The 55,552-nt window shown below is 68.7% G+C and carries 53 protein-coding genes and 1 pseudogene (2 of these 54 cut by a window edge); 32 read left to right on the top strand and 22 right to left on the bottom strand.

Annotated elements, in window-relative coordinates:
• The 6 genes and pseudogenes from mreD to ACFPN1_RS09090 form a co-directional block, all read left to right on the top strand.
• A protein-coding gene (gene mreD, locus ACFPN1_RS09115) for a rod shape-determining protein MreD (RefSeq protein WP_386754852.1) crosses the window boundary here: on the top strand, positions 1 to 351 show its 3' portion. 135 nt of this gene lie to the left of the window's left edge; the window shows 351 of its 486 coding nt (coding positions 136-486); the start codon falls outside the window, past its left edge; its stop codon occupies positions 349 to 351.
• 6 nt (positions 352 to 357) lie between these two features.
• A pseudogene (mrdA, locus tag ACFPN1_RS09110) lies at positions 358 to 2,331 on the top strand (penicillin-binding protein 2); the annotation flags it as partial.
• A gap of 281 nt (positions 2,332 to 2,612) precedes the next feature.
• Positions 2,613 to 3,725: a rod shape-determining protein RodA gene (gene rodA / locus ACFPN1_RS09105; RefSeq protein WP_386754577.1), complete on the top strand. Its 1,113-nt coding sequence runs from the start codon at positions 2,613 to 2,615 to the stop codon at positions 3,723 to 3,725.
• Between the two features lie 204 nt (positions 3,726 to 3,929).
• Complete coding sequence (mltB, locus tag ACFPN1_RS09100) at positions 3,930 to 5,123, top strand: lytic murein transglycosylase B (RefSeq protein ID WP_386754575.1); 1,194 nt, start codon at positions 3,930 to 3,932, stop codon at positions 5,121 to 5,123.
• Positions 5,120 to 6,349, top strand: a complete 1,230-nt coding sequence (locus ACFPN1_RS09095; protein ID WP_386754574.1) for a septal ring lytic transglycosylase RlpA family protein — start codon at positions 5,120 to 5,122, stop codon at positions 6,347 to 6,349. Before mltB ends, ACFPN1_RS09095 begins: the two co-directional genes overlap by 4 nt.
• A 143-nt stretch (positions 6,350 to 6,492) precedes the next feature.
• Positions 6,493 to 7,692: a D-alanyl-D-alanine carboxypeptidase family protein gene (locus ACFPN1_RS09090; RefSeq protein WP_386754573.1), complete on the top strand. Its 1,200-nt coding sequence runs from the start codon at positions 6,493 to 6,495 to the stop codon at positions 7,690 to 7,692.
• A 148-nt stretch (positions 7,693 to 7,840) separates the two neighbouring features.
• On the opposite strand, the gene ACFPN1_RS09085 is transcribed toward ACFPN1_RS09090, so the two are convergent.
• From ACFPN1_RS09085 to ACFPN1_RS09075, 3 genes are all read right to left on the bottom strand, one after another.
• Complete coding sequence (locus ACFPN1_RS09085; RefSeq protein ID WP_386754572.1) at positions 7,841 to 9,685, bottom strand: S8 family peptidase; 1,845 nt, start codon at positions 9,683 to 9,685, stop codon at positions 7,841 to 7,843.
• A gap of 104 nt (positions 9,686 to 9,789) precedes the next feature.
• The gene (locus ACFPN1_RS09080) at positions 9,790 to 12,204 is read right to left on the bottom strand and encodes a YadA-like family protein (protein WP_386754571.1); all 2,415 of its coding nucleotides are present in this window, start codon (positions 12,202 to 12,204) and stop codon (positions 9,790 to 9,792) included.
• Positions 12,205 to 12,349: 145 nt separating this feature from the next.
• Complete coding sequence (locus tag ACFPN1_RS09075; RefSeq protein WP_386754570.1) at positions 12,350 to 14,779, bottom strand: winged helix-turn-helix domain-containing protein; 2,430 nt, start codon at positions 14,777 to 14,779, stop codon at positions 12,350 to 12,352.
• Positions 14,780 to 15,216: 437 nt separating this feature from the next.
• Between ACFPN1_RS09075 and ACFPN1_RS09070 the strand changes: the two genes are divergently transcribed.
• Positions 15,217 to 16,182: a CsgG/HfaB family protein gene (locus ACFPN1_RS09070; RefSeq protein WP_386754569.1), complete on the top strand. Its 966-nt coding sequence runs from the start codon at positions 15,217 to 15,219 to the stop codon at positions 16,180 to 16,182.
• Between the two features lie 88 nt (positions 16,183 to 16,270).
• Here ACFPN1_RS09070 and ACFPN1_RS09065 read toward each other — a convergent pair whose 3' ends face one another.
• On the bottom strand, positions 16,271 to 16,474 hold the full coding sequence (locus ACFPN1_RS09065; RefSeq protein WP_386754568.1) for a hypothetical protein: 204 nt from the start codon (positions 16,472 to 16,474) through the stop codon (positions 16,271 to 16,273).
• An 87-nt stretch (positions 16,475 to 16,561) separates the two neighbouring features.
• On the opposite strand from ACFPN1_RS09065, the gene ACFPN1_RS09060 reads away from it, so the two are divergent.
• From ACFPN1_RS09060 to ACFPN1_RS09020, 9 genes are all read left to right on the top strand, one after another.
• The gene (locus tag ACFPN1_RS09060) at positions 16,562 to 16,840 is read left to right on the top strand and encodes a DUF493 family protein (protein ID WP_386754567.1); all 279 of its coding nucleotides are present in this window, start codon (positions 16,562 to 16,564) and stop codon (positions 16,838 to 16,840) included.
• The gene (gene lipB / locus ACFPN1_RS09055; protein WP_386754566.1) at positions 16,828 to 17,547 is read left to right on the top strand and encodes a lipoyl(octanoyl) transferase LipB; all 720 of its coding nucleotides are present in this window, start codon (positions 16,828 to 16,830) and stop codon (positions 17,545 to 17,547) included. The genes ACFPN1_RS09060 and lipB overlap by 13 nt, the downstream gene beginning before the upstream one ends.
• Entirely contained in the window at positions 17,544 to 17,675 is a 132-nt protein-coding gene (locus tag ACFPN1_RS09050) for a hypothetical protein (RefSeq protein WP_386754565.1), read from the top strand. Before lipB ends, ACFPN1_RS09050 begins: the two co-directional genes overlap by 4 nt.
• Before the next feature lie 49 nt (positions 17,676 to 17,724).
• Entirely contained in the window at positions 17,725 to 18,738 is a 1,014-nt protein-coding gene (gene lipA, locus ACFPN1_RS09045) for a lipoyl synthase (protein ID WP_386754563.1), read from the top strand.
• A 213-nt stretch (positions 18,739 to 18,951) separates the two neighbouring features.
• Positions 18,952 to 19,614 carry a hypothetical protein gene (locus ACFPN1_RS09040; RefSeq protein ID WP_386754562.1) on the top strand — a complete coding sequence of 221 codons (663 nt, stop codon included), beginning with the start codon at positions 18,952 to 18,954 and terminating at the stop codon, positions 19,612 to 19,614.
• Positions 19,611 to 20,969 (top strand): XVIPCD domain-containing protein, encoded by a 1,359-nt coding sequence (locus tag ACFPN1_RS09035; protein WP_386754561.1) that lies wholly within the window; start codon positions 19,611 to 19,613, stop codon positions 20,967 to 20,969. Before ACFPN1_RS09040 ends, ACFPN1_RS09035 begins: the two co-directional genes overlap by 4 nt.
• Before the next feature lie 268 nt (positions 20,970 to 21,237).
• A complete protein-coding gene (locus ACFPN1_RS09030; RefSeq protein ID WP_386754560.1) occupies positions 21,238 to 23,490 on the top strand; it encodes a carboxy terminal-processing peptidase in 2,253 nt (750 codons plus the stop codon).
• Between the two features lie 260 nt (positions 23,491 to 23,750).
• Complete coding sequence (locus ACFPN1_RS09025) at positions 23,751 to 24,542, top strand: methylated-DNA--[protein]-cysteine S-methyltransferase (protein WP_386754558.1); 792 nt, start codon at positions 23,751 to 23,753, stop codon at positions 24,540 to 24,542.
• A gap of 139 nt (positions 24,543 to 24,681) precedes the next feature.
• Entirely contained in the window at positions 24,682 to 25,032 is a 351-nt protein-coding gene (locus ACFPN1_RS09020; protein WP_386754557.1) for a hypothetical protein, read from the top strand.
• A 33-nt stretch (positions 25,033 to 25,065) separates the two neighbouring features.
• On the opposite strand, the gene ACFPN1_RS09015 is transcribed toward ACFPN1_RS09020, so the two are convergent.
• Positions 25,066 to 25,560, bottom strand: a complete 495-nt coding sequence (locus ACFPN1_RS09015) for an Lrp/AsnC family transcriptional regulator (protein ID WP_386754556.1) — start codon at positions 25,558 to 25,560, stop codon at positions 25,066 to 25,068.
• A gap of 92 nt (positions 25,561 to 25,652) precedes the next feature.
• Here ACFPN1_RS09015 and ACFPN1_RS09010 point away from each other — a divergent pair, with 92 nt between their 5' ends.
• Genes ACFPN1_RS09010 through ACFPN1_RS08990 form a run of 5 tightly spaced genes read left to right on the top strand, consistent with a single transcriptional unit; the run spans position 25,653 to position 29,147 of the window.
• Positions 25,653 to 26,291: a LysE family translocator gene (locus ACFPN1_RS09010; protein ID WP_386754555.1), complete on the top strand. Its 639-nt coding sequence runs from the start codon at positions 25,653 to 25,655 to the stop codon at positions 26,289 to 26,291.
• A 14-nt stretch (positions 26,292 to 26,305) separates the two neighbouring features.
• Entirely contained in the window at positions 26,306 to 26,836 is a 531-nt protein-coding gene (locus ACFPN1_RS09005; RefSeq protein ID WP_386754553.1) for a DinB family protein, read from the top strand.
• A complete protein-coding gene (gene yedA / locus ACFPN1_RS09000; protein WP_386754552.1) occupies positions 26,833 to 27,765 on the top strand; it encodes a drug/metabolite exporter YedA in 933 nt (310 codons plus the stop codon). The genes ACFPN1_RS09005 and yedA overlap by 4 nt, the downstream gene beginning before the upstream one ends.
• The gene (rarD, locus tag ACFPN1_RS08995; protein WP_386754551.1) at positions 27,762 to 28,703 is read left to right on the top strand and encodes an EamA family transporter RarD; all 942 of its coding nucleotides are present in this window, start codon (positions 27,762 to 27,764) and stop codon (positions 28,701 to 28,703) included. The genes yedA and rarD overlap by 4 nt, the downstream gene beginning before the upstream one ends.
• Positions 28,704 to 29,147 (top strand): GNAT family N-acetyltransferase, encoded by a 444-nt coding sequence (locus ACFPN1_RS08990; protein ID WP_386754550.1) that lies wholly within the window; start codon positions 28,704 to 28,706, stop codon positions 29,145 to 29,147.
• A 115-nt stretch (positions 29,148 to 29,262) separates the two neighbouring features.
• Here the strand turns inward: ACFPN1_RS08990 and ACFPN1_RS08985 are convergent, their stop codons facing one another.
• The 11 genes from ACFPN1_RS08985 to ACFPN1_RS08935 all read right to left on the bottom strand — a co-directional run bounded on the left by ACFPN1_RS08985 (position 29,263) and on the right by ACFPN1_RS08935 (position 40,560).
• Positions 29,263 to 30,579: an ABC transporter permease gene (locus ACFPN1_RS08985; RefSeq protein WP_386754549.1), complete on the bottom strand. Its 1,317-nt coding sequence runs from the start codon at positions 30,577 to 30,579 to the stop codon at positions 29,263 to 29,265.
• Positions 30,580 to 30,589: 10 nt separating this feature from the next.
• Positions 30,590 to 31,750 (bottom strand): ABC transporter permease, encoded by a 1,161-nt coding sequence (locus ACFPN1_RS08980; RefSeq protein ID WP_386754548.1) that lies wholly within the window; start codon positions 31,748 to 31,750, stop codon positions 30,590 to 30,592.
• A gap of 16 nt (positions 31,751 to 31,766) precedes the next feature.
• Complete coding sequence (locus tag ACFPN1_RS08975) at positions 31,767 to 32,462, bottom strand: ABC transporter ATP-binding protein (RefSeq protein ID WP_386754547.1); 696 nt, start codon at positions 32,460 to 32,462, stop codon at positions 31,767 to 31,769.
• A gap of 32 nt (positions 32,463 to 32,494) precedes the next feature.
• The gene (locus ACFPN1_RS08970) at positions 32,495 to 33,748 is read right to left on the bottom strand and encodes an efflux RND transporter periplasmic adaptor subunit (protein ID WP_386754545.1); all 1,254 of its coding nucleotides are present in this window, start codon (positions 33,746 to 33,748) and stop codon (positions 32,495 to 32,497) included.
• 488 nt (positions 33,749 to 34,236) lie between these two features.
• Positions 34,237 to 35,613, bottom strand: a complete 1,377-nt coding sequence (locus ACFPN1_RS08965; RefSeq protein WP_386754544.1) for a leucyl aminopeptidase family protein — start codon at positions 35,611 to 35,613, stop codon at positions 34,237 to 34,239.
• On the bottom strand, positions 35,610 to 36,335 hold the full coding sequence (locus tag ACFPN1_RS08960) for an HAD family hydrolase (RefSeq protein WP_386754543.1): 726 nt from the start codon (positions 36,333 to 36,335) through the stop codon (positions 35,610 to 35,612). The genes ACFPN1_RS08965 and ACFPN1_RS08960 overlap by 4 nt, the downstream gene beginning before the upstream one ends.
• An 81-nt stretch (positions 36,336 to 36,416) precedes the next feature.
• Positions 36,417 to 37,541, bottom strand: a complete 1,125-nt coding sequence (locus ACFPN1_RS08955; RefSeq protein ID WP_386754851.1) for an AI-2E family transporter — start codon at positions 37,539 to 37,541, stop codon at positions 36,417 to 36,419.
• 9 nt (positions 37,542 to 37,550) lie between these two features.
• The gene (locus ACFPN1_RS08950; protein WP_386754541.1) at positions 37,551 to 37,955 is read right to left on the bottom strand and encodes a hypothetical protein; all 405 of its coding nucleotides are present in this window, start codon (positions 37,953 to 37,955) and stop codon (positions 37,551 to 37,553) included.
• Between the two features lie 28 nt (positions 37,956 to 37,983).
• Positions 37,984 to 38,556, bottom strand: coding sequence for a phage holin family protein (locus ACFPN1_RS08945; RefSeq protein ID WP_386754540.1), 573 nt, complete (start codon positions 38,554 to 38,556; stop codon positions 37,984 to 37,986).
• Positions 38,557 to 38,683: 127 nt separating this feature from the next.
• Positions 38,684 to 39,049, bottom strand: a complete 366-nt coding sequence (locus ACFPN1_RS08940) for a hypothetical protein (protein WP_386754539.1) — start codon at positions 39,047 to 39,049, stop codon at positions 38,684 to 38,686.
• Between the two features lie 65 nt (positions 39,050 to 39,114).
• Positions 39,115 to 40,560 carry a Do family serine endopeptidase gene (locus ACFPN1_RS08935; protein WP_386754538.1) on the bottom strand — a complete coding sequence of 482 codons (1,446 nt, stop codon included), beginning with the start codon at positions 40,558 to 40,560 and terminating at the stop codon, positions 39,115 to 39,117.
• 575 nt (positions 40,561 to 41,135) lie between these two features.
• Between ACFPN1_RS08935 and ACFPN1_RS08930 the strand changes: the two genes are divergently transcribed.
• The 7 genes from ACFPN1_RS08930 (at position 41,136) to ACFPN1_RS08900 (ending at position 48,491) form a co-directional block, all read left to right on the top strand.
• Complete coding sequence (locus ACFPN1_RS08930) at positions 41,136 to 43,289, top strand: adenosylcobalamin-dependent ribonucleoside-diphosphate reductase (RefSeq protein WP_386754536.1); 2,154 nt, start codon at positions 41,136 to 41,138, stop codon at positions 43,287 to 43,289.
• 238 nt (positions 43,290 to 43,527) lie between these two features.
• Positions 43,528 to 44,055, top strand: a complete 528-nt coding sequence (locus tag ACFPN1_RS08925; protein ID WP_386754535.1) for a hypothetical protein — start codon at positions 43,528 to 43,530, stop codon at positions 44,053 to 44,055.
• Between the two features lie 174 nt (positions 44,056 to 44,229).
• The gene (locus ACFPN1_RS08920) at positions 44,230 to 45,030 is read left to right on the top strand and encodes a TSCPD domain-containing protein (protein ID WP_386754534.1); all 801 of its coding nucleotides are present in this window, start codon (positions 44,230 to 44,232) and stop codon (positions 45,028 to 45,030) included.
• 139 nt (positions 45,031 to 45,169) lie between these two features.
• A complete protein-coding gene (locus tag ACFPN1_RS08915) occupies positions 45,170 to 45,454 on the top strand; it encodes a hypothetical protein (protein WP_386754532.1) in 285 nt (94 codons plus the stop codon).
• 165 nt (positions 45,455 to 45,619) lie between these two features.
• Positions 45,620 to 46,072, top strand: a complete 453-nt coding sequence (locus ACFPN1_RS08910; protein ID WP_386754531.1) for an SMI1/KNR4 family protein — start codon at positions 45,620 to 45,622, stop codon at positions 46,070 to 46,072.
• 352 nt (positions 46,073 to 46,424) lie between these two features.
• Positions 46,425 to 47,192: a TerC family protein gene (locus ACFPN1_RS08905; protein WP_386754530.1), complete on the top strand. Its 768-nt coding sequence runs from the start codon at positions 46,425 to 46,427 to the stop codon at positions 47,190 to 47,192.
• A gap of 447 nt (positions 47,193 to 47,639) precedes the next feature.
• Positions 47,640 to 48,491 carry an amidohydrolase family protein gene (locus ACFPN1_RS08900; protein ID WP_386754529.1) on the top strand — a complete coding sequence of 284 codons (852 nt, stop codon included), beginning with the start codon at positions 47,640 to 47,642 and terminating at the stop codon, positions 48,489 to 48,491.
• A gap of 97 nt (positions 48,492 to 48,588) precedes the next feature.
• Here ACFPN1_RS08900 and ACFPN1_RS08895 read toward each other — a convergent pair whose 3' ends face one another.
• On the bottom strand, positions 48,589 to 49,050 hold the full coding sequence (locus tag ACFPN1_RS08895) for a hypothetical protein (RefSeq protein ID WP_386754527.1): 462 nt from the start codon (positions 49,048 to 49,050) through the stop codon (positions 48,589 to 48,591).
• Positions 49,051 to 49,320: 270 nt separating this feature from the next.
• On the opposite strand from ACFPN1_RS08895, the gene ACFPN1_RS08890 reads away from it, so the two are divergent.
• Positions 49,321 to 49,770 (top strand): DMT family transporter, encoded by a 450-nt coding sequence (locus tag ACFPN1_RS08890; RefSeq protein WP_386754526.1) that lies wholly within the window; start codon positions 49,321 to 49,323, stop codon positions 49,768 to 49,770.
• Between the two features lie 123 nt (positions 49,771 to 49,893).
• Here ACFPN1_RS08890 and ACFPN1_RS08885 read toward each other — a convergent pair whose 3' ends face one another.
• Positions 49,894 to 50,460, bottom strand: a complete 567-nt coding sequence (locus ACFPN1_RS08885; RefSeq protein ID WP_386754525.1) for an energy transducer TonB — start codon at positions 50,458 to 50,460, stop codon at positions 49,894 to 49,896.
• A 351-nt stretch (positions 50,461 to 50,811) separates the two neighbouring features.
• Here ACFPN1_RS08885 and ACFPN1_RS08880 point away from each other — a divergent pair, with 351 nt between their 5' ends.
• On the top strand, positions 50,812 to 51,189 hold the full coding sequence (locus tag ACFPN1_RS08880; RefSeq protein ID WP_386754524.1) for a hypothetical protein: 378 nt from the start codon (positions 50,812 to 50,814) through the stop codon (positions 51,187 to 51,189).
• An 84-nt stretch (positions 51,190 to 51,273) separates the two neighbouring features.
• Here the strand turns inward: ACFPN1_RS08880 and ACFPN1_RS08875 are convergent, their stop codons facing one another.
• Complete coding sequence (locus tag ACFPN1_RS08875; protein WP_386754523.1) at positions 51,274 to 51,828, bottom strand: DUF488 domain-containing protein; 555 nt, start codon at positions 51,826 to 51,828, stop codon at positions 51,274 to 51,276.
• A gap of 114 nt (positions 51,829 to 51,942) precedes the next feature.
• Here ACFPN1_RS08875 and ACFPN1_RS08870 point away from each other — a divergent pair, with 114 nt between their 5' ends.
• Positions 51,943 to 52,611: a glutathione S-transferase family protein gene (locus ACFPN1_RS08870; protein ID WP_386754522.1), complete on the top strand. Its 669-nt coding sequence runs from the start codon at positions 51,943 to 51,945 to the stop codon at positions 52,609 to 52,611.
• Between the two features lie 111 nt (positions 52,612 to 52,722).
• On the opposite strand, the gene ACFPN1_RS08865 is transcribed toward ACFPN1_RS08870, so the two are convergent.
• The 3 genes from ACFPN1_RS08865 to ACFPN1_RS08855 all read right to left on the bottom strand — a co-directional run bounded on the left by ACFPN1_RS08865 (position 52,723) and on the right by ACFPN1_RS08855 (position 55,391).
• A complete protein-coding gene (locus ACFPN1_RS08865) occupies positions 52,723 to 53,613 on the bottom strand; it encodes a sterol desaturase family protein (protein WP_386754521.1) in 891 nt (296 codons plus the stop codon).
• A gap of 93 nt (positions 53,614 to 53,706) precedes the next feature.
• Positions 53,707 to 54,516 carry a helix-turn-helix domain-containing protein gene (locus ACFPN1_RS08860; protein ID WP_386754519.1) on the bottom strand — a complete coding sequence of 270 codons (810 nt, stop codon included), beginning with the start codon at positions 54,514 to 54,516 and terminating at the stop codon, positions 53,707 to 53,709.
• 125 nt (positions 54,517 to 54,641) lie between these two features.
• Positions 54,642 to 55,391 (bottom strand): helix-turn-helix transcriptional regulator, encoded by a 750-nt coding sequence (locus tag ACFPN1_RS08855; RefSeq protein WP_386754518.1) that lies wholly within the window; start codon positions 55,389 to 55,391, stop codon positions 54,642 to 54,644.
• A 106-nt stretch (positions 55,392 to 55,497) separates the two neighbouring features.
• On the opposite strand from ACFPN1_RS08855, the gene ACFPN1_RS08850 reads away from it, so the two are divergent.
• Positions 55,498 to 55,552 carry the 5' end (the start) of an MFS transporter gene (locus ACFPN1_RS08850; RefSeq protein ID WP_386754517.1) on the top strand. The gene runs 1,286 nt beyond the window's last position, so only the first 55 of its 1,341 coding nucleotides appear in the window; it begins with the start codon at positions 55,498 to 55,500; its stop codon lies off the right edge, out of view.

Genomic DNA, 55,552 nt, shown 5'->3' with positions numbered 1-55,552 from the left:
ATGGAGGACCCCGAGCGCGTCGGGCTCGGCTTCGCCTTCCTGATCGGGCTGGTCGCCGATCTCGTCGTGGGCAGCCTGTTCGGCGAACAGGCGCTGCGCCTGGTGGTGATCACCTTCATCCTGCAGCGCTTCCGCGCGCGGCTGCGTTTCTTCCCGATGTCGCAGCAGGCGCTCGCGGTCGGAGCGCTGCTGCTCAACGACCGCATCGTGACCGCGGCCGTGCACCTGACCCTGGGCGCGCCGCTGCTCAATTCGCTGTCCTGGTTCTCGCCGCTGGTCGGCATGCTGCTGTGGGTTCCCGTGTTCATGCTGCTCGACGGGCTGCGCATGGGCGGCTGGCGGAGACGATAGGACGTCATGAGTTTCCGTCCGCGTCGCCGGGTGCTGAAGAACGCCGCGCTGGAGGCCGACCAGTTCCGCCGGCGCGCGTTCGTCGCCTTCGTCGGCGTGCTGCTGGCGCTGGGCGGGCTGGCGCTGTGGTACTTCCGCCTGCAGGTGTGGCAGCACAGCGAGTACGTCACGCGTTCGGAAGAGAACCGCATCAAGCTGCGTCCGGTCGTGCCGGCGCGCGGGCTGATCTACGACCGCAACGGCCGCATCCTCGCCGACAACGTGCCGGCGTTCCGCCTCGACGTCACCCCGCAGGAAGCCGGCGACAGCAGGAAGTGGCTGCCCGAACTGGCCAGGATCGTGTCGCTCTCGCCCGACGACATCGCCAGCTACGAGGCCAACCGCCACGTCGCGCGCGGCTACAAGCCGGTGACGCTGAAGCTGCGCGTGACCGAGGAGGAAGCGGCGCGCTTCGCGGTCGATCGCTGGCGTTTCCCCGGCATCGAGCTGCAGTCCTATCTCAACCGGCGTTATCTCTACGGCGAGCTGTTGTCGCACGTGATCGGCTACGTCGGCCGCGTCGATGCCGACGACCTCAAGACGATGAGCGAGAGCGACGCGGCGCTGAGCCACGTCGGCAAGACCGGGCTGGAGCGCTTCTACGAGCAGCAGCTGCGCGGCAAGGTCGGCTACGAGAAGATCGTCACCAATGTCGACGGGCGTCCGGTGTATTCGGCGGGACGCGTGCCCGCGCAGCCCGGCGCCGACCTGCGCCTGAGCATCGACCTCGACCTGCAGCAGGCGATGGTGACCGCGTTCGGCGACATGGACGGCTCGGCGGTGGCGATCGATCCGCGCACCGGCGAAGTCCTCGCGATGGTGAGCCTGCCGGCGTACGACACCAACCTCTTCGTCAACGGCATCTCACACACCGATTACCGCGCGCTGATGGACAACCCGTCGCGGCCGCTGTTCAACCGCAACGTGCTCGGCGGCGGGCCGCCGGGTTCGACGGTGAAGCCGCTGATCGCGCTCGCCGGCCTCGACAGCGGGCTGCGCACGCCCGAATCCAAGGTGTTCTCGACCGGCACGTTCTACATCCCCGGGCAACGCCGCGGCTGGCGCGACGCGCACGGCGCGGCGGGCTGGACCGACCTGCGCAAGTCGATCTCGCATTCGGTGAACTTCTACTACTACAAGCTCGCCTACGAGATGGGCATCGAGCGCTTCGCCCGGTACATGTACAAGTACGGGTTCGGCGCGAAGACCGGCATCGATCTGGCCGGCGAGAACATCGGCGTGGTGCCTTCGCCGGAGTGGAAGCGCAAGCGTTCGAAGGAAGGCTGGTATCCGGGCGAAACCGTGAATGCCGGCATCGGCCAGGGCTACTGGGTCGCCACCGTGCTGCAGCTCGTGCGCGGCACGGCCGCGATCGCCAACGGCGGTTACCTGCGCCAGCTGCATCTCGTCGACGATCGCCGCGACGGTTACGACCGTCCGTGGACGCCGCTGCCGCTGGCCGAGCCCGTGCGCATCACCGAGAACATGAGCAACCTGCGCGCGGTGCAGGAAGGCATGATCGCGACCATCCACGGCGGCGGCACCGGCGCGGCGATGGCGCGCGGCGCGCCGTACATGATGGCCGGCAAGACCGGCACCGCGCAGAAGATCAGCCGCAAGGGCAACCAGAGCTTCGATCCGCATTCGCTGCCGTACAACCTGCGCCACCAGGCGTTGTTCGTCGGCTACGCGCCGGCCGACAACCCGACCATCGCGGTTGCGGTGTCGGTCGAGCATGGCGGCTTCGGTGGTTCCGCGGCGGCGCCGATCGCGCGCAAGGTGTTCGACGCGTGGCTGCTGAAGAAGATGCCCGAGCCGGTCGAGGGCGTGACGCGTTCGCCGCAGGGCGGGGTGCTGATGCCGGGACGCGCGCCGCCGGCGGCGGTGCAGCCGCTGGCCGCGAAGCAGACGGCACCTTCGCTTCCGCTCCCTTCTCCCGCCGGGAGAAGGGCCGGGGATGAGGGGGCGGCGCAAGCGGGTGTGGCACCCGTGGCGAGTGCGGGGACACGTCCGACAACGCAGCGCGACTCCGCAGAGCCTGCATCCGCCCTTCCCGCAGCGGCTTCGCAACCGCCTCGGCCCGCTCCGGAATCGGGTAGGAAACCGCCGCAACCGCAACCGCAACAAGCGCAACCGCAACCGCAACCGCAACCGCAACAAACGCCGCAACACGCGCCGGAGCCGGCAGCGGCGCCGATCGAGCCTTCCCCGGAGCCGACGCGATGAAGCTGATCCTGCTCTGGCTGTTCGACCTGCTGCGGCGCTTCACGCGCACGCTCGACCTGCCGCTGCTCGGCGCCCTGCTCGCGCTGATGACGATCGGCCTGGCGGTGCTGTACAGCGCGGGTGACCAGTCGACGAGGCTGGTGTTCGCGCAGGGCTCGCGCTTCGCCATGGGCCTGGGCGTGATGTGGGCGCTGTCGCGCCTGCCGCCGACGCAGCTGCGCAACTGGACGCCGTGGGTGTACGGCCTGTCGATCGTGCCGCTGCTGATCGTGCTCGCGATCGGGCAGGGCAAGCACGGCAATCTGTGGATCAACCTGGGCGTGTTCTATTTCCAGCCGGCCGAGGTGCTCAAGCTCAGCCTGCCGATGATGGTGGCCTGGTACCTCAACCGCCGTCCGTTGCCGCCGCGCTTCGGCGTGGTCGTGACAGCCGCGGTGATCATCGGCGCGCCGACCCTGCTGATCCTGCTGCAACCCGACTTCGGCACCGCGATGCTGGTCGGCATCAGCGGCGCGTTCGTGCTGTACCTGGCGGGCCTGCCGTGGTGGTGGTTCGGCGCGGCGTTCGCGTCGGTGGCCGCGATCGCGCCGGTGGCGTGGTTCTGGCTGCTGCGGCCCTACCAGAAGGACCGCATCCTCACCTTCCTCGATCCCGAATCCGATCCGCTGGGCACCGGCTGGAACATCATCCAGTCGAAGATCGCGATCGGCGCCGGCGGCATCACCGGCAAGGGCTGGGGCGAAGGCTCGCAGTCGCACCTCAACTACATTCCCGAGCACACCACCGACTTCATCTTCGCGGTGCTGAGCGAGGAGTTCGGCTGGCTCGGCGTGTTGGTCGTGCTGACGCTGTACCTGTTCGTGATCGGTCGCTGCCTGTGGATCGCCGCCGGCGCGCGCGACGGCTATTCGCGCCTTGTCGCCGGTGCGCTCGGCCTCGCGTTCTGCGTGTACGTGATCGTCAACGGCGGCATGATCGCCGGGCTGTTGCCGGTGGTCGGCGTACCGATGCCCTTGCTGAGCTACGGCGGCACCTCCGCGGTGTCGCTGCTCGCGGGGCTGGGCGTGGTGATGGCGGTGAACGCGCATCGTCCGGTGCATGCGAGATAGATGGAGCGGGAACAGGGAATGGGGAAGCGGGAACAGGGAATGATGGTTGCCTGCGATTTCCGGTTTCCTCAACGCGGCAAAGTGACAGCTGCGCCTGTTCCCTGTTCCCCGTTCCCGCTGTTCACACCATCACCTGACTCGCCGCCATATCCCGCGCAAAACAACGGTTTTTCCCGTGGGAATCGCGTGCTACCCTCGGCCGCGATGACCCGATGCCCGTCCCCCTCGCGTGCGTGGTTCAAGGCGGTGCAATCCGCGCTGGCCTGCGTTCCGATCCTCGCACTCGCCGCCTGCGCCACGCGGGTGCCGCCGTCCCCACCGGACACGCCCGCAGCGACAGCCGTCCGGCCCGTCGCGGCGGGCATGACCGCCGCCGATGCGATCGTCGCCGCGCTGCCCGCGCCCACGCCGCCCAGCGATGCGGTGCGCGCGGCGTTCGTCGCCGAGACCGCGACGAAGTACGGCCTCGACGCGGCCTACATCGAATCGGTGCTGGCGCAGGCGAAGATCCGCGAGAGCACCATCACCGCGATGGCGCGTCCGGCCGAGACCAGGCCCTGGCGCGACTACCGTCCGATCTTCGTCACCCAGGCGCGCATCGACGGCGGCCGCGCCTTCCTCGCCGAACATCGCGAGCAGCTCGCACGCGTGGAAGCGCAGTACGGCGTGCCGGCCGAAGTCATCGTCGCCATCCTCGGCGTGGAGACCAGCTGGGGCGGCAACACCGGCAAGACCCCGGTGCTCGATGCGCTGTACACGCTGGCCTTCAACTACCCGCGCACCAACGCGCCCGACCGCATCGAACGCGAGAACCAGCGCGAGGCCTTCTTCCGCGACGAACTCGCGCAGCTGATGAAGCTGGGCAAGGAAACCGGACTGGACATCACCACGCTCACCGGCAGCTACGCCGGCGCGATGGGCTGGGGCCAGTTCATGCCGTCCAGCTACCGCGCCTACGCGGTCGACGGCGACGGCGACGGCATGCGCGATCTGTTCAACGATCTCGACGACGTGTTCGCCTCGGTCGCGAACTACTTCGTGAAGAAGGGCGGCTGGATGCGCGGCCAGCCGGTGATGGTGCGCGCGAGCTACGTGCCGGGCGGCGTCGCGCTGGTGGATTCGAAGGGCCCGGTGCATCCGCTGGAGACGCTGGCGCAGGCGGGCTACCGTCCGCTGGAAGCCGTGCCCGCCGGCATCACCGGCGCGCCGATCGTGCTCGACGGCGACAGCGACGAGTACTGGCTCACCTTCCGCAATTTCCGCGCGATCTTCAGCTACAACAACTCGATCCGCTACGCGACGGCGGTCTATCAGTTGTCGCAGCTGATCGCGCAACCGGCGCAGAGCGTGGCCCCGGCGGAGACGCCCACCGCCCCGAACGGACAGCCCGGCGCATGAGGGCCTGGCTGGGCATCGCGCTGATGCTGGGCCTGGCGGCCTGCGCCGGCGCGCCGAAGAAGTCCGCACCGCCCGCGGCGGCGGGCGCGAAGTCGCAGGGCCACGACGGCACCGCGACGACGACAGCGCGGCGCAAATCGCCGTACGCCCCGGCGCAGGAAGATCCCGCCAAGCGCGGCGACTACGTCGCCGGCGGCCTGTACGCCCCCGGCGTGCGCGACAGCGTCCCCGACGACATTCCCGACGTCGACGCGATACCCGAACCCGAAGTCACCGACGAACCGCGCTCGCCCGTCGGCAACCGCAAGGTGTATTCGGTACTCGGCAAGAAGTACGAAGTGCTCGACGACGCCGAAGGCTATGTCGAGACCGGCATCGCCTCGTTCTACGGCAGGAAATTCCACGGCCGGCGCACCTCGAACCTCGAGGTCTACGACATGTACGCCTTCAGCGCCGCGCACAAGACGCTGCCGCTGCCGAGCTTCGCGCGCGTCACCAATCTCGACAACGGCAAGTCGGTGATCGTGCGCATCAACGATCGCGGCCCGTTCCACGCCGGTCGCCTGATCGATCTCAGCTACGCGGCCGCGACCAAGCTCGGTTATGTCAGCAAGGGCACCGCACGCGTCGAAGTGCGCGCGCTGACGCCGCGCGACGTCGCCCACGCCGCACCGCCGCAGGCGCGCGATCCGGAGCCTTCGGCGATCGACCGCCTGGTGGCGGCGATGCCGGTGGCGACGGCCGCGGCCGCGGACATGCCCGGTCCGCGCTCGGGCGCCGCGGAACAGCGTTTCGACATGCGCCAGGACGGTCGCACCATGACCGCGGCGGAATTCGATGCGTGGATGAAGTCGCGGCAGTTGCGCATCGCCACGGGACGACCGGGGAACGCATCCGCCGACGCAGCGAACGCTGCAACGACGCCGCCGCCCGCGGCCGCCTCGACCCCCACCGGATCCGCACCGGTCCCGCCGACGCCAGCCGGAGCCGAAGACGGTCGCGTGTTCCTGCAGGTCGCCTCGTTCGCCGCGCGCGCCAACGCCGATCGTGCCCTGGCCGTGCTGCAGGGTGCCGGCATCGCTGCGGCCGCGCTGTCCGACGGCGATGCCCACGGCCGCAAGGTGTGGCGCCTGCGCGTGGGTCCGCTCGCGGCCGCGGCCGCTCCGGAACTGGCCGCGCGCATCGTCGGTCTGGGCTTCGGCACGCCGCAACGCGTGCGGGAGTAGCATCGGCCCGCCATCGCGAGGTGCGCGTCGCGACGCCTCGATTTTCCGGTTTTTCGTGTTTTACCGCTGTTCCCGCCATTCCCTCGCAGTAGCAGGCCGCACGCACGGCCGACGGAGTAAGTCCCGCAATGATCCCGCGCCCCATGAAATCGCGCTTCGCCCTCGCCGCCCTCCTGCTCACCTCCACGCTGGGCCTGGCCCTGGCGCAGACGCCTGCGCCCAAACCTGCCGCGCCGCCCGCCAGCGATGCGATGCCGGTGCCGCCGCCGCCGAAGGTGACCGGCACCTCGTGGGTGCTGATGGACTTCGCCAGCGGCAACGTGCTCGCGGGCGACAGTTACGACACCCGCCTGGAGCCGGCGAGCATCACCAAGGTGATGACCAGCTACGTGCTCGCGGCGGAAATGGCCGGCGGCAAGATCAAGCCCGACGACCAGGTGATGATGAGCGAGAACGCCTGGCGCACCGGCGGCGCCGGCACCGACGGCAGCTACAGCGGCTTCGAGGTCAACAAGACCGCGCCGCTGGAAGCGATGGAGAAGGGCATGGCGGTGCAGTCCGGCAACGACGCCGCGATCGCCCTGGCCGAGCACGTCGCCGGCAGCGAGGACGCCTTCGCCGCGCTGATGAACGCCTATGCCAAGCGCATCGGCATGAAGAACACGCACTTCGTCAACGCCACGGGCCTGTCGGCCCAAGGGCACTATTCGACCGCGCGCGACCTCGCGCTACTCGGTCGCGCCTTCGTCCGCGATTACCCCGAGACCTACGCGTACAACAAGATCAAGGAATTCACCGTCGGTCCGATCACCCAGCCCAACCGCAACCGCCTGCTGTGGCTGGATCCCACCGTCGACGGCATCAAGACCGGCCACCACTCCGGCGCCGGCTACTGCCTGATGGCATCGGCCAAGCGCGGCGACCAGCGCCTGATCAGCGTGGTGATGGGCTCGACCTCGGACGACCAGCGCACCAGCGACAGCCAGGCGCTGCTCAACTGGGGCTTCCGCTTCTTCGAGACGCACAAGCTGTACGACGCGGGCAAGGCGATCGCGAAGCAGAAGGTGTGGAAGGGTGCGGCCGACGAGGTGAGCCTCGGCGTGGCCGAGCCGTTGCTGGTCACCGTGCCGCGCGGCCGCTACGCGCAGTTGAAGCCGTCGATGGACGTGCCCAAGACGCTCGTCGCGCCGCTCAAGCAGGGCCAGAAGATCGGCACGGTGAAGGTGGTGCTGGACGGCAAGGTCGTGGCGCAGCGTCCGCTGGTGGCGATCAACGCGGTGGACGAGGGCGGCTTCTTCAAGCGCCTGTGGGACGAATTCTGGATGTGGTGGGAGGCGGACTGAGCGTCGCGCGCCACCGTTTTGCAGAACGAGAGAAGCCGGCTTGCGCCGGCTTCTTTTTTGCCCGCCGCCGTGGCCGCGTGCACACGGCAGGCATCCGGTGGATCCGGCGGGCGACGAGGGGAGAGTGTCCCGCCGGATCCGCTCCGGATCAGTAGTGGCGCGCCTCCAGCGTCACGCCGGTGTAGGCCTTCGTGCCCACGACCTTCACGTAGTAGGTGCCGGCCCGCGTCACCGCGATGCGTGCGGTCTCGTTGTTGCCGGGACGCATCGACGTCACGTCGACGGCGCCGGCGATCGGCGTCTGGCCGTAGCGCACCAGCAGCGTCACGTCGCCGGTGCCGCCATAGGTGAGGAAGCTCAAGCCGGTCGCGCCGAGCGGCACGGTGATCGCGAACAACCGCTCGCTGCCGGCCGCGCCGGACAGGCCCTTCACCGGCACCCGGTTGGCGAGCGCGCGCGCGTTGCCCTCGCAATCGGCACCCTGGCAGGGCACGAGCGTGGCGAGTGCGGCCTTCGCGTTGAGGATGCCGCTGCCCATCGGCTGCCCGGACGGCAGCGCAACCGGGAACGGACGCGCGGTGGCCTTGAGCGTGGTTTCGACCTGCGCCGGCGCCAGCGGTGTCTTCGCGACGCTCTGCAGCAGCGCGACCGTCGCCGACACGTGCGGCGCGGCCATCGAGGTGCCGATCATGCCGACGTACACGGGCGAGCCGAGTTCGGGCGACGTCAGGCTGTCGTTGCCGGTCTGCCAGACATAGCCGTAGGGCACGCCTTCCTGGCCGTTGCCGCCCGGGGCGGACAGATCGATGCGCGTGCCGTAGTTGGAGTAGAAGGCCTTGCCGCCCTTGATGCCGGTGGCGCCGACCGTGATGACGTTGTTGCAGCTGGCGGGACTGAAGCCGGCCGCGTCGGCATTGCTGTTGCCGCCGCTGACGACGACCGTGGTGCCGTTGGCGACGGCGGTGTCGATCGCCGCCTGCATCGTCGCGTCGCACGCGCCTTCGCCGCCCAGGCTCATGTTGATCACTTCGGCCGGGTTGGCATTGGCCGGCACGCCCGCGACCGTGCCGCCCGACGCCCACACGATCGCATCGGCGATGTCGGAGGTGTAGCCGCCGCAGCGGCCGAGCACGCGCACCGGCAACACCTTCGCGTTGTGCGCGACACCGGCGAGGCCGATGCCGTTGTTGGTCACTTCGGCGACCGTGCCCGCGGTATGCGTGCCGTGGAAGCTGCTGTCGCTCACCGGGCACGCGTCGGGATCGTCGTTCCAGTCGCCGTAGTCGTGCGCGCCGGCGGCGCGTGCGTCGCTGCCGCGGCGCGAGACGAAGGCATCGCTGATGAAGTCGTAACCGGGCAACAGGTTGGCATCGAGATCCGGATGGGCGACGACGCCCGTGTCGAGCACCGCCACCACGACGCCGGTGCCCGTCGCGGTGTCCCACGCGCCCGGCGCGTACATGCCGCCGACGCTGTGCGAGTAGTGCCACTGGTACGCGCCGTACACCGGATCGTTCGGCGCCAGGTCGGGCCCGTAGCGGTGCTGCGAACCGGTGTGGTACAGGCGGCGGTCGGCTTCGACGTAGGCGACGGCGGGATCGGCGCGCAGCGTGCGCAGCAGCGTCGCGGTGGCGACGGCATCGAGCGGCTTCGACACGGCGATCACGTCGGCGCCCGTCGCCAGGCGTCGGACACGGCGCACGCTCAGGCCCGGCCGGCTCGCCGTGAGGCCGGAGCGGACCAGCGCATTGCGTGCGCTGCTCAGCGCCGAACTCGCGCTCAGCATCGGCGCGGAGCCGCTGCGGTAGCGCACGATGAAGCGGGTCTGCCTGCCGTTCGGCGAGGTGCCGGAAGGCGCGGCCTGCACGCCGGCGACGCGCGGCGCGATGGCGGTAGCGGCACCGGCGGTGGACGCGGTGGAGGCGATCAGCAGGCCGAACGAAACGGCGGCGGCGAGCGCGCGGACATGGGAGCGGTTCGTGGTTGGGAACATGACAGGACTCTTGAGTGGGAAGCCGGCCGCGACCGGCGTTGCAGGCGGAAGTCGTCGGGCCGTCGGTGCACGACGTTCGGCCCGACCGAGGACGAAGGGCGCGCTTACCAGCCGAAACCGATACCGGCGCCGGCCGAGCTCTCGTCGCTGCTGAAGGCGCCGCCGAAGGTCAGCGTGGTGCGTTCGCCGATCGCGCGCTGGTAGCCGAACGACAGGGCCTGTTCGCCGCCGCTGAAGCCGATGCCGACGCCGACGCGGTTCTGCGTGCGCACGCCCGCGGCACTGGTGGCCATGTTGAGCATCGCCGCGTTCATCGCCCCCATCTTGTCGATGCGACGATCGGTTTCGCTGAAGCGGTCGTCCACGTGCGCACGCAACTCGTCGATCGCCGCCATCGGCGCGGCCATCAGTTCCTCGAAGCGGCGATCGGTGTAGGCGCGTGCATCGGCGAGCGTGCGCGCATCGCCGGCGTTCATCTGGCCGACGTTGGCGGCATCGGTGTCGGCGGTGCCCGCGGCGACGTTGGTGATCTGGCGTTCCTCGCCCACCGAGCCGACCGACACGGAGTCGGGCCGGTCGGCGACCGAGCCCGTACCGATGGCCACCGAACCCGGTGCCGTGGCCGAGGCGTGGTTGCCGATCGCCACGCTGTCGTCGCCGCTGGCGTTGGCGTTGGGTCCGATCGCGACCGCGCCGGTGCCTGCGGACGCATCGGCGTCGTTGGGCGTGCCGCCGATGTCGATGTACGGATCGGTGCCACCGCTCGGGGGCGGCGTGTTCTCGATCGTGGTGATGCGGGTGTCCAGCGACGCCAGCGTCTGGTCGATCGCCGCGAACGCACTGCCGACGTTGCCGTACGAATTGCCGCCGATCACGTAGGTGGGGCCGGTGAAGCCCTGCAGCGGATCGTAGGACGCGCCGCCGCCCAGGTACGTCGCGAGCACGCCGTAGTTCACCGCTTCCACGGTATTGCCGCTGTCGTCGATCAGGCCCGCCGCGCGCAGCTGGCGCACGTTGACCGCGTCGTGATCGTCGGTGCCGTCGGCGACGTTGGTGATCTGCCGCTCCATGCCCACCGCGCCCACCGACACCGTGTCGGCGCGGTCGGCGATCGAACCGGTGCCCAGCGCGACGGCGTTGTCCGCGTATGCCGCTGCCTGCGCGCCGATCGCCACGCTGCCCACGCCGCTGGCCTCGCTGCTGCTGCCGACGGCGGTGCTGTCGTCGCCCACGGCGACGCTGTTGAAGCCGCTGGCGGTGCTGAATTCGCCCCGCGCCATCGCGCCGTTGCCGAGCGCGGAAGCGCCGGTGCCGATCGCGCTGCTGGCGTTGCCCAGCGCGGTGGCGTAGTCGCCTTCGCTGGTCGTCATCGCGCCGACGGCCACGCTGTCGGCGCCGGCCGCGGAACTCAGCGCGCCCACGGCGATGCTGTTGTCGGTCAGCGCCTGCGCGCCCGCGCCGACCGCGGTTGCGCCCTGGCCGTCGGCGCGCGAGCGCACCAGGCCGGTGCCGTCCCACGCCGAGCCGTCATCGGACGCGCCGACGAAGTAGCTGCCGCCCAGCACCGTGCTGTTGGCGCGCGCGGCGACCGCGCCGGTGCCGACCGCGGTCGACGCGAACCCATCGGCGATCGCCGAGGCGCCCATCGCCGTGGCGTAGTCCCAGTTGGCGACCGAATCGGTGCCGACCGCGGTGGTGTTGTTGCCCACTGCGCTGCTGAAGGGGCCGACGGCCGTCGCGTTCGCGCCGGTGGCGTAACTGACCACGCCCAGCGCCAGCGCATAGTCGCCGCCGGTGTACGCGCCCATGCCGACCGACGTGCTGAGCCAGCCCGAGGCATTCGCGTTCTCGCCGATGGCCGTGGCGTCGTCGCCGTACGCGACCGCGCCCGGGCCCAGCGTGGTGCTGAAGTCGCCGGTGGCGAGCGAGCCGGTGCCGATCGCGATCGACTGCGCGCCGGTCGCTTCGGTCTTGTGCCAGCCGCCGATCCAGTTGGTGGGTCCGCCGATGGCGATCGAGCCGTCGCCCGAGGCATTGGCCATGGCGCCGATGGCGATGTCGCGCCACTGGCCCGCGCTCGCTTCCGAACCCAGCGCGACGCCCCATTCGCCGGTGGCATTGGCGTTCCAGCCCAGTGCCACCGCCTGGTCGCCCACCGCGGACGCGCCCGGCCCGGCGGCGATGGAACGCCAACCGGCCACCGCATCGTCCAGGCCATCGCCGTTGGACGAGAAGTAGGCGATGCCGTCGGTATCGGCGGGCAGCTTGCCCGCCAACGCCGGCGGCGCGACCAGCAGCGACGGGCCCGCGCCGGCCGCGGCGGGGCGCGCGCATTCCAGCACCGCGCGGTAGTGGCCCTGGGCGTCGGGCTCGCCGGTCTCGACGATGCGGCAGGTGTCCGCCGCGGGCGCGTCGGAGGCGGCGGTACTGCCGTTCGCCGGACTGGTCGTCTGGGCTATCGCCGCGGCCGGGGTCGCCAGCAACATCGCGATGGCGAGGTGCAATCTGGTGCGCTTCATGGTGCGTCTGTCTCCGGAAGAAAGACGCCGGCTGCGACGGGAACCAAGCGCGGCGTCGAATGAGCCCGCGACACTGGCCGGCCGTGGTCGCGGGCGCATTCCAAACGCATGACGATTGTTTTACGGGCGCTTTTCTGCAGCCCGCTCAGTGGTTTGCCGAAGCGGTGGCCGCCGCCGCGGCGGGCCAGGGCAGGGTCAGTTCGGCCGGGATCGGGCGCTCGCCGGCCAGGCGTTGCGCGCGCTGCAGGGCGACCTGCCATTGCGGCGCCTGTTGCAGGCGGCGATAGAGCTCGAGTTCGAGCAGCGCGACCTCGAAATCCTGGTCGGCCCAGGGCGCGACGCGGCCGATCCGCGCGGCCGCTTCCTGCAGCCGGCCTTCCTGCATGAGCCAGCGCGCGTGCGCGCGGACCGCGTTGACGATCGGCCCCGGCACGCCGCCGGCTTCGGCCAGGCGTTCGGCGTCGAGGTAATGCCGTTCGGCGGCCAGCGCGTCGCCGCTGCGGCGCGCGTGCAGCGCGGCGCCCAGGCGCGCTGCGAGCGCATCGCCTTCCAGCCAGAGCGCGTCGAAGGTCGGTTCGGGCAGGTCGGCGTCGAGCGCGGCCTCGCGCAGCCGGAAGGCGACCCAGGCCCGCAGCCGCGGGTTCAGATCCAGGGGCCAGTCGCGGAGCGCGGCGTCGCCCAGCAGTGCCGCGGAACGCGCGTCCCCGGACAGGCGCGCGATCTCCATCGCCAGGTATTCGCGGCGACGGAAATCGCCGGGCGGGACCACCGCGGCCGCCGGCAGTTGCAACAACTCGCGGGCCTCGCGCGTCCGGCCGACCGTCAGCAGCGCCTCGGCGCGCACGAGGATCAGGTTGGCCAGCTGCACCGGATCGCGGATCTGCGCGCGCGACGCCCACGCCCGGCCGGTCACGGCCAGCGCCGCGGTGGGCTGCAGCAGCTGCAGGTGTGCGACCGCGCGCATGAAGCGCACGCCGTCGAGTTCCGTCGCCGCGCCCATCGCCTCGAAGTCGCGCTCGGCCTTCTCGTAGTACTGCACGGCCTGGAGCGGCCGGTCGCGTTCCATTTCGACCGTTCCGAGGTTGGCGTCCACCCGCGCCACCGACAGGCGATCGCCGGAGCGCAGCAACTGCACCCGCGCGCTGCCCAGATCGGACAGCGCCGCGTCGAATTCGCGCCGTGCCGCGTGCGCGGCGCCGCGGCCCATCAGGGCGCGGCCGTACGCGTTGGCGTCCGCTGTCGTGGCCAGCGCGCTGGCCGCCGCGTCGAAGCTGCGTCCGGCGGCGTCGACGCGGTTCTCGCGCATGTGCACCGAGCCCTGCAGGGCGAGCAATTGGCCGCGCAGCAGCGCGTCGCGGCGCACGGCGCCGTCCTCCAGCAGCCGGTTCGTCGCGGCCAGGCTGGGTGCGTAGCGGCCGGCGAGAAAATCGACCTGGGCGAGACGGTACTCCACCTGCGCGGTGCGCTGCGCCGGCGGCACCTCGAGCAGGATGCGACGCGCGCCTTCGAGGTCGTTGGCGAGAATGGCCGACTGCGCGCGCTGCAGGCGCTCGCTGGCGTCGGCGGGAGCGTCGGCGAGGTCGTCGGGCTGACGATTGCCGATGGAGGCCAGCAGGCGATCGGTGGCCACGCGCGTGGCGGTCACCAGATCGGCGTCCTCGCCCAGCCCGCGCTGCACCCGCCCGGCCGTGCCCATCGCGGAAAGCGCGACCTGCCAGCGCCGCCGCGCATGGCGCGCCTGGCCGTCGACCACCCAGCTGGCCTGCGTGTTCGCGCGCAGCCGGTCCGCGGTGCCGCGTCCCCGCGGCGACTGCAGCAGGCTCAGCGTCGCCTCGCTGGACATCACCGGCAGCCGCGCGCCGCGCAGGCGATGGACGACGAAATCCATCATGCCCAGCCGTGCCCAGGCGGCATCGCCGGGACCGCTCACCCGCATCGGCAGGACGATGATCGCGCCGGAGGCCGCGGCCGGCGCCCGCGCAGCGTCCGGTGGCAGCGGCCAGGGCAGCAGGCAGGACGCCAGCGCGAGCAGGGCGACCAGCGCGGCGGTGCCGTCGACGGCCCAGCGCCAGACGCGATCGGCGAGGCCGCGGCTTCGGGCTGGCATTGGCGTTGCCGGCGGTGGATCCGGCGGCGTTTCGCCGATCGCGGACAACGCTTCGATGGCGCCGGGCAGTTTGGGGAGATCGGGCGCGTCGTTGGCCGCCTCGGCCGCGGCCATCGCCGCCGCCTCGGGTTCGAGCACCCGCACCGGGGCGGCCCAGCGGAAGCCGAAGCGCGGCACCGTGCGGATCACGCGCTGCTCCTGGCCGTCGTCGCCGATCGCGCGGCGCGCCCGCAGCACGATCTGCGCGAGCTGCGCGTCGGAGACATCCGTGCGCGAGAACACCGCGGAGACCAGCTCGTCGCGACCGACCGCGCGATCGCGATGCTCGATCAGGTAATGCAGGCATTCGAACGTGCGCGCCGGCAGGGCCAGCGCGGTGTCGTCGCGCTGCAGTTCGCGTTTGGCCGGATCCAGTACGAATTCCCCGAAGCGATAGCGGGTGTTGTTCGTCGTGACGCGCGCGGGCATGGCAAAAACCGGAAATCAGGCCGTTACCGCTGCGATGACGGCCGCTGCTGTCGGTGGCGCTGGCGCGAACGCACGACCAGGTGCCACGTCCTGTGGCATGCACCGTGGGGGAGCTGCAAACGGGAACCCGATCATAGGTCGGTCGCAGCACGGGGTTAAGCGAAATAATCAATTCAGTCGCCCCCCGCGGCACCGTGCCGCAAGTCGTGCAGGCGGGCGGCCGTCCGCGCGCAACGCAGCGTTGCCTTCCCTGCGGCGCGCCGAGCTTCGTTCGGGGTGTCGTCGGTCATGGCCTGTGCGCGGCGCGCAGGCCGTTTCTGGTGTGACGTCCGTCGCGGATTTCGTAGCATCGGCGGGTGGCCGCCCCGCGACGGATCGGCCATGGCGTCCGGGGAGCGTCCCCTGGCGTCTATGGATGACCATTCAAGGGAACGGACATGAAGAACCGCACGAACCACCGCCTGATCGAAACCTGCCTGCTCGGCGCCCTGCTGGCCGCGGCGGCGACGCCCGCGCTGGCGCAGCGCCAGAGTGCGCAGGACATGCGCAAGGAGCAGATGCAGCAGATCCCCGTGTGCACGAAGAAGCTGGGCACGATCTCGGTGCTCGAGCCCGAGGACGCCACCAACTGGTGGACGGGCCAGCAGCTGCCGGCGCCATCGAAGCTGATCAAGGTCTTCGTCAACAAGTCGCGGTGCTTCACCCTGGTTGACCGTGGCGCGGGCATGGACGCGGCGATGCGCGAGCGCGAGCTGGCCTCCGGTGGCGAACTGCGCGGCCGCTCCAACATCGGCAAGGGCCAGATCAAGGCCGCGGACTACGTGATGGTGCCGGACCTGGTCTCGCAGAACAGCAACGCCAGCGGCAGCGGCCTCGGCGCGCTGGTCGGTGGCCTGCTCGGCGGCAGCCGCGGTGCCGCGCTGGGCGGCGCGGTCAACTTCAAGAAGAAGACCGCCGACGTGGTGCTGACCATCACCGACGTGCGCTCGTCCGAGCAGGTGGCGATGGCCGAAGGCAGCGCGAAGAAGACCGACATCGGCTTCGGCGCGGGCGCCGGACTGTGGGGCGGCAGCGGCCTGGGCGGCGCCGGCGTCGGCGGCTATGCCAACACCGAGATCGGCCAGGTCATCACCATGGCCTATCTGCAGGCCTACACCGACATCGTCGCCCAGCTCGGCGGCCTGCCGGACAGCGCTTCGGCCGCCAGCGCGCAGCAGGCGGTGACGGTCACCAAGGCCGCGCGCCTGTTCACCGCGCCCGACGGCAAGAAGGTGGTCCGCTCGCTCGACGTCGGCATGATGCTGTACCCGACCGGCACCAGGCAGGGCGTGATGTGGGAAGTGGAAGACGAGCTGGGCAACAAGGGCTGGGTCTCCTCGACGCTGCTGGAACTGTCGAAGTAACGCTTCGCCACGCGCGAAACCAGAGGGCTGCCTTCCGGCAGCCCTTTTTCGTCGGCGCGTTTCGTCGGCGCGGCGGTCGTGCCTGCCGCTACAGGCGCACGAAATACGGAATCGCCATCAGCGCCGCGCCCACCAGCACCATCGCCCAGGCGTTCGACACGAAATACGGGAACAGCATCAGCGCGATCCCGCACACCAGCGGCACGGCGGCCTGCTGGCGCCTGCCGTAGATGAAGAAGCCCAGTCCGATCGAACTGAACAGCACTCCGAGCAACAGTTGCGTGGCGTCCATCGACGTGCCCCAGGGTGGTTCGAGCGCCGGATTGGGCGCATCCTACGCGCCCTTGGGGACATCCGGCCCCGCCCCCATTTCGGCGCGATGGAAATCAAGTCCGACAACCCCGAGCACGGCTTCCAGTTTCCCGGCTCGTTCGAACTCAGCGCGATGGGCTCCGCCGAGGCCGGCCTGGAGCGCGAACTGCCGCAGCGACTGATCGACGCCGGCATCGAGGTCGAAACCGAAAACGTGCAGTGGAAGCATTCCTCGAACGGCAAGTACGTCTCGGTGCGCATCACCTTCCGCGCCGAAAGCCGTGAGCAGTACGAACTGGCGCACCAGGTGCTGCGCGACCATCCGGAAGTGAAGTGGACACTGTGACCGCCGCGGCCTGCGCAGGGCCGGCCACGGACGCGACGCCGTCCGCGGCGCTGCTGCGCGATCTGGGCCGGCAGGCCTACGAACCGGTGTGGCGCGCGATGCAGCGCTTCACCGACGCGCGCGGCGACGACACCACCGACGAACTGTGGCTGGTCGAGCACGATCCCGTCTTCACCCTGGGCCAGGCCGGCAAGGACGAGCATGTGCTGACGCCGGGCGACATCCCGGTGATCCACGTCGACCGCGGCGGCCAGGTGACCTACCACGGTCCCGGTCAGATCGTCCTGTACCCGCTGCTGGACCTGCGCCGGCTCAAGGTCGGCGTGAAGGATTACGTCTGCAGGATCGAGCAGGCGATGATCGACACCCTGGCCGACTGGAACATCCACGCCGCGCGCCGCGACGGCGCCCCCGGCGTCTATGTGAACGGGGCCAAGATCGGCGCCCTGGGGATCCGCGTGCGGCACGGCTGCACCTTCCATGGCCTGGCCTTCAACATCGCCATGGACCTGGAGCCCTTCATGCGGATAAATCCTTGCGGATACGCGGGGTTGCAGGTGACCTCGATGCTAGACTTGGGCGGCCCGTCCAGCCTGGATGCGGTCAAGCCGGTGCTGGTCCAGCACATCGCGCGCCTGTTCGGGTTGCGTGTGGAGACCGCCTCCGCCGACTTCGATCCACACCCCCACGCAAAGGAAACTGCATGAAGGTCCTGAACAGGATGTCTTGGGCGGCGTTGGCGGCATTTGCCGTGGCGTTCGTGGTATTCGTCGGTGGCTACAGCATCGGCAAGGACCTGGCCGGGCGCGACAACACCCAGCAACACGCGAATTGATCCGGCCGGCGCCTCCGCGGGCCGGTGCGAGCAAAAGCAGATCTCCGAAATGAGCACCGATTCCGCCCACAAGACCATTCCGCTCGCCGTCGTCACCGCCGACGCGCCTGCACCGTTGCAGGAAGGCGTGAAGCAGCTTGGCGGCGACAAGATCGGCCGCTCGCCGGTGCAGTTCGCCGACGCGCCGGTGCTGCGCAAGCCGTCGTGGATCCGGGTACGGATTCCGTCGGGCAACTCGGTGCAGCAGCTCAAGGCGAAGCTGCGCGAGAACCGCCTGGTCACCGTTTGCGAAGAGGCCAGCTGCCCGAACATCCACGAGTGCTTCAGCCACGGCACCGCGACCTTCATGATCCTCGGCGAGGTCTGTACGCGGCGCTGCTCGTTCTGCGACGTCGCCCACGGCCGTCCCAAGCCGCCGGATCCGGCCGAGCCGCTGCACCTGGCGCAGACGATCAAGGACATGGGCCTCAAGTACGTCGTGGTGACTTCGGTCGACCGCGACGACCTGCGCGATGGCGGTGCCGCGCACTTCGTCGATTGCATCGCCGCGATCCGCGAATTCAGCCCGCGCACCAGGATCGAGATCCTCACGCCCGACTTCCGCGGCAAGGGCCGCATGGAACGCGCGCTGGAGATCCTCAAGGCCAATCCGCCGGACGTGTTCAACCACAACATCGAAACCGTGCCGGACCTGTACACCAACGTGCGTCCGGGCGCCGATTACCAGTGGTCGCTCACGCTGCTGCAGAAGTTCAAGCAGCAGCATCCGGAGCTGCCGACCAAGAGCGGCATCATGCTCGGCCTGGGCGAAACCATGGAGCAGGTGCAGGCCACGCTGCGCGATCTGCGCGCGCACGATGTCGACATGGTCACCATCGGTCAGTACCTGCAGCCCACCGCGCACCACCACCCGGTGATGCGTTACTGGACGCCGGACGAATTCAAGCAGCTGGAAACCTACGGCTACGAACTGGGCTTCAGCCACGTCGCGTCCGGTCCGCTGGTGCGCTCCTCGTACCACGCCGACCGTTCGGCGATCGAAGCGGGCTACGCGGAAGCGTAAGCGCGGCACAAGCGGACTGCAGAAGCCGCGCGCTGAGTGCATGGGCGGAGAGTCACGCTCATCTGTCGTCATCGAGTACGAGTGATCGCCCGCACCGGCGGCTTGCATCGTGCGCCGGCTTCTGCCTACGCTGCGCACGCACGGCCCATGAAGGGGCCGCTGGAGGACCGGACATTCCGTCCGCGTCCCCGCCCCGATCGCCAAGGACGACGCATGAAAACCACCCCGGTACTCGCGCTGGGCCTGTCCATGGCCGTAGCCCTCACCGCCTGTGGAACCGCTGCCATGCAGAGCAATCACCCGACCCCGTCGATGGACGTCAAGGATCGGCAGCCGCCGCGTCCGCAGATCCGGCGCAACCCGAATCCGACCGCGTATGAGATCACCGCGACGATCGAGAACGCGCCGGGCCCGTTCGGCGTGGTCAAGGCGGCGATGCAATACGAAGTTCTCGACGACCGTTGCCTGCCCGATCTGGGCGGCATGGCGGGCACGCGGGCCAGCCTGCTGGAGTGGGTGCCGATCGAACTGATGCACGTGTCCGGCGACACGTATCGGGGCGTCATCTACGACGACCTGCTGGTCGATGAGGACTACTTCGGTCTGGGCGTGTGCCATTGGTCGCTAGTGACCGCCCAGTTCAAGCTGAGGGCTACGGAAGCCAAGGACGATGCGGCGTTCTCGTACCACCTTTTCCACGATGATCTGGTGTCGGAGCACCGCATACGTGCGTATTTCTGGAATGGCGACTACCCGGCCGTAGAAAGCATTCCCGGCATGCTGATTCCCGGCGAAGAGGATCGCGAAAAGTTCAAACCCGAGTATCGCGACCAGCTTTTCGTCCTTGATCTGGCAATCAGGAAAGCCAGCTCATGAGCATCGATACCCGCGTCCACGCGATATTGGCCGCCGATGCCTACAAGACCTATCCGCCCGAGGACTGGGACAAGGGCGTTGATATCGAGGGTGTCAATTACAGGATCCTCGATCAGGTCACGCGACCTTCCGGTTATCAGGGCACGCTCTACCAGCGCGCGGACACCGGGGAAATGGTCGTCGCGCATCGCGGTACGGAATTCGACCGTGAGTTGGTGGAGGATGGACTTAAGGCTGATGCGGGAATGGTCCTGCTTGGCATGAACAATCAGGCAGAAGACGCTATCGCCTTTACGCGGAACGCGATTGCCCGCGCGAACCGTATCAACGCCCGCCGCTGCGAAGTGCAGGGCATTACCGTCACCGGCCATTCCCTCGGCGGCACGCTTGCCCAGATCACCGCCTATCGCTTCGGCCTGACCGGCGAAACCTTCGACGCCTACGGTGCCGCCGGCCTGGTCGCCGACATTCCCGCAGGCGGCACGCAGGTCATCAACCATGTTCGTGCCACCGATTTCGTCAGCGCGGCCAGCAAACATTTCGGCGAAGTCCGTGTCTACGCGTCCGAACGCGACATCGAGGCGTTGCATGACCACGGATATGCGAACGACCACCGTTTCCTGACCGACCTGCGCAATCCTTTCGGTGTGGCCTTCGGGATCGGCGTCGAGGCGCATTACAGCCGCAATTTCCTGCCAGACAACGACCTGGGCCCGGATGGGTCTGTGATCAGCGAAGGCACGAGTGCCCGCTATGCGCAAAACCAGGCGCTGGTCGACAAGTACCGCCACGACATCGCGCTGATGCACGGTGCCCTGGCCTTGCCGCGCAATGCGATCGATGCGGTCGTGGATGGAGCGCGACACCTCGCGTTGGGCCGGGCCGTGCGAGCACCGACGGAAGCCGGACCTTCCGGCGGCCAGTGCGCGGCGCCGCCGGCCTCATGGGATCCCTTCCTGCCCCAGCACCCGGACCACACCCTGTTCGAGCAGATCCGCGCCGGCGTGCATGCCCTCGACGCCTCGGTCGGGCGATCCCCGGACGCCGTCAGCGATCGTCTGAGCGCCTCTCTGCTGGTGCAGGCCAAGGCCGACGGCCTGAGTCGCGTGGACCATGTGCTGTTGAGCACTGCCACCCCGCATGCGCCTGGTGGCGAAAAGGCGTTCGCCGTGCAGGGCTCGCCCGGCGATCCGGCGCATCTGCGGACCCAGGTGGATATCGGCACCGCTATCCAGACGCCGATGGCCGCATCGTTCCAGCGCGTGGAGTCCTTGAATCAGCAGGCGACACAGGCAGCGGAAATATCCGTGTCGATCCCGGATCGGCAGCCGTCGCTTTCGCGACGCATGCCGTAACGAACCGTCTGCGCCAGCGCGGCTGATATCGCCCCGGACGTGGGGAGCAACCGGGGCCCCGCCGGTCGCCCATTCAGCCAACTTCCGCCAGCTATGCGCGGGCTGCCGGAACCTGAACGTTTCGCGGCGCCATCACGGGAACCGGCCAAACGGCACGCTTTCACACCCGGACGGTGCGTGACACCGGAGGCAACTTTAGGCACTGTGGACCGGTCGAATCCCGCGACATCCTTGTGCCGGACCAGTGCCGGTCGACGAAGCCTCCGCGATGAAAATCAAGACCCCACGCGTCACGACCGCCCTGGTCGCCTTCCTGCTTTCCGCTCCGGTCGCCCTGCTGGCGGCCGATGGCGCGAAGACCGCGCAACTGCCGGTGCCGCCGCAGAGCGACAAGGCCCTGCTGAAGTCGGTCGATGCCAAGACGTTGCCCAACGCGGCGACCACCGACCAGAGCACCGCGGCGCGCTACGTGTACGGACTGTTGTCCGACAGCCGTTACGCCTACCGTCCGCGCCCGCTCGACGATGCGCTTTCGGCGGACATCTACAAGCGCTACCTCGAGGCGCTCGACGGCAACAAGCAGTTCTTCACCGCGCAGGACATCGCGAAGTTCGACGCGTACAAGTTCCAGTTCGACGATGCGATCAAGAGCGGCAAGCTCGATCCCGCGTATGCCATCTTCGCCGCCTATCGCCAGCGCTTCGATGCACGCGTGGCCTACGCGCGCAATCTGCTCAAGCAGGACATCTTCACCTTCACCGGCAACGACCGCTTCGAATACGACCGCGAAGACGCACCGTGGGCGGCCGACGAAGCCACTCTCGACGCGCTGTGGAAGGAGACCGTGCGCAACGATTGGCTGCGCCTGAAACTCGCCGGCAAGAAGCCGGAAGACATCCGCAAGACGCTGGACAAGCGCTACCTCAACATGGGCAAGGGCGTCGCCGAGCTGAAGGGCGAGGACGTGTTCCAGACCTTCCTCAACAGCTACGCCAACGCGATCGATCCGCACACCGACTACTTCACGCCGCGCACGGCCGACAACTTCAACATGACCATGTCGCTGTCGCTGGAAGGCATCGGCGCGGTGTTGCAGAAGCAGGACGACGTGGTCGCGATCCGCGAGATCGTGCCCGGCGGTCCGGCCAGCCGCTCGCAGAAGCTCAAGCCGGGCGATCGCATCGTCGGCGTCGGCCAGGGCGACAGCGGCCTGATGGAAGACGTGATCGGCTGGCGTATCGACGACGTCGTCGCCAAGATCCGCGGCGCCAAGGGCACCAAGGTGCGCCTTGATGTCGTTCCGGCCGAGGCCGGCCTCGACAGCGAGCCCCACCGCCTGGTGCTGGTGCGCGACAAGGTGCGCCTGGAAGACCAGGCCGCGAAGTCGGAAATCATCACGCTGCCCGCCGCCAACGGTGCGCCTGCGCGCCGCATCGGCGTGATCAAGCTGCCCGGTTTCTACCAGGACTTCGAAGGCCGCCGCCGCAACGACGGTGATTACGCGTCGGCCACGCGCGACGTCGCCAAACTGCTGGCGAAGCTGCGCGGCGAGAAGGTCGAAGGCGTGGTGCTCGACCTGCGCAACAACGGCGGTGGTTCGCTGGATGAGGCGATCGACCTCACCGGCCTGTTCATCGACCGCGGTCCGGTCGTGCAGCAGCGCGAATCCGGCGGCCGCGTGCAGGTGTACGGCGACGAGGATTCGGGCATCGCCTGGGAAGGCCCGCTCGCGGTGCTGATCAATCGCGGTTCGGCCTCGGCGTCGGAAATCTTCGCCGGCGCGATCCAGGATTACGGCCGCGGCCTCGTCATCGGCGAGACCAGCTTCGGCAAGGGCACGGTGCAGAACCTGGTCGACCTCGACCGCTGGCCGGCGAACGAAACCGCGCGCTTCGGCCAGGTGAAGCTGACCATCGCGCAGTTCTTCCGCGTCAGCGGTGGCAGCACCCAGAACAAGGGCGTGGTGCCGGACATCGCCTTCCCTGTCTCGGTGGATGCCAGCGAGTTCGGCGAAAGCACCTACGACAACGCGCTGCCGTGGACGCGGATAGCCGCCGTGCCGCACACGCGCTACGGCAACTTCGCGCCGCTGCTGCCGAAGCTGGAGTCGATGCACACCGCGCGCATCGCCAAGGACAAGGAATTCCAGTGGTGGAGCGAGGACGTCGCGGAGTTCCGCGAGGAACGCGCGAAGAAGTCGGTGTCGCTCAACGAAGCCGAACGCCGCGCCGAGCGCGATCGCGACGAAGCCAAGCGCAAGCTGCGCCAGGAACTGCGCACGCAGCTGGGCCTGGCGATCGATCCACTGGCCGAAGAGAGCATCGACGACGGTCTGGCGTCGAGCGAGCGTGACATCGCCAAGGATGCCGCGCGCGAGAAGCTGGCCGAACAGCGCCCCGATCCGCTGCTGCGCGAATCGGCGGCGATCCTGGCCGACGCGGTGCAGCTGCTGAACGGCGACAAGAAGCTGTCCGCGCAGGTACTGCCGCAGGCCGCCAAGCCGGGGCACTGGGCCGACTGAAGGCGAAAGCACCTCTCATCTGCCCCCGATCAAAGCATTCGTGGCGGCGCTTCCCTCGCCCCGCTTGCGGGGAGAGGGACAGCGCTGCGTAGCAGCGCAGGGTGAGGGGACCTCACGCGCTTCAGTGCAAGAATCGCAAGAATCGGATAGCAGCGACCTCCGTCAGCTCCTACCCTTGGGCCATGAACGCCATGGTCAAAAACTTCCCCAGCCGGGCCTTCCCGCTACGGGACAGTGCCTCCCGCGACAAGCTCGAGCACGTGCGCACCCTGCTGGACGCCGGTGAGCCATCGCTCAACGAGCTGGCCCAAGCCGTCGGCCTCAGCCCCTCGCACCTGCAGCGCCGCTTCACCGCGCGCTTCGGCCTCAGCCCCGCCGAATACCTCGCCCAGCGCAAGCTCGGCACGCTGAAGTCCGCGCTGCGCGAAGGTCGCGACGTCAGCGCCGCGCTCTACGATGCCGGCTACGGCTCGCCGTCGCGGGTGTACGAGCGCGGCGCGGCGAAGCTGGGCATGACGCCCGCGCGCTACCGCGCCGGCGGCGAGGGCGAGCAGATCCGCTGGAGCCTGCTCGACACGGCGCTGGGCACGGCGCTGGTGGCGACCACCCAGCGCGGCATCTGCATGATCGAGCTCGGCGAGGATCCCGCGGCGCTGGAAGCGAAGCTGCGCGACGAGTTCCCGCGCGCGGCGCTGGAGCGCGTCGACGCGGGCCGCGACGAGTTCCTCGCGCCACGCCTGCGGGCGGTGGCCGATGCACTGGCCGGCAAACAGGCGCGGGTCGATGTCGACCTCATCGGCACCGCGTTCCAGAAGAAGGTGTGGGATGCGCTGATGCGGATTCCGCCCGGCGAGACCCGCAGCTACGCCGAAGTGGCCGCGCAGCTCGGCGCCCCGCGCGGCGCCCGTGCCGTGGCGAGCGCCTGCGCGCACAACCGCGTGGCGATCGTGGTGCCGTGCCATCGCGTGGTGCGCGGCGACGGCTCGCTGGGCGGCTATCGCTGGGGCCTCCCGCTGAAGGAGAAGGTGCTGCGGCGCGAGCGCGCCGCCTGAGCGCGCGCGCCGCCACGGGTTGTCGCCGCGGCGTGCAATCGCGGCACCGTGACCGGTCATTGTCGAAAATGACGCTGCCTGCTCGTCGTCGGAACAGGGGCACGCAATCCGCGTCCGTCCCGCAACCCGAGGAGGCGTAATGAAGAAGTTTATGGCCGTGTTTACCGGTTCGCCCGATGCGATGGCGCGTTGGCAGGCGTTGGACGAGGCCGAGCGCAAGCGCCGGGAGGCCGAAGGCATGCAGGCCTGGCACCAGTGGGGCGAGCGGCTGGGCGACGCCATCGTCGACCAGGGTGCGCCGCTGGGAAAGACCAAGCGCGTCACGGGCGATGGCATCGCCGATACCCGCAACAACCTGGCCGCCTACACCGTGGTGCAGGCCGAATCGCACGAGGCGGCCGCGCGCCTGTTCGAAAACCATCCGCACTTCGCGATCTTTCCCGGCGACGGGGTGGAAATCATGGAGTGCCTCCCGATCCCGGAAATGTAGACGAGCGTCGGCCGCGCGAACGCGCCGACTGCGTCAGCGCTTGCGTCGCCCCGGCGGACGTGTCGGCAGGGCGAGTCCCTGTTTTACCGCCTCGAACACCATGCGCGTCTCGTAACGCTTGAGGTTGTCGTCGCCGCCGAACAGGCGCTCGGCCACTTCGCGCGTATGCGCCAGCCCGGTGGTGGCGAGCACGACCAGGTAATCCCATTCGCCGGCGAGCACATAGCACTGCTGCACTTCGGGCGCCGCGCGCAGGCGCGCGTGCAGCGCCGCGTGGTGGCGCGCCGACTCGCGCTCGAGCGCTACCAGCACCGTGGCCAGGGTGACATTGGCGAGGTGCGCCGGATCGAGCACCGCGACCGTGCGCATCAGCCCGCTCGCGCGATAGCGCTTGATCCTGCGCTGCACCGCGCTCGCCGACAGGCCGACCGATTCGCCCAGCGCCGTGAGCGTGACGCCGGCATCGCGCTGCAGGAGATCGAGCAGGCGGTGGTCGAATTCGTCGAGGGCGAGAGGGGCGGAAACCATGCAAAATTTTTGCGCCAACGCGCATGTATTTTCAAGCGCGATGCTCGCCGCACCGATAGGCTGTCGTGCATCCCACGTCGTTTCCTCCCCCGATGATCCCGCTCGAACAGCTGCTGTTGTTCGCCGCGACGGCACTCGTCATGGTGCTGACGCCCGGTCCGAACATGATCTATCTGGTCTCCCGCTCGGTGAGCCAGGGGCCGCGCGCCGGCGTGGTCTCGCTGCTGGGCGTGGTGTGCGCCTTCCTCGTCCACATGACCGCGGCCGCCGCGGGTCTGACCGCGCTGTTCCTGGCGGTGCCGCTGGCCTACGACGCGCTGAAACTCGCCGGTGCCGCCTATCTGCTGTACCTCGCCTGGCAGGCGGTGAAGCCGGGCGCGCGATCGCCCCTGCAGCCGGCGCTGCTGCCGCCCGATTCGCGGGCCAAGCTGTTCCGCATGGGCTTCCTGACCTGCCTGCTCAATCCCAAGGCGGCCGTGCTCTATCTGTCGATCCTGCCGCAGTTCGTCGACCCGCACCGCGGCTCGGTGTTCGTGCAGAGCATCATTCTGGGCAGCCTGCAGATCGCGATCAGCTTCACCTTCAACCTGCTGATCGCGCTGTCGGCGGCGGGGCTGGCCTCATGGTTCGCGCGCAAGCCGGCGTGGCTCGCCGCGCAGCGCTATTTCATGGGCACCGTGCTGGGCGGACTGGCGCTGCGCCTGGCGCTGGAACCGCGCCGGCTGGCCTGAGGGGAACGAAACTCATGATCGAGACGACCCTGCAAACCCTCGCGGCCTTCCCGCAGCAGCTGGAAGCGCACTACGCCGCGGTGCCGGCCGGTTTCCGGCGCTGGACGCCGCCATCATGGGACGGCATCCCCAGCGAACGCTTCAGCGCGCTAGAACAGGTGCTGCACGTCCGCGACATCGAGATCATGGGTTACCACGTGCGCTTCCACCGCACGCTGCATGAGGAACGACCGCTGCTGGCCGATATCGACAGCTATGCGCTGGCCGCTGAACGCGGCTACGACTGCGACGACGACGCCAGTGCGGCGCTGATGGAATTCCGCGTTGCGCGGGCGCGTACCGTCGACCTGCTGTCCAAGCTGCATGCTGGCGATCTCGCGCGCGCGGCGCAGTTCGACGGCTACGGCCCGGTCACCGTGCGCGGCCTGATGCACTACCTGTGCAGTCACGACCAGCAGCATCTGGCGGGCCTGCAATGGCTGCTGGGGCAGATCGACGCCGCACGCCACGTCCCTACCGACCACCCGGTTCCCGCACACGCATGAACGCCGCCGCTACCCACTCCCCACGTGTTTCCGCGCTGACCGTCGCGCTCGCGCTGGCGGCGGTGTACCTGATCTGGGGGTCGACCTATCTCGCGATCCGTTTCGCACTCGAAGGCGGATTGCCGCCGCTGCTGATGGCGGGCATCCGTTTCATCATCGCCGGCGGCCTGATGTTTGTCGTGCTGCGTGCGCGTGGCGAACCGGTGCCGACGCGCGCGCAGTGGCTCAACACCGCGGTGATGGGCGCGCTGCTGCTGGGCCTGGGCAACGGTCTGGTGACCATGGCCGAGCAATGGGTGTCCTCGGGCATCGCCGCGGTCGCGGTGGCGTCGGCGCCGCTGTGGATGGCGCTGTTCGCGGCCATGCGCGGGCAGCATCCCAACCGGCTGGAGTGGATCGGGCTGGCGATCGGGTTCGTCGGCGTGCTGTGGCTCAATGCGGGCGGCACGCTGGGTGGACAGATGCGCGGACTGGTCGCGCTGCTGATCGCGGCGGTGGCCTGGTCGTTCGGTTCGATCTGGAGCCGCGGCCGCGACCTGCCGTCGCCGTTCATGACGTCGGCGGCGCAGATGCTGTGCGGCGGCGTGCTGATGCTCGGCGTCGGCCTCGCGCTGGGCGAGCGCTTCGACGGCTGGCCGACGACGAAGGGGCTGCTGTCGGTCGGTTACCTGATCGTGTTCGGCTCGATCATCGGCTTCTCCGCCTACATCTGGCTGCTGCATCACGTGCGCCCGGCCCTCGCCGGCAGCTACGCCTACGTCAATCCGGCGATCGCGGTGGTGCTCGGCGGCTGGCTGGCGAGCGAACGCTTCAGCGCCGCCGACCTGGGCGCGATGGCGGTGATCCTCGCCGGCGTCGTCGCGATCACGATGGCGAAGGCGCGCGCAAAACCCGCGCCCGCTCCTGCCGCCGACGAGTCCGCCGCATGAGCACGAACGCCGACCATCGCGCCGGCCTGTGGGTCGCGATCGCTTCCTTCGTGCTGTGGGGCCTGATGCCGCTGTACTGGCATCTGCTCAAGGCGGTGCCGTCGCTGCAGATCGTCGCGCACCGCGTGCTGTGGAGCACGCTGCTGGTGGTGGCGTGGCTATTGTGGAAGAACGGCCGTGGCTGGCTGCGCGCCGCGCTGGCACGGCCGCGCGCGGCGTGGATGCTGGGCCTGAGCGGCCTGCTCATCGGCTTCAACTGGAGCCTGTACATCTGGGCGGTGAACGCCGGCCACGTGGTGGAAAGCAGCCTGGGCTACTTCATCAATCCGCTGTTGAACGTGGTGCTGGGCGTCGCCTTCCTGCGCGAGCGCCTCTCGCGTGCGCAATGGATCGCCGTCGCGCTGGCCACCGCCGGCGTGCTGTGGCTCACGACGCGGTTCGGCCAGCCGCCGTGGATCGCGATCAGCCTGGCGCTGTCGTTCGCGCTGTACGGCCTGCTGCGCAAGCTGCTGGCGATCGATGCGGTCACCGGCCTCGGCGTGGAAAGCGTGTACCTGTTCCTGCCCGCGCTGGCGGTGCTGGTGTGGGGCGAATCGCACGGGCAGGGCGGTTTCCTGCCGCTGGAGGGCGCGCCGGGCTGGGGCCTGGGCCTCGATGCGTTGCTGGTCATCGGCGGCGCGCTGACCGCGTTGCCGCTGATCGGTTTCGCCTTCGCGGTGCGGCGCGTGCCGCTGTCGGTGGTCGGGCTGCTGCAGTACATCGCGCCGACGCTCCAATTCCTCACCGGCGTGTTCGTGTTCCATGAAGCCTTCGACCAGGACCGCCTGATCGGTTTCGTCTTCATCTGGATCGGCCTGGCGGTGTTCGCGCTGGACGGTGCGCTGCGCGCGCGACGCCAGTCCGCGGCTCCGGCCGCCGTCGCCGCAGGCAAGGCCTGAGTGGACGCGATTGCGATTGCGATCGCGCACGCGCGCAGCGACGCGGACATCGCCGCGACCTTCGACGTCATGAGCCAGCTGCGCCCGCAACTGCGGCGCGGGGACTACGTGGCAACGATGCGCGCGCTCGAAGCCAGCGACGGGCTGCAGCTGCTGGCGCTGCGCGATGGCGGTGTCGTCCGCGCGGTGGCGACGTATCGCGTGATGAACATGCTGTACTGCGGCCGGTTGCTGTACGTCGACGATCTGGTCACCGACGAACATGCCCGCTCGCGCGGCTATGGTTCACGCCTTGTCGCACGCTTGAAGGACGAAGCGCGGGCGCTGGGTTGCAGCCAGATCCAGCTGATCTCGCACGTGAAGCGCGAAGGCGCGCACCGCTTCTATTTCCGCGAAGGTTTCGGCATCGAATGCCTTCATTTCCGCGCCGCGTTGCCGGAGTGAGCGGGTAGCCCCCGCGCGACTGCAGCGCAGCGCGCGGCAGCGAAGTATCGGTAGCCGGAAAGCAAACAGGCCGCGATCGCTCGCGGCCTGTTCGCTGTCTGCGCGGCGCGGGTACTCAGGCGGCGCGCAGCGCCTCGGTCACCGGCAGGCGTGCGGCGCGCAGCGCCGGGAACAGCCCGCCGACCAGGCCGATGCCCAGGGCCCACTTCAACCCCGTCCACAGCAATGCGGGCGAGACCCGGAACTGGAACACGACCTGGCTGAAGTTGTTGCCCAGCGTCGACACCGTGTGCCCGTTGAACGCGAGCCACGCCACCAGCGCGCCGAGCAGGCCGCCGAGCAGTGCGAGCAGCATCGTCTCCAGCATCACCGCCACGACCACCGGCGATCCGCGGAAACCGAGCGCGCGCATGGTCGCGATCTCCCGCGAGCGGCCGGCCACCGCCGCGTACATGGAATTGAGCGCGCCGAAGATCGCGCCCACCGCCATGATCGTGCCGATCACGATGCCCAGGATCCGCAGGAACTTGGTCAGGGCCTCGCTCTGCTTGGCGTAGTAGTCGTGCGTGGTCATCGCATCGAGCTTGAGGCGCGGATCGGCGGCCAGCGCGGCGGCCAGCTGCTTGAAGCCGTTCTTGCCGTCCAGCGCCACGGTGACCGACTGATAGGCGCTGCGCTGGTAGGTCGGGCCGAGCACGTCGACATCCGCCCACAGTTCCGATTCGTGCGAATCGCCGGATTCGAACGCGCCGACGACCGTCCAGGCCTGGTTGGCGAGCCGCACCTGCTTGCCGACCTCGAGGCCCGCGAACTGGTGCTGAGCGCCGCGGCCCACGACCATCTCGCGCATGCCCGGCGTGAACCGGCGGCCTTCGACGATCTTCAGGTTGGGGCGCAAGGCCCACGCGGAAGGACCCACGCCGCGGAACTGCACGTTGGTGTCGGTGCCGTCCGCCTTGCTGGGCAGGTTCACCACCTGCGACAGCTCGGGCGAGGACACCGGGCGGCCGTCCGCGCCACGCCGGATGCCGGGCAGGTTGGACACCAGCGGTTCCTGGTCGCGCGTGATCACCGAGTTGGTCTCGGCCTGCGAACCGCCGCGCAGGATGATCGCCGTGTCGGACCCGCCGGTGTTCGACAGGGTGGCCTTGAAGCCCTCGCCCATCGCGAGCATCGCCACCAGCACGCCGACCACGCCGGCGATGCCGATCACGATCACCGACGAGGCGCCCCAGCGTTGCGGCAGGCCCGCGATGCCGATGCGCGTGGCGGCCAGCGCGAGTGCGCCGCTGCGGGTGAACGCAAGCCACGCGGCTACCGCGAGCGCAATGGCCGCCACCGCGAACCACGGCAGGACGATCCACACCACCAGCGCCACGACGAGCACGACGATGGTCAGCAGGCCGGAGAAGAAACGTTTGGTCTTGGACATGCGAATCTCCTCAGCGGCCCGCGAGGGCGTCGACGATGTTCAGGCGCATCGCGCGCAGCGCGGGCAGCAGCCCGGCAAGCACGCCGAACACCAGCATGAGCACGAGGCCGGTGATCCAGCTTTCCGGCGGCAGGCTGGACGGCAGCTGGATGAAGCCGCCGCTGCCCTTCGTCGTCGCGATCATCGCCAGGGGTGCGAGCGCCAGTCCGAGCACGGCGCCCAGTCCGACCAGCAGCACCGATTCGGCCAGGACCAGCAGCAGCACGCTGCGGTTGGTGAAGCCGATGGTCTTGAGCACTGCCAGCTCGGGGATGCGTTCGCGCACCGCCTGGGCCATGGTGTTGCCGGTCAGCAGCAACAGGGTGAAGAACACCGCGCCCATGATCGCCGAGACGATCAGGCCGATGTCGCCGATCTGCTTGATGAAGGCCTGGTTGAAGGCCTCCTCGGTCTGGGTCTTGGTTTCGTGGTCGGAATTGGCGGACAGCGCGTCGATCGCCTTCGACACGCGGTCGGCATGCGAGGCGTCGTCGACCTGCAGGATGTACCAGCCGACGCGGCCCTTCACGTAATCGTTGGCCTCGTCGAAGTAGTTCCAGTGGAACACCAGCATGTTCTCGTTGCCGCGGCGCTTTTCGTCCCGGATGCGGAAGATGCCGTCGAGCTTGAACTGCCAGTCGTTGCTGCCCTTGGTCGGGAAGATCGTCGCCTGCAGCGGGATCGTGTCGCCGATCTTCCAGCCGAACTTCTTCGCCAGCTGCTCGCCGACGATGGCGCCGGTGCGGTCGGCTTCCCACGCCTTGCGTTGCCCGGCGGGCAACTCGAATTCGGGGTACACGTCGAAGTAGCCGGGACCGACCGAGAAATTCGGGAAGAAATTCTTCGGGTCGCGGTAAATGCCGCCGAACCAGGCCGCGTACGAGGAACGCTTCACGCCGGGGATCGCGCGGATCTGCGGATCCAGGCTGTACGGCAGCATCTGCGTCAGCGACAGCCGCGAGGAGGTGATCATGCGGTTGGCGCCGGTAACGCTGCCGCCCGAGTTGAAGGCCACGCGCACCGAATCGAGCATGCCGAACAGGAAGAACGCGGTCATGACCGAGAACAGCGTGAGGAAGGTCCGCGTCTTGCTGCGGAACAGCGCCGCCCATATGAGGTGGAGATATTTCATCGCGATGCCTCCCGGATCACGCGTACGCGTGCGTGGCCTGCTCGACGAGAGTGCCCTTGTCGAGGTGCAGGGTGTGGGTGGCGTATTCGGCGGCCTTGGGATCGTGCGTGACCATCACGATCGTCTTGCCGTGCTGGCGGTTGAGCGTCTGCAGCAGGGTCAGGATTTCCTCGGCGGACTGGCGGTCGAGGTCGCCGGTGGGTTCGTCGCAGATCAGCAGGGTGGGGTCGGAGACGATGGCGCGCGCGATCGCCACGCGCTGCTGCTGGCCGCCGGAGAGCTCGGACGGACGGTGTTTGCCGCGATCCTTCAGGCCGACGAGCTCGAGTGCGATCTCGGCATTGCGCTTGCGCTGCGCCGCCGACAGCCGGGTCAGCAGCAGCGGCAGTTCGACGTTCTTCTGCGCATTGAGCGTCGGCATCAGGTTGTAGAACTGGAACACGAAGCCGACGTTGTGGCTGCGCCACTGCGAGAGCTGGCCCGAGCTCATCGTGTCGATGCGCTGGCCGTCGACCTCGATCTGGCCGTTGCTGGGCGAGTCCAGGCCGCCGATCAGGTTGAGCAGGGTGGTCTTGCCCGAACCCGACGGGCCCATCAGCGCGACGAAATCGCCACGGTCGATGTCGATGTCGATTCCATGCAGGACGTCGACCTTTTCCGGGCCGCGCTGGTAGGTCTTGTGCAGGTTGCGGATGCTGACGAGGGTGGACATGCGGTGCTCCCTGGTTCCTTGCAGTGGGTGTGTCAGTCGTTGTTCGCGGCGTCGCCGGATTCCTCGCGCGCCACCTGCACGCGCGCGCCGTCGGCCAGCTTCTGCGGCGGATCGATCACGACGGTGTCGCCGCCGGCGAGGCCGGCGAGCACCTCGCGGTCCTCGCCGAGCGTGCGGCCGAGCGAGACTTCGCGCTGCTGCGCCTTGCCGTCGGCGACGACGAAGGCGATGTCCTTGCCCTCGCGCTGCACGATCGCGGCCGCCGGGGCCAGCACGCCGGGCCGCACGGTCGTGGCGGGACGGGCGGCTTCGAGGAAGGCCACGCGCACGCCCATGTCGGGCACGATCCGCGCGTCCTTCTGCTTGAGCGCCACGCGCACCTTGACCGTGGCCTTGCCGCGATCGGCGGCCGGGATGATCGCGATCACTTCGGCCGGGATCTTCCAGTCCGGATAGGCGTTGAGCGTGGCTTCCACCGGCATCTTCGGATGCACGCGGCCGATGAAGGCTTCGCCGACCTCGACCTCGACCTCGAGCGAATCCATGTCGACGATCGTGCCGATGCCCGTGCGGGTGAAGCCGCCGCCCGCCGACAGCGGCGAGACGATCTCGCCCGGCTGCGCGGCCTTGGCGATCACCACGCCGGCGAACGGCGCGCGCACGATGGTGTTGTCCACGCCCTGCGCGGCGATGCGCAGGCCATCGTTGGCCACCTGCGCGTTGCGTTGCGCGGTCTGCAGCCCCGCACGCAGCGCATCGCGTTCGGCGATCGCCTGGTCGTACTGCGACTTCGACACCAGCTGCTGCTGCGCCAGGCCGCTGAGGCGATTGGCATTCGCTTCGGCTTCCTTGAGCTGCGCCTGCACCGCGGCGATTTCGCTGCGCGCGGCGGCGAGCTGCGAAGCGGCGAGATCGCGCTGGGCGTCGGCATCGATCGGATCGAGCGTGGCCATGACCTGGCCGGCTTCGACGCGCTGGCCTTCCTCGATCAGCACCTCGCGCACCTTGCCGGTGATCTTGGCGGACACGGTGGCCATGCGCCGGGCGACGACGTAGCCGGTGGCGTCGAGCACCGAGGCGCTGCCTCCGGCGTTGCCCAGCGCGGTGACCTCGGCGGTCTTCACCTCGATCGCGTCGCTGCGGCCCAACACGGCCCAGACGCCGAGCGCCAGCGCCACCATGGCGCCCGCGATGCCGAGGCCGATCCACAGGCCGGTGCGCGAAGGCGCCGGCGGCGGCGTGCTGCGGTCGATGCGGAGTTCCTTGAGCAGATCGGAGTTGTTCATCCCGGACAGACCTTCTTCCTCGATCGGGCGGGCGCTGCCCGCGTGCGCTGACGATGACTTGCCGGAAGGCGACGAACGGGCGTGGCGATTCTCGACAGAGAGGCCCGATCCGGCAAAGCGGGCGCCAGTGTGGACGCAACGAGCCGCAGGCGCCAACCTGCCGGAAGTAAGTTTCTGTGGGGCGCCTTTTCCCGTTCACCCCTCGCCCCGCTTGTGGGGCGAGGGGCCGCGTCGCGCAGTGACGCAGGGTGAAGGGTGGTGGCGCGGGTGACGACGGCAAATCAAAAGCCGCTCATCTGCCCCCGATTAAAGCATTCGGGGGCAGGCTCTTCGGGCATCTTCCACGCCGAAGCGGGGAGAAGAGAAGTCAGAGGCGTTCGGTGCGATTCTTCGCCCCGCCTGCGCTACGCGCACGGCCGCATCGCGGAACCGGATAGGTGAAGGAGCGCAAAGCTGCGCGGTGAATCCGCGCGCCGCGCACATCGGACTCAACCGCCCGCGCGCGCCTTCAGCATTGCGTACGCTGCGCGCAGACCCTGCGCTTCGCCGCCGGTGGGACGGCCCGGGCGGTCGCTGTCGTTCCAGGCGTAGACGTCCAGGTGCGCCCACTTCTGCTGCGCGGGCACGAAGCGCTCGAGGTACAGCGCCGCGGTGATGCTGCCCGCCATCTTCGACGGGCCGCCGTTGGCGATGTCGGCCACGCTGCTGGTCAGGTAGCGCCAGTACGGACGCCACAGCGGCATGCGCCACAGCGGATCGCGCAGGCGCGTGCCGGCGTCCAGCCACGCCGCGGCGACGGCGTCGTCGTTGGCGTACACCGCCGGCAGATCGGGGCCGAGCGCGATGCGCGCGGCACCGGTGAGCGTGGCGAAATCCAGCAGCAGTTCGGGCCGGTCTTCGGCGGCGCGGGCGAGCGCATCGCAGAGCACCACGCGGCCTTCGGCATCGGTGTTGTCGATTTCGACAGTGATGCCGGCGCGCGTGGCGATGACTTCGCCCGGACGGAACGCATTCGGGCCGACCGAGTTCTCCACCGCCGGCACGAACAGGCTGATCCGCAGCGGCAATGCGCGCGCCATGATCCATTCGGCCAGGGCGATCGCGTGCGCGGCGCCGCCCATGTCCTTCTTCATGTTGCGCATGCCGTCGGCGGGCTTGAGATCCAGTCCGCCGGTGTCGAAGCACACGCCCTTGCCGCAGATCGCGACGTGCGGGTGCGCGGCATTGCCCCAGCGCAGCGCGATCAGGCGCGGTGCGCGGTGCGAGGCGCGGCCGACGGCGTGGATCGCCGGGTAGTTCTGCGCCAGCAGGTCGTCGCCGCTGACCACTTCGATGTGCGCGCCGTGGCGCTCGGCGAGTTCGCAGCACACCTGCTCGAGCTGGTCGGGGCCCATGTGCTCGGTCGGCGTGTTGACCAGGTCGCGCACGCGCAGGCACGCGGCGAGTTCGGCGAGGACCTCGTCGACGTCGCCCTCCAGCGCCAGCGTCGCGGGCGCGCGCAGCGGCTGCCTGTAGCGAGTGAAGCGATAGCTGCCCAAACCCCAGCCCACTTGCAGCGCGGCGGTTTCGGCCGCATCGAGCGGATCGACCAGGCGCCACGCGCGCGCCGGCAGCGCGTAGGGCGCGTGGCCGTAGGCGGCGGGATCGAGGCGGTCGCCGACACCGATCACCGCGGCGGCGATGCTGCCGTCGGCATCGGGCACCACCAGCGCGGAGTAGGCGCTGCCGTCGAAGCCCTGCGCATCCAGCCAGGTGCCGACCGGCGCCGGCTGCGCGCCGCGCCATTCGGCGAAATCCGCGCGCGTGACCACGTGCAGCGGCAGCGCATCGGTGGAATCGAGGGTGAGGCCGGCGGGCAAGGTCATGCGGCGACGTGTTCCTGTGCGGATGAGGGGTGCGCATCCAGCCAGTCGGCCAGTGCGGCGAGCGAAGCGAATTCCAGGTCGGGGCGCACGTCGGCGTGCGGCCAGGCCAGGCGATCGCGGTTGATCCAGCAGCTGCGCAGTCCCGCGCTCGCGGCGCCGACGACGTCCATCTCGATGTCGTCGCCCACGTGCAGCACGTGCGCCGGCGGTACGCCCAGGCGCGCGCAGGCGGCGTGGAAGATGCTGGGCTCGGGTTTGGCCGCGCCGTGTTCGCGCGCGCCGAGCTGGAAGCGGAAGTGGTGGTGGATGCCGATCGCGGCGAGGTCGGCATTGCCGTTGCTCACCGCCGCCACCGGAACGCGCGCGGCGATGCGGCGCAGCGCGTCGGGCGCGTCGGGATAGAACTCGACGCGGTTGCGTTCGGCGAAGAAGATCGCGTAGGCCGCCTCGGCCAGCGCGACGTCCTCGCCGCTGTCGCGCAGCGCGCGCTCGATGGTCAGGCGGCGCAGCAGGCTGAGATCGTGCGCGTGCTGCGGATGCTCGGCGACCACGCAGTCGCGCAACGCACGCATTTCCTCGATGGGAAAACGCGCGGCGGTCTGCGGGCTGTGTTGTTCCATCCACGCGTGCAGCGTGCGCTCTATCCGCGCCCCGATCGGCGCGAATGGCCACAGGGTGTCGTCGAGATCGAGGGTGACGGCGCTGACGGGGAATGGCTCCACGGGCGTAATTCTAAACCCCGCCTGCCCGGCATCGCGTTTTCCCAAGTCAGTTACCTGACCGAGTCAGTTTTCCGCGTCGCCTCATTCCAGCAGCCGGGCCCATCCGTCCATGCCCTCGGTGCGTTCCAGGATCAGCTTCACGCACACCAGCAGCGGCACCGCCAGCAGCAGGCCGATGATTCCCCACATCGTGCCGAACACCATCAGCCCGAGGATCAGCACCAGCGGCGACAACCGCATGCGCCGGCCCAGCACGATCGGCGTGACGAACTGGCCTTCGAGCGTATGCAGGAACAGGTAGATGCCCGACGGCGCGAGCGCCTTGAGCCCGTCGAATTCGGTCAGGCCGATCAGCAGCATCACCGCCATGCCCACCAGCGGGCCGACGTAGGGTGCGTAGTTGAGCAGCGCGGCCATCGTGCCCCACAGCAGCGCTTCGGGCAGCGGCAGGCCGAGCAGGTGCAACGCGACGGCGAACACCAGTCCCACCACCGCGTTGATCAGGCTGATGGTGAGCACGTAGCGCGACAGCTCGGCCTCGATCGATTGCAGGATCCCGACCGTGAGCTTCTTCTGCTGGCGACTGTGCAGCAGCGCGATCGCATTGCCCTGCAGGTTTTCGCCATAGACCATGAAGAAGAACGTCAGCAGCACCACTGCGAGCACCGAGGCGAGCATGCGCGGCGTGGTGGTCAGGGCGCGGTACGGATCGTTGACCTCGGTGCGCACCACCTGCACGGGCCTGGATTCGCCACCGGCGGCGAGCGCGAAATTCTCCGCGGCGCGGTTGGCCTCGCGCACCGGCTTGAACATCTCGCGCAGCTTCGGCGCCAGTTCCTTGAGTTCGCGCGGTGCCTGCCGCACCCATTCGCCGGCCGGTTCCACCAGCTGGTTGGCGAGCGCGCCGGTGAGGAACAGCCCGCCCACCAGCACCAGCAGCGCGGCGAGGAAGCGCGGCAGCCACAGGCGCTGCAGCACGCGGATGATCGGGTTGCCGATCAGCGCGAAGAACATCGACAGCAGCACCGGCAGGATCAGGCCCTGCGCGGCCCACAGCACGGTGCCGACAAGCACGGTCGCGATCACGACCGCCGCGACGGACGAACGCGGACGCGGCGCGGTCGGCGGCGCGTTGGGGATGGTGTCGCCGCCCGCGCCGGGGCTGGTCGCGGGTTCGGGTTCGGCTGCGGAGGCGGCTTCGGGCAGCGGCACGGCTCAGGACCTGGCGGAAGAAGTGGAAGACGCCGTGGACGCAGGTGCCTGCGGCGACACGGCATTGGGCGGCACCGCATCGGGCACCACGGCATCGGCGACGCTTTCCGCCGTGTCCGCGGCTTCGCCGGCCTGTTCCGCCGCGACCTGCGCGCTGCCGCCGGCGAACAGTCCGGACAGCATCGTCACCAGCTGCATCCATTGCCCGCTGCGTGCGACCGCCCGCAACGGCTGCGCGCGGCCGACGAGGAAGCCGCTCACCAGACCGGCGATCACCACGCGGCCCGGCGTCCACGCGTCGCGCCACGTCGCCTGCAGGTGCCGCCATTCCGCCGCGACGCGACGCTCGCGCGTTTCCAGCGCGGCTTCGGCCTGTTGCACCTTCGTCAGCAGTTGCTTGAAACCCATGCGCTGTCCGTCGTCGCTCGGCGTGTGGTCAGGGCGGCGTCACGTCGACGCCAAGGCCCTTCTTCGGCGGCGCGTCGGCACTGGCTTCGGCCACGCGCTCGGCCGCCTGTTCGGTCGATTCGTGCGAGCCCGGCTGGGGCATGAAGTCGGCCAGTTCGCCGATCCCCAGCCGCGCCAGCTGGCGTCGCGTCGCCTGCAGGCGGGTGTGTTCGAAGTAGTGCATCGCGCGCCACACGCCCAGCGCGGTGACCGCGATGCTCAGCGCGGCGCAGGTCGCCAGCGACAGCGTCCACGACCAGCCCAGCGCGTCGTGCAGTACCGCGGTGAGCGCGGCCATCAGCAGCATCCACGCCGATCCGCCGAAGGCGACGGCCACGCCGGTGAACGCCAGCGCGCGCCCGAAGGCGCTGCGGGCGAGCGAGAGATCCGCACTGACGAGGACGCGCAACGCCTTGGCCGCATCGCTCGCCGCGCCCAGTCCGGCGCGGCCGGCGGCGCCGATCTCGCGCAGCGATTCGGCCAGATCGGGGGCAGGCGCCTGCGGGCCCGGTGCGGCACCGGGCGAGGCAGGCGTGTCGTCGTCGCTGCGCGGTTCGTCCATCGAGGCGAGCCGGATTCGGTGTCGGGTGCCGAAGAGTAGCCCGGGCAAGTGCGACCTGTGCGGGAACGTTCCCGACAACGTCCCTGCGACGCAGGCCGTCGGCCTCGCCCGGGCTACAGGCGAGAGCTCAGCGGTCGCCGCCGCCGCGCGCGAGCTTGGCGATGATCCAGCCCGCCGCGAAGGCGACGCCGAACGAGGCCAGCGGACGCTCGCGGATCAGTTCGGCGGCGCTGTCGATCAGGTCGCGGCCCTTGTCCATCAAGGCATCCATCTGCTCGCGCGCCGCGCCACCGGCCTGCTCGGCCGCGCTCAGGCCGGCGTACGCGCCATCGGCCAGATCGGCTTTCACGTTCGCCTTGCCCAGGCGCAGTTCGTCGGCGGCGGCGCCTGCGGCGTTGCGCAGCGCTTCACCGGTATCGACCGCGGCCTGCTTGAGGTGGCCGCCGGCTTCGCCGAGGTGGGACTTCATGCCATCGGTGCTGGTAGGGGACATGTTCGTTCTCCTGGAAGTGGGCGAAGCGGTCGCAGCAGGGTAGTCGGGAACGCGTGGTGTCGCGCTTACTGCATCTCGATCTCGCCGCGATCGCCACCCCGGATCACGCGGAACACCAACCTTGCCGGGTCACGCGTGAAGCTGGCGCGGAAGCCGGGCAGGTCGTCGAATTCGCCGCTGGTCGAGGCAATCACGATGTCGCCCTTCTGCAGGCCGTTGCGTGCGGCGCGGCTGCCGCGCCGGACGTCCTCGACCAGCACGCCGCCGGCGCCGGACTGGCGCAGCGAGGCGGGCAGCTCGGCGAAGGTCGCGCCGTCCAGGCGCGGATCGAGCTCGGCGCCGGCCAGCGAGCGCGGTTGCTCGCGCAGCGTGGCGGACAGTTGCAGCGGCTTGCCGTCGCGGACCACGTCGAGGGTGACGCGGCTGCCCACCGCCTGCAGGCCCTCGAAGTTGCGCAGGCTGTTGCGATCGTCGAGATGGCCACCATTGGCGCCGACGATCACGTCGCCGACCTTCAGCCCGGCCTGCGCCGCGGCCGAATTGGCGAACACGCGCGTGACCACCGCGCCGCGCGCTTCGCTCAGGCCCAGGCCCGCGGCGATGCGCGGATCGACGTCCTGCGTTTCCACGCCGAGCGTGCCGCGACGCACTTCGCCGGTGGCGATCAGCTGTTCCATCACGCCGCGCGCGATGCTGGTGGGAATGGCGAAGCCCAGGCCGATGTTGCCGGCCATCGAGCCGCGCGGATTGAAGCTGGCGGTGTTGATGCCGACCAGCTCGCCGTTGAGGTTCACCAGCGCGCCGCCGGAATTGCCCGGATTGATCGACGCGTCGGTCTGGATGAAGTTCTGGTAGCCCAGCCCGCGCAGGCCGCTGCGGCCGACGGCCGAGACGATGCCCGAGGTGACCGTCTGGCCGATGCCGAACGGATTGCCCACCGCGACCACGAAGTCGCCCACTTTCAGCTGGGTGGAGTCGGCCAGCGGCAGCGCGCTGAGCTTGTCTGCCTTGATCCGCATCACCGCCACGTCGGTGTCGGGATCGGAGCCGACGAATTCGGCCTTGAAGGTGCGCTCGTCCGCCAGCGTCACCGAGACCTCGTCGGCGCCTTCGATCACGTGGTGGTTGGTCAGGATGAGGCCGCGCGCGGCATCGACGATCACGCCCGAACCCAGCGACTCGTTGATCCGCTCCTGGGTCAGTTCCGGGAACATGCGGCGGAAGAACGGATCGTTGCCGAACGGCCCCACGCCCACGCGCACGCGCTGGCGGGTGTGCACGCTGACCACCGCGGGCGTCACGCGCGCCAGCATCGGCGCGAGCGAGGGCAGCGGCGTGGTGCCGACCGCGGCGGGCAGGGCGCCGACGGCGGGCACGGCCGCGGACGCGGCCAGCGGCGCGGCTTCGGCCGGGGAATCCAGGGCATCGCGCATCGCGGTCGCGGCGAAGCCGCCGAAGGCCGCGGCGGCGGACAGGGCGATCAGGGTCTTGTGGGCATTCGACAGGCGCATGGGCGGTCGGGAAAGGATCGGGAAGGAAAGGGCGGGAGGAGGAAACAATCGCGGCGCGAGGCGTGATTTCAAGCCTCGCCGGCACCTCCCAGTGTCGGTGCAGACCGCCGAACCGGCGATGAAGTTTCCCGGCGTGCGCGGCCGGCGCGAGGCCGCGCCAACGCAAGTTGCGCGCCAGTCCGGCCACTTGCGCGGCTGTGCGATTCACAAAAAACGGGTTGACTTAGGTAGGGGTGCGGTTTAGGTTTGACCCCCGTCCCGCCACTACATCTTGTGGTTGGCTCGACGGAAGAAGCCCAAGCTTAGGGGTAGGCTTGGAGGTCAGGACAAGGCCGGTAGACGCAGGGGAGCGGCGTCCGGCAGGAGCAGACCGGGTCGGCAATCGACCCGAGGACCCACGAAAAAACCGAAGCCAGCGCGACGCGATCCGGAACTCTCGAAGGAGCATTTCAGGGCATCGATCGCGTGCCGGGCCGTCGGCGTTGTGGGGTGATGTGACAGGCAGCACACAACCATAAGAACAGCATGGCGCCGGGGCCCGACCTGTCGCCCAAGGCAACAGGAGAACGCAAGGCATGAGCACGGTACGCCTCGAGGCAGTCAAGACCCCCATGGCCGAACAGGAAATCCCGATGCAGCCGGCGTCCCAGGACATCTGGGACAAGAAGTACCGGTTGAAGACCAAGTCCGGCGTCGCCGTGGACGCCGACATCGACGCCACCTACCAGCGCGTCGCCAAGGCCCTGGCCGAAGCCGAGCCGAACACCGAGAAGCAGGCCTACTGGTACGAGCGCTTCGTCTGGGCGCTGCGCCGCGGGGCGATCCCCGCCGGCCGCATCACGTCCAACGCCGGCGCCCTGGAACACAAGCCCGCGACCTCGACGATCAACTGCACGGTGTCGGGCACCATCGAGGATTCGATGGACGGCATCCTCGAGAAGGTCCACGAGGCGGGCCTCACCCTGAAGGCCGGCTGCGGCATCGGCTACGAGTTCTCGACCCTGCGTCCGCGCGGCGCCTTCGTCGCCGGTGCCGGCGCGTACACCTCCGGCCCGATGTCCTTCATGGATATCTACGACAAGATGTGCTTCACCGTGTCCTCGGCCGGTGGCCGCCGCGGCGCGCAGATGGGCACGTTCGACGTGTCGCACCCCGACGTGAAGGACTTCATCCGCGCCAAGCGCGAAGACGGCCGCCTGCGCCAGTTCAACCTCTCGCTGCTGATCACCGACGGCTTCATGGACGCGGTCAACAACGACGGCGACTGGCCGCTGGTGTTCCCGGTCAACGAAAAGGAAATGGGCGACATCGACCTGAAGAACGCCGAGCAGGTCGTGTGGCGCGAGTGGCCGACCCACCGCAACTACATCGTGCGCGACGACGGCCTGGTGGCCTGCAGGATCTACGGCCACATCAAGGCCCGCCACCTGTGGGACATGATCATGGTCTCGACGTACGACTACGCCGAGCCTGGCTTCATCCTGATCGACCGCGTCAACGAGATGAACAACAACTGGTGGTGCGAGAACATCCGCGCGACCAACCCCTGCGGCGAGCAGCCGCTGCCGGCCTACGGCGCCTGTCTGCTCGGCTCGGTCAACCTGACCAAGTTCGTGCGCAAGCCCTTCACCGACGAGGCCTCCTTCGACTGGGAGGAATACAAGGAAGTCGTGCGCGTGTTCACCCGCATGCTCGACAACGTCGTGGAAGTGAACGGCCTGCCGCTGGAGCAGCAGCGCAACGAGATCATGCGCAAGCGCCGCCACGGCATGGGCTTCCTCGGCCTGGGTTCGACCGTGACCATGCTCAGGATGAAGTACGGCTCGAAGGAGTCGTGCGAGTTCACCGAGCGCATCGCCCGCGAGATGGCCGTGGCTGGCTGGGAAATGGGCCTGTCGCTGGCGAAGGAGAAGGGCCCCGCGCCGATCATGGACGAGCGCTTCACCGTCACCGCCGAGATGCTGCGCAAGCGTCCGGAAATGGTGAAGGACGGCTGGAAGCTCGGCCAGGAGATCGAGGGCAAGACCCTGCACGCGCGCTATTCGCGCTACATGCAGCGCGTCGCCACGGTCGCGCCGGAACTGGTGGACGAGCTGGCCGAAGTCGGCGCCCGCTTCACCCACCACAGCTCGATCGCCCCGACCGGCACCATCTCGCTGTCGCTGGCCAACAACGCGTCGAATGGCATCGAGCCGTCCTTCGCCCACCACTACAGCCGCAACGTGATCCGCGAAGGCAAGAAGACCAAGGAAAAGGTCGACGTCTATTCGTACGAACTGCTCGCCTACCGCGAGCTGGTGAACCCGAAGGCGATGCCGTTCAGCGAGGACGCCGAGGCGAAGCTGCCCGAGTACTTCATCGCCGCCGACGACATCACCCCGAAGGAACACGTCGACGTCCAGGCCGCCGCGCAGAAGTGGGTGGACTCCTCGATCTCCAAGACCGCGAACGTCCCCACGGACTACCCGTACGAGGACTTCAAGGACATCTACCGCTATGCCCACGAGCAGGGCCTGAAGGGCTGCACCACCTTCCGCTTCAACCCCGCCGCCTTCCAGGGCGTGCTGGTGAAGGAGCAGGACCTGGAGAACACGACCTACCGCTTCGAGCTGGAAGACGGCAGCGTGGTCGAGGTCAAGGGCAACGAACAGATCGAATACGACGGCGAGATGCATACCGCCGCCAACCTGTTCGACGCCCTCAAGGAAGGCTATTACGGCAAGTTCTGAGTGCTGACCTTCTCCCCGCACCGCGGGGAGAAGGTGGCGCAAAGCGCCGGATGAGGGGCACGCCGCTGGCGCAAGGACTACCCCAAACCTGAAAAGCGATTCAGCCACCACCAATCCGATTCACCACGCTTTCGACCCGCCGCAGGTATAGGATCGAACCGCAACAAGCAGCAACCCGCACTTCCGATTGTTTGTCCCCGATAAAACCAGCAAGGCATAGCGCCCGCGAGGAGGGCACATGAGCAACGGGAATGGAGTGGCGGCGACCCTGTCGCAGGCCGCCGAAACGGTGAAGGAAACCGCCAGCAACGCCGCCGATGCCATCGCCAACACGGCGGTGGTCAAGGCCGTGAAGAAGCGCGCCACCAAGGCGAAGAAGGCCGCGAGCAAGGCCGTCAGCAAGGCCAAGAAGACGCTCGCCTCCGCCTCCGCCGCGGCCAAGAAGGAAGCCAGCGCGCTGCGCGCCAAGGTCGCCGGCAAGAAGACGACGAAGAAGGCCGCCAAGAAGGCTGCGAAGAAGTCGACCAAGACGGCCGCGAAGAAGACGGCCCGCAAGGCGACCGCGAAGAAGGCCACGCGCAAGGCCGCCGCAAAGAAGACTGCACGCAAGGCGACGAAGAAAACCGCCGCGCGCAAGGCACCGGCCCGCAAGGCCGCTGCAAGGAAGACCGCCCGCAAGGCGGCTCCGAAGAAGGCCGCCAGGAAGGCGGCGAAAAAGACGGCCCGCCGTCCGGCAAGGAAGGCAGCGAAGAAGGCCGCACGCTGAGCAAAAGCAGTACGACGTAACGCAGTAACCAGAACAGAAAGTCCCGATTGGTCACCGCGCCCCGCGCGGGCGCGGTGACCGCACTGAACCACTTTTCAGAAGAACCCGTTCGTCCTGAGCGCAGCGCCGAAGGCGCGAAGTCGAAGGACAAGCCGAGACACGAAGGACCCGACGATGACCGTCAAAATCAACAAGAAGATCAAGGGCTACGCCGTCGTCACCGCCGACGACAAGGCCAAGGAAGCCGTGAAGGCCGAATCCGTCTCGCGCGCCGCCGCCGAGGCCGAAGCCAAGCCCGTCGCCGACGTCATCCAGATGCACGAGCGCGTCGAGCGCCCGGAAGTGCTGATCGGCAGCACCTACAAGATCAAGACGCCGCTGGTCGAGCACGCCATGTACGTGACGATCAACGACATCGTCCTCAACCCGGGCACCGAGCACGAGCTGCGCCGCCCGTTCGAGGTCTTCATCAATTCCAAGTCGATGGACCACTTCCAGTGGATCGTCGCCCTGACCCGCATCATGTCCGCCGTGTTCCGCAAGGGCGGCGACGTCACCTTCCTGGTCGACGAGATGCGCGCCGTGTTCGACCCGCGCGGCGGCTACTTCAAGGCCGGCGGCGTCTACATGCCGTCCCTGGTCGCCGAGATCGGCGCCGTGGTCGAAGAGCACCTCAAGTCCATCGGCCTGATGCACGACCCGGAAATGAGCGACGCCACCCGCGCGCTAATCGCCGAGAAGCGCAAGGTCTACGAAGAGCGCGCAAAAAAAAACTCTGAAATAAGCACCGCCGGGGAGATGGGCGGCGCCATGAGCGACGCCGACGCCCGCACCGAGGAAGTCATCGAAGTCACCGGCGAGGGCGCGAGTTTCCCGCCCTCCGCGACCATGTGCCACAAGTGCAACACGAAGGCGGTGGTGATCATGGATGGGTGCGCTACTTGCTTGAATTGTGGGTATAGCAAGTGCGGGTGAGGGTATAGCAGAAAAAGCAGGGCCAGGTTTGAAAAAACCTGGCCCTTTCCTTTTTAGGAGGAGAAAGGAAACTTATGAAGATTGAGTCACGCGACCAAAGTATCAGCGACTTGCTGACCTCGGGCTATTACGTGAGGCGATGCGCGTGGTCAAGGTCTACAAGCAGGGCGTTCGCTTCGTCTACGACGATGTCTTCAACATCCCGGTGGGTCCACGGCACATATCCGATTCGTTCTGGTACTGCGTAGGCCCCGGGCCTTCGTATTTCCTGGCCATCCCGCTGGTCGAAGCGGGCCTGGGCCGCGTCAAGGTGAGTTGGGTGGTGCGCCCGCTGGCGGCGGAGCGTATGCGCGCCGCGCTGGTGGATGACGAGCAGGCATTGCGCGATGCATTCGGTCCGCAACCGGGCAACCTACTGGCGTGATCCAGGGGTCGTAGCGCGCGATAACAAGGCGTGCATTTTCAAGCCCAAGGAACTATCGGGGCAGAGGGAAACAATCCCATCCATCCTTCCTGTCGGTAATGTGGTGCGCATCAACATTCATCCGGGTGCGTTTTCGCCTATCCGGGCTACCAGAGGACGACACGTATGCATCCGGCACTGCTGATCCTGATCGCGCTGGTCGCGGCACTGATCCTCTGGCGGGTGTCCGCCCGCAAGGGCAGTGCGCCCGGCGCGTCAATTCCGGCGCCGCCCATCAACCTGCTCTCCGCCGGTGACATCGCGTCCATCGAGGCGGCGCTCGGCGTGACCTTGCCGACGGACTACGCAAGCTTCCTGCAGACGATGCGTCCCGAAGCGATCGACGAAACCAGCGTGCGGGACGACGCGGAACTCATCATCGAGTTCACCCGCGAATATCGGGATAGCAGCCAGTGGCCCGCTCACCTCGTCTGGATTGGAGACGAGGCCGACGGGTCTCCTCGCGTCCTGGATTGCAGCAGCGGCGAAGTCTTCCGCGTCGAGAAGGGCAACCTCAGGAAGACGTGGGACAGGCATCCGAGCTTTTCCGCCTTCGTTGCCGCCAGATTGCGGGAGTGAATACCGCCACGCAAATGCAACGGAATGCCGGGTCAGCTTCAATTGCCCCAGCAGGAAGGCCCCGCCGGCAGCGGGGCCTTCTCTTGGGCATCCGCAAACTCCGCACGCGGGATCGCGAACGGTGGCGTGCTAGGATCGCTGTCGAAGGGGAGTAGCTCCCGATCGCTGTGGCCGTCAATCCGAGCGTTGTTTGCTCCGGTCCAGTGGCAGACCCGCCGCCGTTCGCGGGCCTGCGAGCAAGACCTTCGCCGTACCACGGCGAAGGCGCGTCTGCCCGACGCTTCCTTGCCATGGCCCTGCCTCCGGCTCATTCGCGCGCCGTGGCTTCGCGCAGCCCCATCAAGGAAATCTCATGGAAACCCTGGCGAATCCCGAAGTCTGGATCGCACTTGCCACGCTGACGGCACTGGAACTGGTGCTTGGCATCGACAACATCATTTTCATCTCGATCCTCGCGGGCAGACTGCCCCCGGAACACCGCAACATGGCGCGGCGGGTGGGCATCTCTCTGGCTGCAGTCACCCGTCTTGGTCTGTTGTTGGCGATCGCCTGGATCGTAGGCCTGACCGCGCCCTTGTTTGCGGTGTTCGGCCACGAGTTTTCGTGGCGTGACCTGATCCTGATCGGTGGCGGCCTGTTCCTGATCGGCAAGGCCACCCACGAGATCCATCAGAAACTGGAGGGCGCAACCCACGAGGTGACCGTCGGCGCCGTGACGGCCACGGTCGGCAGCGTCATCGCCCAGATCATGCTGCTCGACATCGTTTTTTCGCTGGACTCGATCATCACTGCGGTGGGCATGGTCGACCAGCGCTGGATCATGGTCACGGCGATCCTGGTCTCGATCGGCTTCATGCTGTTGTTCGCCCGGCCGATCGGGGACTTCGTCGAGCGCCACCCCACCGTCAAGGTGCTCGCCTTGAGCTTCCTCGTCATGATCGGTCTGGTGCTGATTGCCGACGGATTCGGCCTGCACATCCCGAAGGGGTACGTCTACACCGCGATGGGCTTCTCGGTGTTCGTGGAAGCCATCAACCTTTGGATCCGCAAACGCTCTCAGCGCCGCGTCACTCCAGTGGTGCTGCACGAGAAATACGCAGTGCATGAAAAGGAGGGGTGAGAGGGACCGTAAGGCACCGTAGCCGGGGTAAGCGAAGCGCACCCGGGGGCCCTCCGGCGGGCTTCACCCGGGCGGCCTTCGGCCTTACCCGGGCTACGAGGTGGCACCTGATCGTTCATGCGCGCGGCGGCGCGTTGAACCGCGTGGGCAAGCGTGTGCTGAGGCGGCGCGGCGCGGCCTTCGGCCTTACCCGGGCTACGAGGCGGCACCTGCTCCTGAGGTCGAATGGTGCCTGGAGTCAAAGCCGCACGTTCAAGGACAGAGGGACCGCGTAATTGCCTCTATCCCTTCCTGTTCTTGTTTGCTCGCATCCACGCGCCGGAAACACTGGGTTCCGTGGTGGTGTTTCGCCGTCGCGTCCGCGTGCGTACCCTTCGACTCCCCGCAGCGCAGCCGTGCCCATGAACGATCGGCGCTGCCCACCCCCACCCCGGAGAGAGTGTTTCCATGTCGCGTGCTTCGCTCCTGTTGTGCTGCCTGGCCCTGGGTTTTGCGGTTTCGCCCGTCTCCGCAGGCGAGCCCGTCTTCGACGTGCACGTGCACCTGCGCGACGGCGAAGCGTCGCTGCGCGAATACCGCAAGGACGTGACCGCGTCGGGCATCGAGCTGGCGGGCCTCGCCGCGATGTGGTTCGGCGGACCGCATCAGGCCCTGCAGGGTGAACTCGATGCGATGCGCACCGGCAACGACGCAGTCATCGCACTGGCGGCGCGCAATCCGCATCTGGTGCCGGTCGCCACGGTGCATCCCTACGACGGGCAGGCGGCGCTGGACGAGGTGACGCGCGTGGCCGCCCGCGGCGTGAAGGTGCTGAAGATCCATCCCCACACGCAGAAATTCGATGCCGCCGATCCACGCGTGCTGGCGCTGGTCCGGCATGCGGGAACGCAGGGCATGACGGTGTTGATGGACAACGCCAACATCCTGCCCGGCGACAGCGAGCGCCTGTTCAACCTGGCGCTGCAGGCGCCGAAGACAAAATTCATCTTCGCGCACATCGGCGGCATGAACTTCCGCTTCTGGAACATGCTGGCGCTGGCGCGCACCGCCGACGACCTGTTCGCGGACAACATCTACTTCGACATCTCCGCGACGGTGGTGCTCGCCGCGGATTCGCCGATCGAGCCGGAATTCGTCTGGACCCTGCGCAACGTCGGCGTCGATCATGTGCTGCTGGGCTCCGACTATCCGCAACTGGGGATAGGCAAGGCCGTCGATGCGCTCGAACGACTCGATCTGACCGCCGAGGAGAAGGCCAGGATCCGCTCGGGCAATGCGCGGAAGTTGCTTGGCAGGTGAATCGTCGTACGGCGGGGTAGATCAGGCAGGACGCAATGACATTGCGCCGCATGTGCGTCCGGCGCATTACGCCTTCGGCTGATGCGCCGAAACGCGACTATCCGGCGGTTCCGGTACGTACGGCCCGCAACACCACGACGAGTTCGCGATAGCCGCGCGCCAGCTGCGCGAACAGGTCGGCGTAACTGGCGCGCGTGCTGCGCGCGACTTCGTCGTAGGCGCCGCTGCCCAGGTCGATGTAGTAGTCGACGCTGACGCGCCGGCGTGCCGCCAGGCCCGGGAACAGGCCGGCGATGAGCAGACAGCGGTCGCCCACGTCGCGCAGGGCATCGGCGCGGGCGCTGCCGATCTGCTCCTGGGCGGCGAGCCATTCCAGCGCCTGCGTGCGCGCCAGCAGGTACGCGTCCTGCAGGTGCCGCTGCAACACGAACACCAGATAGCTCTCGCGTTCCTCGCCGAGCGCGCGGCCCGAGCGGTCTTCCGCCTCGCGGACCACCTCGTGCCACAACTGCACGCGTGAGCCCTGACTGATCGGAGCCTGGTTCATCGAAGCGACCATGATTGCGCCCCTCCTCGCGAACGAGGCTAGTACGAACGACGCGACGCGTGTTGGCAGACGGATGCGTGATCTGCCAATGAATGTTCATGCCGTTGCCCTTCGGAATCCCCTGGTCACTTCGTAGCGCGGGCGGGGCTCCTTCGGCCTTACCCGGGCTACCGAGGTGGAACCTGATCGTTCATGCGCGCGACGGCGCGTTGATCTGCGTGAGCAAGCGTGTGCTGAGGCGGCGCGGTGCGACCCGCGACCTTCCCGGGCTACGATGCCCGCATGAATCCCACACTCGTGTTTCCCATCCTCCTCGTCCTGCTGGCCGGCGCGATGATCGCGCTGCAGGCGCCGACGAATGTCATGCTGGCGAAGGCGGGCGGTTCGCCCGTACTCGCAGCGCTGATTTCCTTCGCCGTGGGGACAGCATCGCTGTCTGCGGTGTGGCTGGCGAGCGGGCCCCGGCCGGGACTGGCGCCGTTCGGCGCGTTGCCCTGGTACGCGTGGGTCGGCGGCGTCTACGGCGCGATGTACGTTGCCATCGCCGCGTATGCCGCGCCGCGGCTCGGGCTCGCATCGCTGATCACGATCGGCATTGCCGGGCAGATCCTGATGGCGTTGTGGCTCGATCACATGGGTGCGCTCGGCCTGCCGCGCCAGCCCATCAGCACCATGCGCGTGGTCGGTGCCCTGCTCGTGGTGGCAGGCGTCGTGCTGGTGCGCCGCGGCTGATCGCGGGCGGCATCTTCAGCGCCCGAGTGCTCCTCAGCGCACTGCGCGGCGCTCATTTCACTACAACCCGGCGTGCAGCGTGCGCGAACGATGTGCGCGAATGATCGGTGCGTGCGTCCGGACTTAGCCCTGCGGCTTGAAGTCGATCGGCAATTCGATCACCGATGTCACGGGCTTGCCGTTGCGCGTGGCGGGCTTGAAGCGCCAGTCGCGCACGGCCTGCAGTGCGGCGCGATCGAGTTCGCGCGAGCCGCTGCGGCGCGCGACATCGACGTCGATGGGCTGGCCGCGGGCATCCACCTGGACCTGCAGCACGACGGTGCCGCCTTCGCCGTGGCGCAGTGCGACGGCGGGGTACTCGGGCATCGGATTGCCGGCGATGGGGCTCGGCGCGGACGAGCGCGGCGTCGCGCGGGCCGTGGTGTCGCTGCGTGCACTCCGGCTCCGATGCGCGACGGCGGCGTCGCTGCCCGCAACCGTTGCGGCCGGTGCCGGTGCGGTCACGAGCGTCGTATCGGCAGACGTGGCCGGTGATGCGGCTTCGCCCGACCTGATCTGGTTATACCGATACCAGCCGAACAGCACGGCGGCGAGCAACAGCAGGAGCAGCAGGGTCAGGTTGTGGCTGGATGCTGCCGGCCGCGTATTCGCTTCGTCCGGCATATGTGCTTCGTAATGTGCAAATGCCATGACACACCTCCGTTCGGGTTACGTCAGTACGCAGGGACTGTCCTGCGCGTGTCGTGACCATGCGGTGACCGTGTCGTGAGGGCGGCGTGCGATACCGCGCAGGATCGGGCTCGCGCTGTCGCCATGCCCAATCGCAAATGAATGCCAGGGCTGCGGCGGGGTGACGCATCGGTGCGTGCCCCGCTCGCGATACGGCGCCGTATGCATCGCAAGCGGATACGGGCAGTCTGTCAGTCAGCACTGCGGCTGCGATCGCCGTCAAAAAACATGCCTGCGCAGTGCGCGCCCGAACCGCTGCGGCCTGCGCATTGGCCGCTATGATCGGAGCCGTTCGTGGCCTGGAGGGCCGGCATGATCCGTGACATCCGCATCTTTCCGGAAGCGCGCCGGCTGGAACTGAAGTTCATGGGCGGCGTGAGCATCCAGGATCGCCTGGATACGCTGGCGCTGGTGGCGCCGCTGGTGACGAACCAGCACCTGGACCGCATCCTGATCAACTTCAGCGCTGCCTGGCACGAGCCCGCACTGGACAAGGGCGGCGTGCCGTTCGAGGACACCCTGCGTGCCAGCGGCGCGTATGCCGGCAGCCGCGTCGCATTCGTCAGTCGGCCGCACAGCTACGCGCCCGCGAAAGGCGAAGGTGCCGCGTCGCTCGGATTCGAATTCCGCTGCTTCTCCGGCCTGCACGCCGCGCTGGCGTGGCTGACGGACGGGGACGAAGCCGGTTGAACCGCGCGCGGTGCGCGGTCCATGCGCGCTGCGCATGAACGAAGCACGCGACGCGCGCGCCATCGTCATCACATGCACGCCGGTCTACTGCCCGTGCGGAGATTCGTCGGTGGCGGGATAGGTCACGTTGCCGTCCTCCCCGACGCGCGCGCCCGCCGTGAGCCGCGCCGGTTCCAGCCGGCCGGCAGCCATGATGTGCACGACGTTCTCACCCCGGGCGAGGAGGTGATCGGCGACGATGCGCCGGTGGCAACGCCACCACACCGCTTCGGAGCACATGAGCGCGCAGCATTGCCGGTGGCCGTCCTCGCGCAGCTGCTGCAGTCCGGCGGCGAAGGCCGGGGTCAGTGCGTAATCGGCGTAGTTGTGGAAGCTGCGGTTGGTCCACAGGCCGTTGCGCTCCGGCGGAACCGCGGGCGTCTTGCCGCGCAGGCCGCCCAGTGCGGCGAGGTGTTCGTAGGCGATGCCGAACGCCGACAGCGACACCGGGAGCACGTCTTCGTTGAACTGCGGGTTGCTGCGCGACCGCGGCATCTTGCGGATGTCGACCACCTTGCGCACGCCGGCCTCGCGCAGCAGCGCCACGAAGGCCTCGAGGCTGCGGTTGGAGTGGCCGATGGTGAAGAACGGCAATGCCATGACGACGTTACTTTCCCGCCACCTGGGCGAATTCCGCGTGCACGCGGCCCGCGGCACTGACGGCAGCAGGCGCGGTGCGCGATCATGCGCGCCTGTTCCCCCGGGATGCAGCGCATGAGCAGAGTGCTTTACTCCGGCACCCGCAACGCCTCGAGCTGGGCCTTCCGCGCCTGGCTTGCGCTGAAGGAAGCCGGTGTCGACTTCGTCGAGGAGGTGGTGGATATCCGCCTGCCGCAACGCCTCGCCAATCTCGCGCGCATCCGCGCGTTCTCGCCACCGGGCGCGGTGCCGGTGCTGGTGGATGGCGAAGCGGTGATCTTCGATTCGTTGGCGATCATGGAGTACGCCAGCGAACTGGCCGGCGGTGCGCTGTGGCCGCGGGACCTGCGCGAGCGTGCGCAGGCGCGCGCGCTGTTCGCGTGGCAGCACGCGGGCCTGTCGGGGTTGTGCCCGCGGCTGTCGTTCGAGAGCGCCTTCTATCCGGACCGCCGCGCGATGAGCCCGACCGAAACGGAAGACGCGGCGCGGATCTTCGCTGCCTGGGAACAGGCGCTGTTGCGCAGCGATGGGCCGTGGCTGTGCGGCACGCTGTCGCTGGCCGACCTGGCCTTCGTACCCACCGTAGTCCGGCTGCACGCGCACGCGCCCGACCTGTCGGCATGGCCGCGCACGCGCGCGTGGATGCAGGCGTTGCTGGCGCGCGACAGCGTGCGCGAGTGGATGGACGAAGCGCGCACCTTGCCGCCGGTGCGACTGCCCGGCTATGGCGACGATGAACCCTAGGTCGATCCCGCTGCGGCATGCGGACGATTTCGTGGCGGAGTCGCTGCGAATGCCCGCGGTGCCGACGCCGGGAGCGCCCCAACGGACGCTCCACGGCGGCAACCCCATGGATCAGGGTTCCTCTTCCGCGTGCGCGTAGCGCGCCGTGGGGCGGAACGGCAGCAGCATGGCCTGCAGCAGCCGGTTGCTGGGCGGGTACTGCGCCGGCTCGCTGACGCCCAGGGCGCGTGGTGCGCGATCGGGCGTGTAGCGGAACGTGCCGAACACGATGTCCCAGAACGGCGTGAGCACGCCGTAGTTGCCGGCTTCCCCGAGGTCGGCGCTGTGATGGTTTCGGTGCAGTTCGGTGCCGACCAGCAGGTAGTTCAGCGGACCGGCCTTGATGTCGACGTTGAAGTGCGAGACCAGGCCCTGCAGGCCCATGATCACGTTGAACAGGAAGACCGCATCCTTGCCCACGCCCAGGCCGAAGATGACGCCCGTGCTCACCGCCATGACGATCGCGAAGTTGATCGGATGGCTCACCACATGCATCAGCAGATAGACCCGCCGGGGCAGGTGATGCTGCACGTGCGCGCGCCAGAGGAAGCGTCCCAGCGGACCGCGCGCTTCATGGCTGATGCGGTGTTGCCAGTACTGGACGAATTCGTAGGTGAGCGCGAGCACCAGCAACTGCGCCGGCAGTGGCCATTGCGAGAGCGCGCCGCTGGAGTTGTCCGCCACGCCGATCGCCAGCCAGCCCGTCGCATACCGCACCAGGAAGCCGCCGCCGCCGAGCACCACGCCGTACTTGAGGTCGCGCAGGAAGCTGCGCCAGGTCATCGCCCAGTCCTTGCGCAGCGGCAGGCGCCACTCGACGACCAGCAGCAGGACCAGGCGCGCCAGCGAGAACCAGCCGAAGACGCGCTGGAGATCGCTGCCGGCGCGCATCGTCAGGAAGGCGAGCGTCAGCGTGGCGACGAGCAGGAGCGGGTAAAACCAGTAACGCACGAACCGGGTCATGGCGTGATCTCGCAGGAAAGGTGCGGATCAGGCTAGGCACGCCGCCGCGGTGCGGCTTTGCGATTCTTGCGGTGGGCGCGTTCCGCGGCGCGCCTAGAGCGCCGGTTCGTGCTTGCGCCGCACCTTGATGAAGAGCCAGCGCTGGCTGGCGCGGTAATCGAACGGTGCGTCGTGCGGAAGCTCGACCTGCTCGAACGCCAGCGTGGAGGCGATCGCGTACGCCGAAGGGTCCAGTTGCTCGGACTTGAAACGCAGGATCTCGCGACTCAAGGCGTCCAGGTCGCCGGACACGGGGACGCGCGCGTACAGGCCGCCGGGAAGCTCCAGTGCGTGAGCGTCGTGGTCGGTGCTGTCGCTCTCCAGCCCAAGATAGTGGCGGCAGCCCGCGCGGTGCTGATGAAACGGGGCATCGACGAAGACGCCCACCGCCGTGCGCCGCGCCTCCGTGCAGCGTCGGCGCAGCGCGTTGTACGCGGCGCTCAGCGCATCTTCTTCCAGCGCGCAGCGTTGCACGCGCAGCCGCCGTGCCGGCAGCCGGTGCACGGAGAGTGCCGGCGTCGATGAAGCGCCATTCACTGCGAGCTGCCGGCGCCTGCGATAGTCCGACGCGGTTTCGCCGAAGTGCTGGCGAAACGCGCGCGCGAACGTCGCCGCCGACGTGAACCCGCTTTCGAGCGCGATCTGTACCAGCGGTGCGTCCGGCAGCACCACCATCAGGTGCGCCGCATGCGCCAGACGGATGCGGCTGAGGTAGGCCGCCGGGGTTTCACCGGTCTCGCTCTTGAACAGACGATGCAGGTGGAAGGGCGACAGGCCCGCCTGCACCGCCAGGACCGGCAAGGCCAGAGGCTCGCGGAACCGGGTCGCAATCATCAGGATCGTGCATTCGATGCGGGCGTCCATGGAACCGGCGAACGGAGAAACCCTGGATTATCCGGACCCTGCCGTCGGTCATCCAGCGTCTGCATTGGTCGCGGCGTCGGCGGTGCCCGCTTCGCACGACGAACCCCGACCTCGCTGCATGGCGACTAGGGTGCCGGGGGACCGGCCGCGAACAACTGCCCCGGCGTGGTGCCCAGTTCGCGGCGGATCATCGCGATGAACGCACTGGGCGTGGCGTAGCCCAGCGACAGCGCGGTCTCGGTCACCGACGCGCCGTCGGCCAGCATTTGCCGCGCCATCAGCACGCGCAGACGACGCTGCCATTCCTGCAATCCCATTTCGGTTTCCGCCTGGAACTTGCGGATGAAGGAGCGGCGGCTCATGTCCGCCAGCTGCGCCCACGCCGTGAGGCTGCGTCGGTCCGACGGATCGGCCTGCAGCGCATCGGTCACGCGCAGCAGCCGGGGATCGCTGACGCGCGGCAGGCTCAGGTCGAGCAGCGGCGATCGCGCGAGTGCATCGTGGATGAGGAAACGCAATGCCGCGCGGCGCCGGTGCTCGTCGCCGCCGGCCTCGCCCAGTTCGGCGATGAGCGCGGCGAGGAACGGCGAAACCTCGATGACGCACGGCGTTGCGGGCAGATCGTCCGGCACCGGCAGCGGGAAACGCACGGTACGCAACCGGCAACCGCGCGGCCCCGCAGCGACGGCGTGCGGCGTTCCGGCGGGAATCCACACCGCATGCGCGGGCAGCACCGTCCACAGGCGCGGCCCGATGAGCTGCGTGCACGAGCCCGACGCGGCGTAGCTGAGCAGCGCCTCGTGATCGTGCGCATGCGTCTCGTAGCGCGACGCGGCCGCCATGTCGTTGATGTGGATGTCGTGGTCGATGCGCAAAACCGCCGTCTCCCGTGGCTGGCACCTGCTCGCTACACAGTGGCATTTCATCGTGCGACGGCCAGCGCCACGAAATGTATCGTGCGCCTCCTGATGGAGAGCGTCGATGCAGATACTCCGACCCCTCGCGCACGGCCCGATCGCCCGCCTGTGGCTGGGCC

This window comes from Lysobacter yangpyeongensis, assembly GCF_042655745.1.
In the GTDB taxonomy this organism is placed as follows: Bacteria; Pseudomonadota; Gammaproteobacteria; order Xanthomonadales; family Xanthomonadaceae; genus Agrilutibacter; species Agrilutibacter yangpyeongensis.
The sequence above is the reverse complement of the archived record's forward strand: the minus strand, read 5'-3'. Positions and strand labels throughout refer to the sequence as shown.

Coding starts and splice junctions, on each gene's coding strand:
- ACFPN1_RS08865 (WP_386754521.1), bottom strand. CDS start 53,613: ATGACCCGGTTCGTGCGTTACTGGTTTTACCCGCTCCTGCTCGTCGCC.
- ACFPN1_RS09085 (WP_386754572.1), bottom strand. CDS start 9,685: ATGTTCCCAACCACGAACCGCTCCCATGTCCGCGCGCTCGCCGCCGCC.
- yedA (WP_386754552.1), top strand. CDS start 26,833: ATGAACGCCGCCGCTACCCACTCCCCACGTGTTTCCGCGCTGACCGTC.
- mltB (WP_386754575.1), top strand. CDS start 3,930: ATGACCCGATGCCCGTCCCCCTCGCGTGCGTGGTTCAAGGCGGTGCAA.
- ACFPN1_RS08915 (WP_386754532.1), top strand. CDS start 45,170: ATGCGCGTGGTCAAGGTCTACAAGCAGGGCGTTCGCTTCGTCTACGAC.
- ACFPN1_RS08935 (WP_386754538.1), bottom strand. CDS start 40,560: ATGCGCCTGTCGAATGCCCACAAGACCCTGATCGCCCTGTCCGCCGCC.
- ACFPN1_RS09030 (WP_386754560.1), top strand. CDS start 21,238: ATGAAAATCAAGACCCCACGCGTCACGACCGCCCTGGTCGCCTTCCTG.
- ACFPN1_RS09095 (WP_386754574.1), top strand. CDS start 5,120: ATGAGGGCCTGGCTGGGCATCGCGCTGATGCTGGGCCTGGCGGCCTGC.
- ACFPN1_RS08885 (WP_386754525.1), bottom strand. CDS start 50,460: ATGGCATTTGCACATTACGAAGCACATATGCCGGACGAAGCGAATACG.
- rarD (WP_386754551.1), top strand. CDS start 27,762: ATGAGCACGAACGCCGACCATCGCGCCGGCCTGTGGGTCGCGATCGCT.
- ACFPN1_RS08895 (WP_386754527.1), bottom strand. CDS start 49,050: ATGGTCGCTTCGATGAACCAGGCTCCGATCAGTCAGGGCTCACGCGTG.
- ACFPN1_RS08920 (WP_386754534.1), top strand. CDS start 44,230: ATGACCGTCAAAATCAACAAGAAGATCAAGGGCTACGCCGTCGTCACC.
- ACFPN1_RS08940 (WP_386754539.1), bottom strand. CDS start 39,049: ATGTCCCCTACCAGCACCGATGGCATGAAGTCCCACCTCGGCGAAGCC.
- ACFPN1_RS08890 (WP_386754526.1), top strand. CDS start 49,321: ATGAATCCCACACTCGTGTTTCCCATCCTCCTCGTCCTGCTGGCCGGC.
- ACFPN1_RS08965 (WP_386754544.1), bottom strand. CDS start 35,613: ATGACCTTGCCCGCCGGCCTCACCCTCGATTCCACCGATGCGCTGCCG.
- ACFPN1_RS09010 (WP_386754555.1), top strand. CDS start 25,653: ATGATCCCGCTCGAACAGCTGCTGTTGTTCGCCGCGACGGCACTCGTC.
- ACFPN1_RS08950 (WP_386754541.1), bottom strand. CDS start 37,955: ATGGGTTTCAAGCAACTGCTGACGAAGGTGCAACAGGCCGAAGCCGCG.
- ACFPN1_RS09080 (WP_386754571.1), bottom strand. CDS start 12,204: ATGAAGCGCACCAGATTGCACCTCGCCATCGCGATGTTGCTGGCGACC.
- ACFPN1_RS09035 (WP_386754561.1), top strand. CDS start 19,611: ATGAGCATCGATACCCGCGTCCACGCGATATTGGCCGCCGATGCCTAC.
- ACFPN1_RS09040 (WP_386754562.1), top strand. CDS start 18,952: ATGAAAACCACCCCGGTACTCGCGCTGGGCCTGTCCATGGCCGTAGCC.
- ACFPN1_RS09020 (WP_386754557.1), top strand. CDS start 24,682: ATGAAGAAGTTTATGGCCGTGTTTACCGGTTCGCCCGATGCGATGGCG.
- ACFPN1_RS09060 (WP_386754567.1), top strand. CDS start 16,562: ATGGAAATCAAGTCCGACAACCCCGAGCACGGCTTCCAGTTTCCCGGC.
- ACFPN1_RS08930 (WP_386754536.1), top strand. CDS start 41,136: ATGAGCACGGTACGCCTCGAGGCAGTCAAGACCCCCATGGCCGAACAG.
- ACFPN1_RS08945 (WP_386754540.1), bottom strand. CDS start 38,556: ATGGACGAACCGCGCAGCGACGACGACACGCCTGCCTCGCCCGGTGCC.
- rodA (WP_386754577.1), top strand. CDS start 2,613: ATGAAGCTGATCCTGCTCTGGCTGTTCGACCTGCTGCGGCGCTTCACG.
- ACFPN1_RS09050 (WP_386754565.1), top strand. CDS start 17,544: ATGAAGGTCCTGAACAGGATGTCTTGGGCGGCGTTGGCGGCATTTGCC.
- ACFPN1_RS08870 (WP_386754522.1), top strand. CDS start 51,943: ATGAGCAGAGTGCTTTACTCCGGCACCCGCAACGCCTCGAGCTGGGCC.
- ACFPN1_RS09065 (WP_386754568.1), bottom strand. CDS start 16,474: ATGGACGCCACGCAACTGTTGCTCGGAGTGCTGTTCAGTTCGATCGGA.
- ACFPN1_RS08980 (WP_386754548.1), bottom strand. CDS start 31,750: ATGAAATATCTCCACCTCATATGGGCGGCGCTGTTCCGCAGCAAGACG.
- ACFPN1_RS08905 (WP_386754530.1), top strand. CDS start 46,425: ATGGAAACCCTGGCGAATCCCGAAGTCTGGATCGCACTTGCCACGCTG.
- ACFPN1_RS09015 (WP_386754556.1), bottom strand. CDS start 25,560: ATGGTTTCCGCCCCTCTCGCCCTCGACGAATTCGACCACCGCCTGCTC.
- ACFPN1_RS08880 (WP_386754524.1), top strand. CDS start 50,812: ATGATCCGTGACATCCGCATCTTTCCGGAAGCGCGCCGGCTGGAACTG.
- ACFPN1_RS09090 (WP_386754573.1), top strand. CDS start 6,493: ATGAAATCGCGCTTCGCCCTCGCCGCCCTCCTGCTCACCTCCACGCTG.
- ACFPN1_RS08910 (WP_386754531.1), top strand. CDS start 45,620: ATGCATCCGGCACTGCTGATCCTGATCGCGCTGGTCGCGGCACTGATC.
- ACFPN1_RS08975 (WP_386754547.1), bottom strand. CDS start 32,462: ATGTCCACCCTCGTCAGCATCCGCAACCTGCACAAGACCTACCAGCGC.
- ACFPN1_RS08875 (WP_386754523.1), bottom strand. CDS start 51,828: ATGGCATTGCCGTTCTTCACCATCGGCCACTCCAACCGCAGCCTCGAG.
- ACFPN1_RS09075 (WP_386754570.1), bottom strand. CDS start 14,779: ATGCCCGCGCGCGTCACGACGAACAACACCCGCTATCGCTTCGGGGAA.
- ACFPN1_RS08970 (WP_386754545.1), bottom strand. CDS start 33,748: ATGAACAACTCCGATCTGCTCAAGGAACTCCGCATCGACCGCAGCACG.
- lipA (WP_386754563.1), top strand. CDS start 17,725: ATGAGCACCGATTCCGCCCACAAGACCATTCCGCTCGCCGTCGTCACC.
- ACFPN1_RS08900 (WP_386754529.1), top strand. CDS start 47,640: ATGTCGCGTGCTTCGCTCCTGTTGTGCTGCCTGGCCCTGGGTTTTGCG.
- ACFPN1_RS08860 (WP_386754519.1), bottom strand. CDS start 54,516: ATGGACGCCCGCATCGAATGCACGATCCTGATGATTGCGACCCGGTTC.
- ACFPN1_RS08985 (WP_386754549.1), bottom strand. CDS start 30,579: ATGTCCAAGACCAAACGTTTCTTCTCCGGCCTGCTGACCATCGTCGTG.
- ACFPN1_RS09005 (WP_386754553.1), top strand. CDS start 26,306: ATGATCGAGACGACCCTGCAAACCCTCGCGGCCTTCCCGCAGCAGCTG.
- ACFPN1_RS09070 (WP_386754569.1), top strand. CDS start 15,217: ATGAAGAACCGCACGAACCACCGCCTGATCGAAACCTGCCTGCTCGGC.
- ACFPN1_RS08925 (WP_386754535.1), top strand. CDS start 43,528: ATGAGCAACGGGAATGGAGTGGCGGCGACCCTGTCGCAGGCCGCCGAA.